Annotated in this window: 38 protein-coding genes, 1 tRNA gene and 2 pseudogenes; 20 read left to right on the forward strand and 21 right to left on the reverse strand. The window is 34.7% G+C overall.

Annotated elements, in window-relative coordinates; genetic code table 11:
• Positions 1–479 precede the first annotated feature (479 nt).
• Positions 480–1598 (forward strand): alkene reductase, encoded by a 1119-nt coding sequence (locus ACP6PM_RS33315; RefSeq protein ID WP_426591133.1) that lies wholly within the window; start codon positions 480–482, stop codon positions 1596–1598.
• Positions 1599–2404: 806 nt separating this feature from the next.
• Here the strand turns inward: ACP6PM_RS33315 and ACP6PM_RS33320 are convergent.
• The 4 genes from ACP6PM_RS33320 to ACP6PM_RS33335 all read right to left on the reverse strand — a co-directional run bounded on the left by ACP6PM_RS33320 (position 2405) and on the right by ACP6PM_RS33335 (position 7688).
• On the reverse strand, positions 2405–3394 hold the full coding sequence (locus ACP6PM_RS33320; protein ID WP_426591171.1) for a glycosyltransferase family 2 protein: 990 nt from the start codon (positions 3392–3394) through the stop codon (positions 2405–2407).
• 466 nt (positions 3395–3860) lie between these two features.
• Positions 3861–4562 carry a TVP38/TMEM64 family protein gene (locus ACP6PM_RS33325; RefSeq protein WP_426591134.1) on the reverse strand — a complete coding sequence of 234 codons (702 nt, stop codon included), beginning with the start codon at positions 4560–4562 and terminating at the stop codon, positions 3861–3863.
• Positions 4563–4622: 60 nt separating this feature from the next.
• Positions 4623–5591: a glycosyltransferase family 2 protein gene (locus ACP6PM_RS33330; RefSeq protein ID WP_426591135.1), complete on the reverse strand. Its 969-nt coding sequence runs from the start codon at positions 5589–5591 to the stop codon at positions 4623–4625.
• A gap of 495 nt (positions 5592–6086) precedes the next feature.
• The gene (locus tag ACP6PM_RS33335) at positions 6087–7688 is read right to left on the reverse strand and encodes a hypothetical protein (protein WP_426591136.1); all 1602 of its coding nucleotides are present in this window, start codon (positions 7686–7688) and stop codon (positions 6087–6089) included.
• A gap of 640 nt (positions 7689–8328) precedes the next feature.
• On the opposite strand from ACP6PM_RS33335, the gene ACP6PM_RS33340 reads away from it, so the two are divergent.
• Positions 8329–8463 carry a hypothetical protein gene (locus ACP6PM_RS33340; protein WP_426591137.1) on the forward strand — a complete coding sequence of 45 codons (135 nt, stop codon included), beginning with the start codon at positions 8329–8331 and terminating at the stop codon, positions 8461–8463.
• A 574-nt stretch (positions 8464–9037) separates the two neighbouring features.
• On the opposite strand, the gene ACP6PM_RS33345 is transcribed toward ACP6PM_RS33340, so the two are convergent.
• The gene (locus ACP6PM_RS33345; protein WP_426591138.1) at positions 9038–10639 is read right to left on the reverse strand and encodes a 6-pyruvoyl-tetrahydropterin synthase-related protein; all 1602 of its coding nucleotides are present in this window, start codon (positions 10637–10639) and stop codon (positions 9038–9040) included.
• Positions 10640–11559: 920 nt separating this feature from the next.
• Here ACP6PM_RS33345 and ACP6PM_RS33350 point away from each other — a divergent pair.
• The 4 genes and pseudogenes from ACP6PM_RS33350 (at position 11560) to ACP6PM_RS33365 (ending at position 12807) form a co-directional block, all read left to right on the forward strand.
• Complete coding sequence (locus tag ACP6PM_RS33350; RefSeq protein WP_426591137.1) at positions 11560–11694, forward strand: hypothetical protein; 135 nt, start codon at positions 11560–11562, stop codon at positions 11692–11694.
• A 113-nt stretch (positions 11695–11807) separates the two neighbouring features.
• A pseudogene (locus tag ACP6PM_RS33355) lies at positions 11808–11962 on the forward strand (transposase); the annotation flags it as partial.
• Positions 11963–12087: 125 nt separating this feature from the next.
• A complete protein-coding gene (locus tag ACP6PM_RS33360) occupies positions 12088–12252 on the forward strand; it encodes a hypothetical protein (RefSeq protein WP_426591173.1) in 165 nt (54 codons plus the stop codon).
• A 222-nt stretch (positions 12253–12474) separates the two neighbouring features.
• On the forward strand, positions 12475–12807 hold the full coding sequence (locus ACP6PM_RS33365; protein WP_426591139.1) for a hypothetical protein: 333 nt from the start codon (positions 12475–12477) through the stop codon (positions 12805–12807).
• A gap of 46 nt (positions 12808–12853) precedes the next feature.
• Here the strand turns inward: ACP6PM_RS33365 and ACP6PM_RS33370 are convergent, their stop codons facing one another.
• The 11 genes from ACP6PM_RS33370 to ACP6PM_RS33420 all read right to left on the reverse strand — a co-directional run bounded on the left by ACP6PM_RS33370 (position 12854) and on the right by ACP6PM_RS33420 (position 27338).
• On the reverse strand, positions 12854–14083 hold the full coding sequence (locus ACP6PM_RS33370; RefSeq protein ID WP_426591140.1) for a hypothetical protein: 1230 nt from the start codon (positions 14081–14083) through the stop codon (positions 12854–12856).
• Positions 14084–14143: 60 nt separating this feature from the next.
• Positions 14144–14572 (reverse strand): hypothetical protein, encoded by a 429-nt coding sequence (locus ACP6PM_RS33375; RefSeq protein WP_426591141.1) that lies wholly within the window; start codon positions 14570–14572, stop codon positions 14144–14146.
• A gap of 60 nt (positions 14573–14632) precedes the next feature.
• Complete coding sequence (locus ACP6PM_RS33380; RefSeq protein WP_426591142.1) at positions 14633–15853, reverse strand: hypothetical protein; 1221 nt, start codon at positions 15851–15853, stop codon at positions 14633–14635.
• Between the two features lie 171 nt (positions 15854–16024).
• Complete coding sequence (locus ACP6PM_RS33385) at positions 16025–16228, reverse strand: hypothetical protein (protein ID WP_426591143.1); 204 nt, start codon at positions 16226–16228, stop codon at positions 16025–16027.
• A 313-nt stretch (positions 16229–16541) separates the two neighbouring features.
• On the reverse strand, positions 16542–18023 hold the full coding sequence (locus tag ACP6PM_RS33390; protein ID WP_426591144.1) for an MBOAT family O-acyltransferase: 1482 nt from the start codon (positions 18021–18023) through the stop codon (positions 16542–16544).
• 2 nt (positions 18024–18025) lie between these two features.
• A complete protein-coding gene (locus ACP6PM_RS33395; RefSeq protein ID WP_426591145.1) occupies positions 18026–19927 on the reverse strand; it encodes a DCC1-like thiol-disulfide oxidoreductase family protein in 1902 nt (633 codons plus the stop codon).
• Positions 19928–19972: 45 nt separating this feature from the next.
• A complete protein-coding gene (locus tag ACP6PM_RS33400; RefSeq protein WP_426591146.1) occupies positions 19973–21202 on the reverse strand; it encodes an NAD(P)/FAD-dependent oxidoreductase in 1230 nt (409 codons plus the stop codon).
• A gap of 229 nt (positions 21203–21431) precedes the next feature.
• Positions 21432–22895, reverse strand: a complete 1464-nt coding sequence (locus tag ACP6PM_RS33405) for an MBOAT family O-acyltransferase (RefSeq protein ID WP_426591147.1) — start codon at positions 22893–22895, stop codon at positions 21432–21434.
• Positions 22896–23338: 443 nt separating this feature from the next.
• Positions 23339–23719 (reverse strand): acyl carrier protein, encoded by a 381-nt coding sequence (locus ACP6PM_RS33410; RefSeq protein WP_426591148.1) that lies wholly within the window; start codon positions 23717–23719, stop codon positions 23339–23341.
• Positions 23688–25493 (reverse strand): acyl-CoA dehydrogenase, encoded by a 1806-nt coding sequence (locus tag ACP6PM_RS33415; protein WP_426591149.1) that lies wholly within the window; start codon positions 25491–25493, stop codon positions 23688–23690. Before ACP6PM_RS33415 ends, ACP6PM_RS33410 begins: the two co-directional genes overlap by 32 nt.
• Before the next feature lie 30 nt (positions 25494–25523).
• Positions 25524–27338: a fatty acyl-AMP ligase gene (locus ACP6PM_RS33420; protein ID WP_426591150.1), complete on the reverse strand. Its 1815-nt coding sequence runs from the start codon at positions 27336–27338 to the stop codon at positions 25524–25526.
• A 661-nt stretch (positions 27339–27999) separates the two neighbouring features.
• Between ACP6PM_RS33420 and ACP6PM_RS33425 the strand changes: the two genes are divergently transcribed.
• The 4 genes from ACP6PM_RS33425 (at position 28000) to ACP6PM_RS33440 (ending at position 32732) form a co-directional block, all read left to right on the forward strand.
• Positions 28000–28317, forward strand: a complete 318-nt coding sequence (locus ACP6PM_RS33425) for a hypothetical protein (RefSeq protein WP_426591151.1) — start codon at positions 28000–28002, stop codon at positions 28315–28317.
• A 504-nt stretch (positions 28318–28821) separates the two neighbouring features.
• Positions 28822–30957, forward strand: coding sequence for a pentapeptide repeat-containing protein (locus tag ACP6PM_RS33430; protein ID WP_426591152.1), 2136 nt, complete (start codon positions 28822–28824; stop codon positions 30955–30957).
• A 256-nt stretch (positions 30958–31213) separates the two neighbouring features.
• Positions 31214–31297, forward strand: coding sequence for a hypothetical protein (locus tag ACP6PM_RS33435; RefSeq protein WP_426591172.1), 84 nt, complete (start codon positions 31214–31216; stop codon positions 31295–31297).
• A gap of 100 nt (positions 31298–31397) precedes the next feature.
• On the forward strand, positions 31398–32732 hold the full coding sequence (locus ACP6PM_RS33440; protein WP_426591153.1) for a dipeptidase: 1335 nt from the start codon (positions 31398–31400) through the stop codon (positions 32730–32732).
• Between the two features lie 230 nt (positions 32733–32962).
• Here ACP6PM_RS33440 and fba read toward each other — a convergent pair whose 3' ends face one another.
• The 4 genes from fba to ACP6PM_RS33460 all read right to left on the reverse strand — a co-directional run bounded on the left by fba (position 32963) and on the right by ACP6PM_RS33460 (position 38181).
• Positions 32963–34042: a class II fructose-bisphosphate aldolase gene (gene fba / locus ACP6PM_RS33445; RefSeq protein ID WP_426591154.1), complete on the reverse strand. Its 1080-nt coding sequence runs from the start codon at positions 34040–34042 to the stop codon at positions 32963–32965.
• Positions 34043–34657: 615 nt separating this feature from the next.
• Positions 34658–34729 (reverse strand) — tRNA-Lys (locus ACP6PM_RS33450).
• A gap of 192 nt (positions 34730–34921) precedes the next feature.
• A complete protein-coding gene (locus ACP6PM_RS33455; protein ID WP_426591155.1) occupies positions 34922–35794 on the reverse strand; it encodes an aldose epimerase family protein in 873 nt (290 codons plus the stop codon).
• A gap of 617 nt (positions 35795–36411) precedes the next feature.
• Positions 36412–38181 (reverse strand): CapA family protein, encoded by a 1770-nt coding sequence (locus ACP6PM_RS33460; protein ID WP_426591156.1) that lies wholly within the window; start codon positions 38179–38181, stop codon positions 36412–36414.
• A gap of 1678 nt (positions 38182–39859) precedes the next feature.
• Here ACP6PM_RS33460 and ACP6PM_RS33465 point away from each other — a divergent pair.
• Complete coding sequence (locus ACP6PM_RS33465) at positions 39860–40174, forward strand: DUF6679 family protein (protein WP_094677340.1); 315 nt, start codon at positions 39860–39862, stop codon at positions 40172–40174.
• Positions 40175–40261: 87 nt separating this feature from the next.
• On the opposite strand, the gene ACP6PM_RS33470 is transcribed toward ACP6PM_RS33465, so the two are convergent.
• Positions 40262–41881, reverse strand: coding sequence for an MBL fold metallo-hydrolase (locus ACP6PM_RS33470; protein ID WP_426591157.1), 1620 nt, complete (start codon positions 41879–41881; stop codon positions 40262–40264).
• Positions 41882–43242: 1361 nt separating this feature from the next.
• Here ACP6PM_RS33470 and ACP6PM_RS33475 point away from each other — a divergent pair.
• From ACP6PM_RS33475 to proX, 9 genes and pseudogenes are all read left to right on the forward strand, one after another.
• On the forward strand, positions 43243–44112 hold the full coding sequence (locus ACP6PM_RS33475; protein WP_426591158.1) for a phycobilisome rod-core linker polypeptide: 870 nt from the start codon (positions 43243–43245) through the stop codon (positions 44110–44112).
• Between the two features lie 275 nt (positions 44113–44387).
• On the forward strand, positions 44388–45149 hold the full coding sequence (locus ACP6PM_RS33480) for a phycobilisome rod-core linker polypeptide (RefSeq protein ID WP_426591159.1): 762 nt from the start codon (positions 44388–44390) through the stop codon (positions 45147–45149).
• A 471-nt stretch (positions 45150–45620) separates the two neighbouring features.
• The gene (locus tag ACP6PM_RS33485) at positions 45621–46160 is read left to right on the forward strand and encodes a phycobiliprotein lyase (RefSeq protein WP_426591160.1); all 540 of its coding nucleotides are present in this window, start codon (positions 45621–45623) and stop codon (positions 46158–46160) included.
• 522 nt (positions 46161–46682) lie between these two features.
• Complete coding sequence (locus tag ACP6PM_RS33490) at positions 46683–47303, forward strand: chromophore lyase CpcT/CpeT (RefSeq protein WP_426591161.1); 621 nt, start codon at positions 46683–46685, stop codon at positions 47301–47303.
• A 168-nt stretch (positions 47304–47471) separates the two neighbouring features.
• Complete coding sequence (locus ACP6PM_RS33495) at positions 47472–47777, forward strand: CpeR family transcriptional regulator (protein ID WP_426591162.1); 306 nt, start codon at positions 47472–47474, stop codon at positions 47775–47777.
• Positions 47778–48517: 740 nt separating this feature from the next.
• Positions 48518–50071, forward strand: coding sequence for a ribbon-helix-helix protein, CopG family (locus ACP6PM_RS33500; RefSeq protein ID WP_426591163.1), 1554 nt, complete (start codon positions 48518–48520; stop codon positions 50069–50071).
• Between the two features lie 1229 nt (positions 50072–51300).
• Positions 51301–52494: a quaternary amine ABC transporter ATP-binding protein gene (locus ACP6PM_RS33505; RefSeq protein ID WP_426591164.1), complete on the forward strand. Its 1194-nt coding sequence runs from the start codon at positions 51301–51303 to the stop codon at positions 52492–52494.
• A 148-nt stretch (positions 52495–52642) separates the two neighbouring features.
• A pseudogene (locus tag ACP6PM_RS33510) lies at positions 52643–53950 on the forward strand (RNA-guided endonuclease InsQ/TnpB family protein).
• Positions 53951–53976: 26 nt separating this feature from the next.
• Positions 53977–55965, forward strand: coding sequence for a glycine betaine/L-proline ABC transporter substrate-binding protein ProX (gene proX / locus ACP6PM_RS33515; protein ID WP_426591165.1), 1989 nt, complete (start codon positions 53977–53979; stop codon positions 55963–55965).
• The last annotated feature ends 349 nt before the right edge of the window (positions 55966–56314 follow it).

Below are 56314 nucleotides of genomic sequence, written 5' to 3' on the forward strand. Positions count from 1 at the left end.
GCGATCGCCTCAATTAAATAGATAAGAGACAAAACTACAACGTCTGAGTTTTTAGATTTTAGATAAACTTAGGCATGAGGCGATCGCCTCAATTAAATAGATAAGAGACAAAACTACAACGTCTGAGTTTTTGGATTTTAGATAAACTTAGGCATGAAGCGATCGCCTCAATTAAATAGATAAGAGATAAAACTACAACGTCTGAGTTTTTGGATTTTAGATAAACTTAGGCATGAAGCGATCGCCTCAATTAAATAGATAAGAGATAAAACTACAACGTCTGAGTTTTGAGATAGACTTTAGATAAAAAAAGAAAATTTAGCTTTTCTTACCTCCATTTTTCTGGCCTCTCTATGTAGGAAGTATAGAAAGCTTTTGCATTTCATCTGTTCAGCAAAGTATGCTCAAGAAAGCTTCTCTGTTTGCGGAGCATTCCGTAGGAAAAGAAGCTAACTGATAATTGATAATTGATAACTGAAATGACCTCTCCAAAAGATTCCTTAACCTTACTTACTCCCTTCAATATAGGAGATTTAACTCTGAAAAACCGAGTCATCATGGCTCCCCTAACTCGGTCTCGTGCTGGAGTAGAAAGGATGCCTAACTCTATGATGGCAGAATATTACGCTCAACGAGCAGGTGCAGGTTTAATTATTTCTGAAGCTACTGTCATTTCCAAACAGGGTATTGGTTGGGTTAACAGCCCCGGTATCTACTCAGACGAACAGACCGAAGCTTGGCAGCAGGTTGTAGAGGCAGTTCATGCCAAGGGAACCCCTATTTTTCTGCAACTTTGGCACTGTGGGCGAGCTTCCCATACTAGCTTTCAGGAAAATAGTCAACTCCCCGTATCTGCTTCTGCGGTTATCTTAAATGAAGAATATATTCATACCCCCATTGGTAAACAACCCTACGAAACACCCCGCGCTCTAGAAACAGAAGAAATTCCAGCAGTTGTAGAAGATTATCGTCAGGCTGCCGTCAGGGCCAAAGCTGCTGGTTTTGATGGAGTAGAAATTCATGGTGGTAATGGTTATTTAATTGACCAGTTTTTACAATCAAAGACTAATCGTCGGAGCGATCGCTACGGAGGTAGTCTAGAAAACAGATTTCAATTTCTTAAAGAAATTACTGAATCTATTTTAACTGTATGGCCGTCTCAACGAGTGGGAGTCAGAATTTCACCTAATGGTGCTTTTAATGATATGGGTTCTCCAGATTTTCGCGAAAATTTTCTTTACGTTGCCAAAGAGTTAAATAATTACGGACTAGCTTATCTTCATGTTATGGATGGTTTAGAATTTGGTTTTCACGAGTTAGGAAAACCAATAAATTTGGCAGAATTTCGTGAAGTCTTTTCTCAGGCATTGATGGGAAATTGTGGTTATAAAAAAGAAACTGCTGAAGCTGCAATTCAATCAGGAAATGCAGATTTAATTGCTTTTGGCAGACTTTATATTAGTAATCCTGATTTAGCAGAACGTTTGGCTAATAATTGGCGGCTAAATCCACTGCCTGATGTAAAAATTTGGTATTCATTTGACTCAGAAGGATATATTGATTTTCCTACTTATCAAGAATTAGGGAATAGGGAATAGGGAATAGGGAATAGAATTATTTTTGGGAATTGGTATAACCTACATTCCGCACGACAAAATGTAGCATGAAAAACGGAGACAGGAGACAGGAGACAGGAGACAGGAGGCAATCAAAGTGGTCAATAGGAGTAAGTAATTGAGTATTTATGCTTAATATTTTCCTGAGAATCTGACTCCTGAGAAAGGTCAATGAATAGGATTTATAGAGTATAAATACGAACCCGCGCTACCATTTTTTATACTACTTTTAATATTACAACTTGACGTGCGGAATATGGGGTATAAGTTTTCTATATGTACTTTTAAGGTAAGTATTCAGCTATTAGCTGTCAGATCTCAACAATAAGACCCCGTTTTTAAGGATGTGGTTTAAATAAATATTGACTCTAAGCTCAAGGGAGGTGGTTTTTATAGTTAAGATGTAATTATGGCTCAATTCATAAAGCTTTTATCCGGCAAAAAAAGTAATAGCTAATAGCTGATGGCTGAGGGCTGAATGCTTACCTTTTAAGTATATTTAAAAGTGGAAATTCAGTCTATCAATACTGCCTTATATTATCTTTATGAAGCTAATAGCTGAGACCTAAAAGCTAAATAGGGTTGGCTGAAAAAAGCAGAGTGTAGGAAGTGTCGGGAGTGTGGGGAAAGTTAGGAGATCGAATCTTGTCTGCTCAAAATAGTAACTTTTTTAACTTTTTAGGCCGAAAAACTGACACTTTTTTCGACCTAAAAAGGCACTTGCCTTTATCTGTCAATGCTTTGAGAGTTAATCAGCAAACCCTAAATACTGATTAATTCTCAAATAATTATTTATTAGAATTACCGCTAATAACTTCTCGCACTCGATAAATTGGGCGTGCTTGAGATTCGTGATAAGTGCGCATCAGTAATTCTGCCAATAAACCAAAACTAAATAATTGTAAACCTGTCAGTAATAAGACAACAACTAAAATTAGTAGAGGGCGATCACCAATCTCTTCATTAAAGCCAAATTTTAGGATAGTTAAATAAATTCCAACAAGTAAGCCTAAACCTCCAGAAACCAAACCCAACATTCCAAAAACGTGCATCGGTCTAGTGAGGAATTTTTTCATAAAAAATACTGTTAATAAATCCATCACAACTCGAAAAGTTCGCCCTAAACCATACTTACTTTTACCATAGCGACGAGCATGATGTCCTACAGGAATTTCTGTAATTCTTGCTCCTTCAATAAAAGCTAAAGCTGGTAAAAATCTATGTAATTCACCATAGAGGTTCATATCAGCAACCAATTCCAAACGATAAGCCTTTAAAGAACAACCATAATCATGTAAATTTACTCCTGTTACTTTGGCAATTATCCAATTAGCAATTTTAGAAGGAAGTAGTCGTGTAACAGCATCATCTTGCCTATTTTTCCGCCACCCACTCACCAAATCATAACCTTCATTCAGCTTAGATAATAATAGTGGAATATCAGCCGGATCGTTCTGTAAATCTCCATCTAAAGTCACAATTACTTTACCAGTAGCATACTTAAACCCTGCTGCCATAGCTGCAGTTTGTCCATAATTTCGACGGAGAATTACTGCTTTTAAATCTGTACGTTTTTGAGCTAATTCTGTGAGGAGTTTTGTCGAACCATCCTGAGAGCCATCATCTACACAGATAATTTCGTAAGTAAGTTGATTTTCTGTTAAAGTAGTAGAAATAGTTTCCAGTAGTTGGGGAATACTATCTACTTCATTGTAAATAGGTGTTACTATAGATAGAGATAGATCTAATAGGGCAGGGGAATTCTGCTGTAGCCCCATCTCTTGAGTGGATAAATAGTTACTCATTTTTATTAGCTACTAGGAAAAAATTTTTGTTTTAGTGTATCATAATCACTTAAATTTTTGACTTAGTTTTCGTAGCAGCAAAATTAGTAATAATTTGAATACAGACTATTCTAATGTTCCCTGTTCCCTACAAAATCAATCTTTTATGATACATTTTACAGCATAGAATATGGGTTTCCAGGGTTATCAACTTATGTAATCTCTTTTTTCTATATTTGCGACTTTCCAGTTTTAGAGCTGATTTAGAAAGTAAATATTAAAAGGCTAATTTTATTACTATACATGGGTTGAGTGAGTTTTGGTTCAGCAGACCATGAATTCCTAAGAGCTAGGTGACATAACATCAGAGTTGAAGCTAAGTTTATGAATCAGCTCTTAATTTCAACCTAATTTTCCTTTTTGTTATTTGGTTATTTCTTAGAGATTAATAAAAAGCGATTTAATCATTAGAAAAATCTGACGAAGATGACTTGTTAATTTCTTCTATAACTTTCTTTGGCAGACTACGGCGACGACGATACCAAGTTGCACCTCCTACTAACATTGCAATTAGACTTAATGCTCCAACTAAAGGTAAAACGTCACCTGTTTTTAATGCTGTTAAACCAGAACTTCCTAACATTACAAAAGGCAAAACACCAGGTAAAGTTCCCAAGATAGTGCCTAATAAATAATCTTTAAAACTAACAGATGTTAAACCAGCAGCAAAATTGACTAAACCATAGGGAATAATTGGCAATAAACGAATGGCAAACATATAAAATAATCCTCCCTGACGCATTTCAGCATCCATTGCTTGCCATCTTCCAGCCAACTTTTGAGAAATCCATTCTCTACCTATAGTACGAGAGTAATAAAATGCGATAATTGCAGCAATTATAGCTGCTACACTTGTCCATAATGTACCTATCCATGCTCCAAAAATTGCGCCTCCAGCCAGATTAAGTGCTGTAGAAGGTAAAACTAAAATAGTTGCTATTGTATAAATAACTATATAGATTATTGGTGCCCAAATACCTGCTCGTTCTAGCCAACTTTGAACTTGTTCCGGAGCCAAACCTCCCAATAAATAAGCTGTTATTCCCGTGGCAATTATACAAATAATTGTCAGGATAAAAATACCAGTTTTAAAATTGAACATTAAATATCTACTCCAACTTATTCCTTTTGTCTGGTTTATTTAATAACAAAAAGTTTGAGACTATTCACCCCTGGTAATCTGATTTTTAAATCCATAACTTTCTCTGACTAAATAAAGAGGTCTTCTCTTAACTTCATTGTGAATGCGACCTAAATATTCACCCAATATTCCGAGAGATAATAATTGCATACCACCTAAAAATAAGATAGCTACAATTAATGAAGCATAACCAGGAACATCAGTTCCTAATATCAAAGTCCGAATAACTAAAAAGCCAGCATAAATAAATGAAATTAAAGAAATTAATACGCCAATATAGCTCCAAATTTTTAGAGGTTTAGAACTAAAAGCAGTAATACCTTCAATTGCAAAATTCCAAAGCTTCCAATAATTCCATTTTGTTTGACCTTTGAAACGAGGATCTCGGTCATATAATATTGAAGTTTGTTGATAACCTACCCACGAAAATAAACCTTTCATAAAACGGTTAGTTTCTGGCAATTGTTTGAGAGCTTCTACAACTTTTCGATCCATTAACCTAAAGTCCCCAGTATCGGGTGGAATTTTTACAGCAGTTAGCCCCTGAATTATCCGGTAGAAACTTTGAGCTGTAAATTTTTTGACCCAACTCTCCCCTTGTCGTGATCGCCTAGTTGCGTAGACCACATCATATCCCTCTTGCCACTTAGCTATAAGTTCTCCAATTAATTCTGGTGGGTCTTGCAGATCGGCATCTATAGGTATAACTGCATCGCCTACTGTATAGTCAATCCCTGCTGTTAGTGCAATTTCTTTACCAAAGTTACGAGAAAAATTTACTACTTTAATTGCGTGATTACGTTGATGATATTCTACTAATAACTTGAGAGTATTATCTTTACTACCGTCATTAACACAGACTATTTCATAAGTCATTTCTAGAGGCTCTAATACTGATATTAGCCGTTCAAATAAATAGTCAATATTTGGTTCTTCGTTGTAACAAGGAATTACTATAGAAAGTTTTACATTTTCTTCTTTTATAAGCATATTAAACCCAAGTAATGTAGAGTTAACGGTAATGCCCCTGGGTCGGTCATCAATTAGAGATTAGAAGCTTTGTAAGTCAGGGTTTTTAGCTTCTGGAGTCTTTCAAGGCAAAAAGAGCAAAACTCTTGCCAAATAGCCCTTTCAGATTGAATTGATGATATGCTCTAATCTATTTTATTATTTATTAGTTAGAAAAATTAACTTTTTCATAAGTAATAACTACTCATAGCTATAGGAAAAGCTTGTACAGAATATGTCAGACAAATGATGCACAAGGAGCGAATAGTAAATCTCTTGTAGTACAGGAATATTGCTTGCTAAATATGTACCTCATAATAGTGGGAATTGCTGTATCCCCTAAAAATTTACCTTTGTCAAATATATTCATATTATACCAGTGAATAGGATAATTTTTATAGAAAACTACCTAGGGCAGGAGATTTCATTTTTTCTTTTGTGCCATCCTCCATCCCCCTTTCAATAGTCATAATTTATTTAATTAATTTGATAGAGATAGTAAGTGCTACCTTCTTTGATTATTGTCATGGTTTTGTCATTCACAGTCTTCTTCTTTTTTTTAGAAGGGTAAACCTTAAAATTACTTGGATTTAAGCCAAACTTACTAGACATATAATAATCACCAGCAGTGCAATTATCTGAGAATTTTAAGTTTTTTTGTGTTACATACTGATCGGTATATTGATAGAGGCGTAAATTTTTAGATAATCCTTGTGGATGACAAAATGTTGATTTTTCTGGAAGAGTATCAAGAACTTCTGCGATAGTATTAGTTGCTAGTATTTGATTTTTGCCTATATGGCTGTTGATGTAGTTAATACTTAGTCTCAGATTATTGAGAATAGAAAAACACAATGCAAATACGATGATAATTAAAATGATTTTTTCTAATGGTTTAGATATATTCAAATAAGCTATACTCACTGCTGTCAAAAATAAAGGTAAACAATATACTAATAATTTGTAAAATACAGGGTTATAGGTTTTTTCTTGATCCGCAGACGAATAGGCTAGAAAGAATAAGACTGAACTTGCTAATACAATAAGGTAAATATTCTTATTACCTCTAAATTTAAGTAATCCAACTAACAGGATCAGACTCATAAAAGTAACTGACAAAATAGAAAATATTAAGAGTATTCTAGAATCAGCTAAAAAGTAAATGTCGTTCCCCAGACTGAAGTAGGATTTGATGATAACTATTATTCTTTCCCACAAATTTAACGAGTATTCTTCATCGCTACTTACATTCCTAACAAGGGAAATAATTCCGATTGTATTTATCCAGTTACGTTGTACTTCGCCTATCCAATAGGGTAATAAAGTTATAATAGAAGACAACACAGCATATAAACATAATACTAAGCATTTCGGGTTCCTATTATTTTTGAAAAACCAATAGATACAGCTAATTATAAAAACTACTGGCATCACGAAAAGAGCAGAAAAATGTAAACTTACTAGAATAGCTAAGACTATACCGTACCCTATCCAAGATAAAACAGAATTAACATAATTTTTAGGTTGACTTAGCTGATAGTTATAAAGCCAAATAAAAAGAAGAATAAAAAATGGAATTGAACCAGGATTACCTGCAAGACTCTCGCCAGAATTCATCCCCATATTTCTGACCAAAACACTATACCAAAAACCAATTAAACTAGAGATAAAAAATCTTTTTGAAATCTCTATTCCTTCCAATAGTTGGTAGATTACTGCAACAAGTAAAGGAATACTTAGAAAGGTGAAAAATGCGTTAGGAAAAGCTTGAATTGATAATTGACTACTTAAAATAGTGAAAGGAAAGACTAAATAAAAGTAGAGAGGAGGCAGGTAAACAAAATCTCCCCAAATAAATTTCCAGGCTGAGTGAGGTCCAAGAGTTGGAAATTTCCCTTGCCAAATTTCCATAGTTGCATAAGCATCTCGTATTTGATCGCCACTTATAATAGAAAACTTAACAACACCAACTACTCTAATAAATAAACCAAACACTAGAGATAGAAACAATAATATTGACCCAAATAAAAGCCACTTATCTGATTTAATTAGAGATGTCTTTTTCAGTATATTTTTCATAATAAAGTTTACCTTGCAAATATTTATAATATTGGCAAAGCTAGATAATTAAGTTGAGCGTGTCACCAAATAGACGTGGTAATTAACTTTGGGAAGAGAAATACAAATAAATTAATTTACGAGACATATCTTTATCTCCCATTATGTTAATTTTCACTATTCCCCCTTCAATTAAATAAGGTGGAAAAGATAATTTAGAGAGCATCTTAGATGTTTTATATAAAAACCTTTTCAAACTTGTTTCTTGTATCACAAGCTAACCCAATCACTTAACTTTTCTAAATCTTGACAAAACATTCTTCTAGTTTCTGATTGAGTTTCCGGAATAAATCTAAAAACTGGATAATTAAAGAAAATTAAAATTATTCGCACAAGCAAATAAGGGTATCTACTCAATAGACATCTCCAAAAAATAAATCAATAGTGAATATGAAATTGTTAAAGGAATATTAACGGAGTTTGAATTAATTTTAGATAGGTACGAACAAGGCATAGAAAGACGAGTAGAAGATGAAAAACAAAAAGAATATTACTCAGGAAAGAAAAAAAATCATACAAAGAAAAAAGGACAAGTCATTGTCTTGCCAAAAGGTAAAGATATTGTAGATATTTCAGCAGGAGAACCAGGGAAAAAAGTTATGTGGAATATTTCCGTGAAAGTGAGAAAAAATTTTACACTCAACAAAAAGTTAGTGGATATCAAGCCTATAGTGGAGAACTGCGGATTAAAATACCTAAAAAAAAGCCGAAAAAACGAGAATTAACAGACTCATAAAAATCTCAAAATAGAGAATTTGCAACTGATGCGAATTTTTCTTGAAAATATAATGAGATTAATCAAAATATTTAGGCTGCCTCAAGAAATATTGATATTAAATGCCGATAAATATGAACAAGGAATTATGACTATTTGTGACTTAGGTAAGATGAGGAATAGGGACATTGATTTTGTAGTAAGAAACTAAACTAGATAAAGATAACAATTATTAAATTTATATGCTGAGATGTCTAATAAGTACGGGTGAATTATCTACTCGGTAACCATTTTACATTATGTGAAGCTTCTAATTGAGCAATTTATCCCGAATTATTGATCGTCACAAATTAAGAAATAAACGATGTTCTAATAACTAGAAAAGGCAGATGAACTAGCTGTAAACAAACTTTAGCAACTTTCTTTAATAAACCTTATTAAACTAAATAGTATAATAATCAGAGTTACAGGTAAAAAAACAATAATAAAAATGTAACGCTTCAACAGTATAGCTTCTAAACTAATAACTTATGGAATAATTTGACTTGCTACTTGAAATATATGGTTTGATCGACTAAGAATTTTTATTATTGCTTCAAGCAAATTTATACCAGTATGTCGAAAGTATAATAATACTAAAAATACTAATAATTATACCTAATATAAATGGATAAGTCCAAGAATAAAACAGCCTAACTGTATACTCACCTGGATTTAGATTGAGTTCAATTGTTCCATCATTAGCCATACTTAGGGGATAAGGTTTCTGATTAAGATAAATACGCCAAGCTGGATAATAATAGGTTCGGATTTTGATCTGGGAAGGTTTTTCTGTAGTCACGGAAAATATTCTATTGTAGCTTTGCCATTGCTGGATACTTATTTTTGCTTGACCACTAACAACAGAAATCTTGGGTTGACCAATGAGCGGTACAGGTGGAGAAGAAGAACCATTTTTTAGAAGAGGACGGTATTCTTCAACATCCCTCAATTTACCCGTGTAAGGGTCATTCATAATTGTTTTGATATCTTGAAGATGTTCAAGGTTAGCTCGTCCTGGGTTACGAAGCGCAATGTATTTGTTTGACCATTTATATGAATACCTAAAATTCATCAGCAGAATTCCTGCAATTACTAAGGATAGTAAAAGTCTAGGAGGCAAGCGAAGTTTAAGAATTCCACTGAAAACTGTTGCACATAAGGCAGCCCCAATAAAAGAAAAAATCTGTAATAATCGCCAGGGAAACTGAACCATTTGTAAAGTTGGACTAGCTTGCCAGATAAACTCAGACCAGGAACTCATAAAAAAAGTTAAAGTAAGTGCAAAAATGCTCCAATGGCAAGTTTCCTGAAGAACAGCAGACTGACGGCGACAGAAAACAAAAGCAATCATTATTAAGAGAGCAATTGCTAAAAACTGATGAAGAAAGATATAAGCAACATGAAAACCAATCTGAATTAGATTAAAAAGCTGTGTTAAATTAAATAAATTTAACTTAACTCCTCCAACAACACCCCTCATTACCTCAATATTAACAAAACGTTTTTCCAGGATAGCTGGTAGTAAATAGAAAGAAGCTATTCCCCATCCTACACCTGCTGATAAAATTGTTTCTACTACAGCTTTCCAAGGTTTATTGAGTAGAAAAAATAATGTATAAAGCAGCCAGACAACTGCACAAAGCAACAAGCTTGGAGTATGAGTTAAAGCAATAATTGTCCAACAAATAGCTAATCCCAATCGCCATTTTTTCCCTGAGAAAGACTGCTCAGTTAGCCACCAAAGTAAGGGAATCCATACCTGAACAAATATAGATGCTAAACCTCCTCTCCAGTAGATATCAAGAGCAATATATGGTGATGTCATATAAACAAATCCACCAACTAAAGCAGCAATCCTTCCCCACTTATTTCGACCATAAATGTAAAAAGTCAAACCTGATAAGAAAAGTGCTGAGGAGAAAAGAGTAATAACAGTATCTTGGATATTTAATCCACTTAATTTGAGAAACGAGCCAAGATAGTAAACAAAAGGTGGGTAAAATACAAAGGTAGGACTACCATAACCGTAGTTAGTTCCAGCAAGCCATCTAGGATATAAAATTCCTTCAGAGAGTTGTTGAGAAAAATGTTGAATCCATGTAAGATGCCACTTAATATCGACATTGAAATTAAGATTAAGTCCATGCCTAATCATCCTCCAATTTATAATTAAAGTCGCTACAAAGATTAGAAAAATTATCCCCCCTTCAATTAAATAGGGTGGAAGAGAGAATTGAGGGATAATTTTAGATGTTTTGGATAAGAAACCTTTCAAAGTAGTTTCTTGTGTCACAAGCTTACCCAATTACTTAACTTCTCTAAATGTTGACAAAACATTCTTCTAGTTTCTGATTTAGTTTCCGGAATAAATTTAAAAATTGGATAATTGAAGAAAATTAAAATTATTAGCAGAAGCAAATAAGAGTATCTACTCAATAAACATCTCCGAAAAATAAATCAATTGTGATAGAGTAATAAAAAACTTAATTTTTGGTGGCTAATTATGACCTGCATGGTTGAGTACATTCACAATCATCCACAAGAATCAGAAAGTTTATTAGGCATCAAGTATGAACAGCTATAAAAGTTATTAAAACAAGCAAAAAAACTCCACAATAATAAGAATAAGCTCAACGACTAGGAATTGAATTTGGAGTAAGTGAAACTACAGAATTACGATACTTTTAATTCTTGGTAGCCAATTACAGCAGATTCCACCTAAGTGCGGTACACCTATCGCTGGCAAGATGCCCGCACTATAAACACTTAATTGTTAATATCTGTACTTCATATACCTGGAATATGCTGTATCTGTGATTTATTGCCACCAAGCTTCTTATAAGAGGTAAAAAAACAAAGTGAATATGAAATTGTTAAAGGAATATTAACGGAGTTTGAATTAATTTTAGATGGGTACGAACAAGGCATAGAAAGACGAGTAGAAGATGAAAAACAAAAAGAATATTACTCAGGAAAGAAAAAAAATCATACAAAGAAAAAAGGACAAGTCATTGTCTTGCCAAAAGGTAAAGATATTGTAGATATTTCAGCAGGAGAACCAGGGAAAAAAGTTATGTGGAATATTTCCGTGAAAGTGAGAAAAAATTTTACACTCAACAAAAAGTTAGTGGATATCAAGCCTATAGTGGAGAACTGCGGATTAAAATACCTAAAAAAAAGCCGAAAAAACGAGAATTAACAGACTCATAAAAATCTCAAAATAGAGAATTTGCAGGCGTGCGATCAATTAAAGAGGTTGACATAAAAGGTATAGATGATGGTGAAGAATAACTACAGGAATAACAGGCATAGGACTGCTCTAAATGACTAGACGTTATGGCTTGCGCATAGGACCAATGGGAGCGCATTCAAAATTTATTGCCAGGGCGTGAAGGGACTGTAGGAAGGACAGCAACATACAACCGCCTCTTTGTGGAAGCTGTCTTATATAGGTATAGAACTGGAATTCCGAACCAGAGACTTGCCATAAAGATTCCGAGATTAACGCGAAAGTCCATACTCCTTTTAGTTGTTGGAGCCGTTCAGGGGTATGGGTGCATAGTATTTCAAGCCAAGGCTGAGGATGCAGATAACGAATATGCCATGATCGATGCCACTATTGTTCGTGCTCATACTCGTAGTGCCAGAGCAAAAAATTGTAGTGCAGAACAGGAAGATATTGGCCGTAGTAAGGGCAGGGCTGTTTCAAAGTATTGTAGATTAAGAATGCGCGGGAGAACGGGAGTAATGGGGAGAGTAGAACAGTGAAATTTGCCAAAATTTGCCTATTTTTCAGCCAATAAGCGTCCTTTTTGCTCTGAGCCACTTAAAAGTCTCCATTCCCGTGTCTCCGTGTCTCCGTGTCTCCGTGTCTATGGAGAATGAAACAGCCCTGCGTAGTAAGGGGGGATTAAGCACGAAAATACATGGAGTGGTATATGCTCTGGGTAATCCCACTAATTTTTTTTAACTACTGTTCAAACTTCAATCTTGGATGAGGCAGATATTTTATTACCAATGGTAGAAACGGAAGCGGTATTAGGGGACAAAGCTTATGATGCTCAGGAGCCGGTGATTGGCCTTTTGACCCAGAGAGGAATAGAAGTAGTGATTCCTCCCAAAAAAACCGCGCGTGAACTCTGTAATTACGATGAAGTATTGTACAAAGCACCTCATCTGATAGAAAATCTTTTTGCCAAACTCAAACAGTATCGAGGGTTGGCGGAGCCTGGCAGCAGCTATATCGCTACTAGATATGATAAACGTTCAGTTAGCTTTCTAGGAGGAATTCCTAAAAGTAGCCTCAGTCTTTTATTGGCGTAGCGATCGCCATCGACCTAGACCATACAAGACCCATTTTGTCAATTTTTTAATTGATGACATGCCCTAGTGAGGCATCAAACTTTTGTTTGGTTTCTTCTACCAACTTCACTTCATCAGGATTATTTTTTGCCCAAATTTCACGGTCTTGACGAATTTTCACGAGATGAGATTCAATATTTTCTGGATTAATTAAAACCCCAAAATCATCTGGAACATCTTCTTGTTTATAATCAAGAATTCTGTTCAAAATTAAATCTCCCACTTTCTTAGTATAATGAGAATTATCTGTATAATTTTCCATTTCATTATGGATAGGTTCAGATGTGACGCTATTGTACCCAGAAAAATCAAATACAGGAGTAATTTCTACAACTTCACGTTTCCATTTTTCAAAAGTTGACCACTCACCTGTTGCTCGAATTGCTTCCCACTGAGTGACATGAGAAGGAGAAATAAATGAGATTAATTTGATTTTATTTTGTTGGCATAAATCTACGATTTTTTTCAATTCATCTAATGGAGTAGATAATTGATATTTAGCATGAAAATTATAATAAACATTGATACTATTCTTAAATCTCCACTCAGTTTTTTCTGGGTCAGGATTTCGATATGGCATAAATCCATTTTCTCCATAACTAATATTATCTGGCGGATTTTTTTTACTATCTACTATAGTTTCTTTACTTGCTAAAAGCGCATCTGAAGAAAAGGTAACATTGAGAAAATCTGCTAAGGAAATATGCTGTTTTTCTAATCTATTTTCAGAAAAGCTTGGTTGATTTTCTAAGAATGTGTTGAACATAAAAAAATCTAAGCCAAGAATAATCAAATCTAATTCTTTCTGGTTAGCGATCGCGTGTTCTATATAACGTCGTAGTTCATAAATATTCAGACCATTCAAAGATAAATTATAAGCAGTTTGCTCATTTTCTAATCCTGGATGATTTGGGTCTAAACCTTGTTTTGTTCTGGATGAACCAATCAAAATTGTTATAGGTTTAATACGAATAATATCATTTGCCTTAAACAGGCGATCGCTATTATCTTTCCGAGGTTTTGAATGATTTATTCCCAATAAATTGGGAGTATTAAAAACATCATAAGGATCGACAACAATATTGAATACTCCTACACCTACTATAGGGAGAAATGCTGACAACAAAAATATCCAATTAAATCTGCGATATTTTTTTCTCTTTCCCACAATTTTTTCTGATTTTTGGGGATATGAAACTTGAGAGGAAGTAGAACTAAGTTGATTATTAATGCTCATAATTTTGCTCCAAGTCAAAGTAAATTTTAATTAATTTCATATCTCAGATATAATTTTTATCTAGTTTCGTGACGCATCATATTTTTGTTTAATTTCTTTATAATTAATACTATTGAGTGCTAAATTATAAGCTGGCTGCTCATTTTCTAATCCTGGATGATTTGGATCTAAACCTTGTTTTGTTCTAGATGAACCAATCAAAATTGTTATAGGTTTAATACGAATAATGTCATTTGCCTTAAACAGGCGATCGCTATTATCTTTTCGAGGTTTTGAATGATTTATTCCTAAGAAATTGGGAGTATTAAATACATCATAAGGATCGACAATAATATTAAATATTCCTACACCTACTATAGGGATAAATGCTGACAACAAAAATATCCAATTAAATCTGCGATATTTTTTTCTCTTTCCCACAATTTTTTCTGATTTTTGGGGATATGAAACTTGAGAGGAAGTAGAACTAAGTTGATTATTAATGCTCATAATTTTGCTCCAAGTCAAAGTAAATTTTAATTAATTTCATATCTCAGATATAATTTTTATCTAGTTTCGTGACGCATCATACTTTTGTTTAATTTCTTTTACCAAGTTCACTTCACCAGGATTATTTTTAGCCCAAAATTCTCGGTCTTGACGAATTTTTGCGAGATGAGATTCAATATTTTCTGAATTAATTAAAATTCCAAAATCCTCTGGTACTTCTTCTTTTTTGTAAGAGAGGAGCCTATTCAAAATTAAATTCCCTACTTTAGGAGTGTAATGAGAATTCTCTGTATAATTTTCCATATTATTATGGATAGGTTCAGTTGTGATACTGTTATATCCAGAAAAATCAAATACATCACTAATTTCTACAACTTTACGTTTCCATTCTTCAAGAGTTGACCACTGACCAGAACTTTTAATAATTTCCCATTGAGTTGCATGAGCAGGAGAAATATATGATATTAATTTAATTTGATTTTGTTGGCATAAATCGACTACTTTTTTAAATTCATCTAGTAATTGAGTAGATAGTTGATAGGTTGTATGGTAACCCACATAATAATTACCCATAATTTTTTCAAATCTAGACTTAGTTTTTTTAGGATCAGCATTTAGATAAGGTATAAATCCATTTTCTCCATCAAAAATATTATTTGGTAGATTTTTATTACTATCAATTACTGTTTCTTGACTAGCAAACAAAGCATCCAAAGAAAAGGTAATATTAATCAAGTCTTCCAAGAGAAGATATTTTTTTTCTAGTCTCTGCTCAGAAAAACTTTGCCTAGTTCCCATCAATGAATTAAACATAAACAAATCTAAACCGATAATAACTAGGTCTAATTCTTTCTGATTAGCGATCGCGTGTTCTAAATAGCGTCGTAATTCATAGAAATTTCCCTTGGTAAGTGCTAAATTATAAGCTGGCTGATGATTTTTTAAAGCTGGGTGGTTAGGATCTATAGCACGTTTTGTTCTTGATGAACCCATAAAAACTGTTACAGGTTTAATACGGATAACATCAGTTGCCTTAAATAGGCGATCACTATTATCTTTCCGAGGTTTTGAATGATTTATTCCTAAGAAATTAGGAGTATTAAAAACATCATAAGGATCTACAATAATATCGAATATTCCTACAGTAACTACAGGGAGAAATACTGACAGTAAAAATATCCAATTATATCGCCGATACTTTCTCTTACTTCCCATGATTTTTTCTGATTTTTGGGTATAAGCTTGAGAGGAAGTAGAACTAAGTTGATTATTAACGCTCATAATTTAGCTCCAAGTCAAAGTAAACTTTAGTTAATTTAATATGTCAGATATAATTTTTATCTAGTTGAGTGAGGCATCAGATTTTTGTTTAATTTCTTTTACTAACTTCACTTCATCAGGATAATTTTTAGCCCAAATTTCTCGGTCTTGACGAATTTTTGCGAGATGAGATTAAATATTTTCTGGATTAATTAAAATTCCAAAATCCTCTGGGACTTCTTCTTGTTTGTAAGATAAGAGCCTATTCAAAACCGAATTTCCTACTTCCTTAGTATAATAAGAATTATCTGTGTAGTTTTTCATGTCATTACTAATAGGTTCTACTGTGATACTTTTGTATTCAGAAAAGTCAAATATAGGAGTAATTTCTACCACTTTACGTTTCCATTCTTCAAATACCGACCATCTGCCTGAAATTTTAATTTATTCCTACTGAGTTGCATGAGATGGAGAAATAAATAACATTAGCTTAATTTGATTTTATTGGCATAAATCTACTATTTTTTTGAGTTCGTCTAAGAATTGATTAGATAGTTTATACTGCTTTGTGTAAGATTTGTAATAAACATTTATATATTTTTCAAATCTCGACTTGATTTCTTTTCTATTTTTTCTGATTTTTCAGCAGTTAAAGGTTGAGACTAAGTCTAATTAAGTTGATTATTTGTAGTCATATCTGTCTAAACAATTAAAATTGGAAATAAAGAAATTCAGACACACGATTCAAGGATAATAAAGCTACACTGGTCAAAACACCAATCCAAGCTGCCCACCACCAAGTAGGTTTCAGCTTTGCCAAAATTTCCTGAGTATTAGGTAGGAAACTGACAGAAAAAGTTAAGACTATTAAACCCAAAATTGAGAAAATTTTACTCCCCAAAAATTCCGGTAAATAAGTCATATCCGACCAAGATTTAAGCTGAAAACCAAAATTAGTTAACACAGATAATTTTCCTTTAGCTTCTCCTGGTATAACCACTCCATTCAGACCTGCCATTGTCTGTAAAATTTCTAAACCATCCTGAATATTTTGCGCTCTAAATAACACCCAACTAACAATAACAGCAACAAAAGTAATTACCCATGCTAATACTTTCGGCATCGGAATATTTAACTTTCGCCAACCATGATTAATACATAAATATGTACCGTGTAAACCTCCCCAAATTACATAAGTCCAACCTGCACCATGCCATAATCCACCTAACAGCATTGTTGTCAAAAGATTACTATAACGACGCACTTCTCCACGACGACTTCCACCAAGGGGAATATATAAATAATCTCTGAGAAAATTGGATAAAGTAATATGCCAGCGTCGCCAAAAATCACTAATAGAAGTAGCCTTGTAGGGAGAGTTAAAATTAATGGGTAATTTAATATTAAACATCAACCCCAAACCTATCGCCATATCAGAATAACCAGAAAAATCAAAATATAGCTGAAAAGTGTAACTTAAAGCTCCCACCCAAGCTTCAATAAAACTCAACTCAGAAGCATTATTAAAAGCTAATGCCACCCATGGAGATATAGTGTCAGCTATCAAAACTTTTTTACATAACCCCAGACTAAAAAGACTCAAACCCAAAGCCATATTTTTCTGGGAAAAAATAAAATTACGCAATTGACGAAACTGAGGAATAAGTTCATCGTGGCGTAAAATAGGTCCGGCAATTAATTGAGGAAAGAAAACAACAAAGAAACTATAAGTAAGTAAATCGTAATTAGTCTCTCTTGTTTCCCCACGATAAGCATCTACTAAATAAGCTATCTGAGTAAAAGTATAAAAAGAAATTGCCAAAGGCAAAATAATTTGCCCAGCATTCAAATTTGTAGAAACTACTGAATTAACAGTCTCTAGAAAAAAGTTCGCATATTTATAATAGGAAATTATTGCTAGATTAACAGCTATACCTACCCAAAGTAAAACATTTGCTCGCTTACTTTCTGGTTTAGCCTCAGCAATAAATTTCCCCATTTGAAAATTCCACAAAATAGAAATTATCAACAAAGGCAAATAAGCAACATTCCAATAACCGTAAAAAGCAAAAGAACTAGCAGTTAACCAAACCTTAGCAGCTTTAATTAAACCAAACTTAGTTAAAGCAAAGAATATAATCAGAGTTAAAGGTAAAAAACCAAAGATAAAAACATAAGAGTTAAATAACATACCTAATTACTATCTCCCTCAATATTTTTTTGATCATCTGAACAAGATTTTTGCATCACACTTTTCTTTTCCACAGTTTGTGTTTCACCAGGTGGTACAGTTCTCTCCTCCATAAAGAAAATATCCAAACTTTCTAATTTTTCCGAACCCTCATTCTTTTTATTCCATTCACTACAAACATACTCTGCATAATAAGGATAAAGTTTTTTTCCAATCGCTCGATTTAAAGTTAAAAAATAACTCCGCCACTGCATATTCCTATACAATTTATTGAACTGTTTCATTGTTGGCTTTTCCCAACTTACAGACTCTCCTTTCTCATATAAAACATCAACTTCTTTACCATTTTTTAAATTACCCTGAATAACGTGCCAACCATCATCTCTCGGTGGAGCAGGTGCAAAAATACTCCAAGATTGGTCTAACTTTGTCAGCTTACCAACAACATCTAATTTTTGAACAGTCCTACGTCTAAATAATTTATGAGCTTTAGTAATTAAATCCTGTTTTTCTACTTTTCTTCTTTGATAAGTTTGGGTCACAAAACCTTTGACATTCCAAATCAAAGTATAGATAACTAGTAAAAATACAACAATATTTAAACCTCGATAAGGACGTATATCTAAAGGACGAAATTTAAAAGGTTTAGTAAAGTTTCCCGCCAATTTTCTATTATTAGCAATAGTTTCATAAAATTTTGTTCCGAGAGGTATTATTGATGGCAAACCCATCACAAAAGCCAAAGGTTTAAATACAGGAGACAAACTAAATACATAAACCAAAGCCTCCCATTTAAAACGTCGATTTTCTTGCCAGTCTACCACCACCCAAGAATTTTTCTCCTGCATATCAGCATAGATAGATTCATCAGTTTGACAAGTTGTTATTGGCGTTCCTGGTAAAATTAAAAATGTGCGTAGTAGATAAACAACCTTCTTACAAAATCCACAATCTGCATCATAATAAATCTTTAATCCTTGCCGTTCATTTGTCTGAATTTTTTCCTGCCAATTATCCCATACTGCTGTAGGAATCAAAGCAAACCAACTAACAATACTTAAATAGGGAAATATTCCCAGAGTAAAACACAAACCAAAACTAATATGTAAAAGAATAAAAGAAACAACAGAAACGGAACGGAAAAACGTAATTGCAAAAGGAATAAAAATCATAAAAGGTCCTAACCATTCAAACCAAAGAGCTGCCCAGGTTAGTAACTTTAATATAGGCTGAGGAAAACTTAGTAAAAATTGCCCAAATGCCGTAGCATATCCATCAAAACTCAGAGCATAATAAACCGCATCTCCATCAGGCCACCAAATCTCACTTTTAGTCTTATAAGCTGCTGAACCTGCATAAATCAGAACCATTTGAATCATAAATGCCACAGTAGCAGCAGAAGCAATACGCTTAGGCAATTTTTCTGTTGAAGAATTAAGAGCGCTATCTATCGAATAATTTGCTCCTAACGGTAAAAACATTGCCCAGAAAAGTAGAGCGCGTAGTACATGATCGGCAGCAAAAATCAGGACTGGGTTTCTATTATGAATAGAAATAATAAAAGCCCACATAGCAATAGTTGCTAATCTAGTTTGATATCCTACTAGCAAAGCTATAGCTACTATTCCTGCAAATAAGAAAATTAAACCCTGTACAAAAGGTTCACCACTAATTGAATTTATTGACCAATGAAAAGGGTTAGAAATTTCATTAAGTAATGTCCGAGGCATTACTCCAGCATCACTATAATGAGCTGTTAAATCTGTAGCACGGATAATTAATTCTACAATAATTATTAATGCTAAACCAACTCTAAATAGAGCAAGCGAGCGCAAGTCTAAACCGAATAATTCCTCTAGTTTAATATTAAATTTATTTCTATTCTTTAAATCATCTACTATCATCTTACTAGCCTTTATTTATTTTTTTTAGCTAAATTAAACATCAAGTTACTTTCCTATCTTTATCCTTTTAGCAAACCAAATTTTTATTCTATTAGATAAAACTTGAAAACCATGAGAAAGAGTAGGTAAACGTTGCACATAAACACCAAGTCTAACCAAAGCTGCTAACCCACCATGCAAACTAATACCAAAACTTGTAACAGCAGCAGCATTTTTTCCCAAAGTAATCATTTCTCCTAAGTGTAAATAATGAAAAGGTCTGGGACGTTTATTATTTAAAATTCTCCACAAATTTTTAGCGGCTTGACTTGCTTGTTGATAAGCAACTTGAGCTACAGCCGGAAGTTTTTTCTCATTAGGATATAAAATATCCGCCACATCTCCCAGGACAAATACTTCTGGATAGTCAACTAATTGTAAAGTTGGCTCACAAATAAGTTGACCTCTAGAATTGTGGGAACAATCCAAATTTTTCACCCATTCTCTAACTTGAGTACCTGCTGTCCACAGTACAAAATCTGTCGGAATAATAGCACTTTCATTAGACTGCCATAAAGTAATTTGGTCAGCTTCAATAGCATTAACACTTGTCTCTAAACTGATTAAAACATTTCGTTTATCTAGAGCCAGTTGAGCATTTTTACGAGTAGCTGAAGTAAAGCTTTTCAGAATTTCTTTTCCTCTTTCTATTAAACGTATTTCTCCCCTTCTTCCCAATCTATCTGATATTTTTCCTGCCAACTCTACTCCACTCGGACCCCCACCTATAATAGCTACTCGAATTAATTCTTTATTAGAATTTTCCAAACTTTGTAGTTTTTGTTCTAGGATTTGAGTATCAGCTTGAGTTCGGAATGTCAAAACATTTTTTTCTGCACCAGTTGGTAATTTTCCATTAGTCACTCCCACAGAAATAACTAAGTAGTCATAAGCTAAATTTCCTTGTTCTAAAAGTTTAACTTGATGAGCTTTAAAATCAATATCTTGAACCGTATCTTGACAAAACTGTAATTTTTTATTTTTGATAAGTTTATCAAAACGAGGAAATATTTCCCAAGGTTCAAGTTCACCTGTAATCACCTCATACAGTAAGGGAGTAAACACAATATGATTGTGTTGATCTATTAATGTAACTTCGCACTTTTTATTTTTAAATCCCCAACAACTATGTAGATACAAAGCTGTATAAAGACCTCCAAAACCGCCTCCCAATATGCAAATTTTTGTGACTTTATTGCTTTTTGTTTCGGCTTGAGAAGTTTCTCCAGTTTCCACAGTTTTTAATGTTAATAAATTTTATTTGTTATTGCCCAATTTTGTTAAAATTACCTCCTCACAAATCCTGATAGTAAATTTAAAGAAGCGGTAGTAATTTTTCCTTCATAGAGACTTGTTAATACAATATTCCCAGAAATAATTTTGTTATTTTCAAATTTGAAAATAACACTTTTTTCCAGTTTTACTACTAACTGTAATCCAACTGAAATTTTTGATAAGCTAATAACTAAAACTCGAAGTAAATAAAATCCGAAGGAACAGTTGCCCCTAATAAAATAGTTAAACCTAACAGAATTTTCGATACCCAAGGAGACAATAATATTTCATACTCCTCTCGTTTTTGCCAGACTGCCAAATGTTCTAAAAATAATGCCCCTATTGCCAGAAACATAGTAAAACCTAAAGCATAAGCCTCATTTATACTATAAGAACTAAAGGCATCAATAACTCCAGAGAATGAATATGCCCATGGTGTAACTAAAGTTTGTAATTTAACGCCCAACCTACTAATATTGGTCTCCATGAAAAATAAACAACCTAGAGTTACTGATATTAATGTCAAAGCCCAGGATATAAATTCAGTTTTAGCAGTCCATCTCCCCAGAAATCTCTGAAACGATCTACCAGCATATCTTAGTACCAATAATAGAGCGCCGTGGTAAGCTCCCCATAAAATAAAATTCCAGGCTGCACCATGCCAAAAACCTGAAAAAGTAAAAGTTATAAATAGATAGAATGGTGCCCACTGTTTATTTGCACCCATAAGGGGAATAAAAACATAGTCCCTAAACCAGTTACTCAAAGTAATGTGCCAACGTCGCCAAAATTCTTGAATACTCACAGAAGTGTAGGGTGCAAGAAAGTTAAGTTCTAATTTTACTCCAACAATTTTAGCTATACCAACAGCCATAAAGCTGTATCCACCAAAGTCAAAATATATTCTTAAAGTAAATAAGAAAGCATGGAACCAAATTAACCAAGCATTTGCCGTTTGTTGTAGATCGATAAATGGGCTAATGTTATCTCCTAGAACAAATTTCATAAATAAGCCTAGAGACAACCACCGAAAACCTATATCAAAGTTTTCTGCTGTAAATTTGAACCGGAAAGATTCTATTTGAGGTAATAATTGTTTGCGTCTTTCAATTGGGCCTGCTACAATTTGAGGGAAGAATGCAATAAAGTTAACGTAATCTACAAAATTAATCTGCTTTTTCTTTTTACTTTTTGCTGTAAAAGAATCTACAACAAATGCCACCATTTGGAAAGTATAAAAAGAAATACCTGGTGGAATAGTTTTATATACAGGTAAAGGAAAACTTTGTTGCCAATTATTCGGAATTGTTACTACTAAACCAACTACATCTTCTACAAAAAAGGTAAGATATTTAAAGTAAGCTAATATCGCCACATCAAAAACTATTAAAAAAGTAGCTATCGCCCTTGACTCCCAACCACGTCTTTGGAACATTAGTTGCACCATTATGTAGTTGAAAATCACCTCAAATATAAATACAGCGAAGCTTTTTACATTAGCATTTAAAAATAATGTAAGTGACAGTACCATCAAACCGATGGTATCAAAATAATCTCGCCATAGGTTTAGACTTTTTCCTAGGGCACGAATGCTAAAGAAAGGCACACTAAACAGAAGTAGTACCCACCAGAAGGAAAAATCAGAAAAATTCAATTAACTATTTCCTCCTCTCTCTAGATATAAACTTATCCCAACAACTTAGAGTCTGAGCCATTTATTTATCTATTAAATTAATTTATAGTTACCAGGAAAAATTTTTTATAGTAACTTCAGTTTGTTTCTCATTATATCAAGAAAAAGTCTTAATCCATACTCAATTTTATAGGTATGATTAAGACTTTTTCTCTTAAATATCTCCAGAAATAATACAAATCTTGGTCTATAGAGACTTTTCATGGAAAGTCTCTTATTTTTTGGAGATGTATATGTTCTACTGAGTGTTTTTACCAATAGATAATTGATAATTAATCCACAAAGGTTTAAAGCCTTCTACTTCAAGATAAAAAAAGCTTAGTAGATTTCTCTATCTTCAATCTAAGGTAGGTTTTAACTAGAGGTAATTATCCATTATTCATTATCCATTATCAATTAATGAATTATTTCCAAAAACCGCCCCAACCTTTACCAGATTTTGCAGCAGGTTCTTCAACTTTTTCTGTTACTTCTTCAGAAACTTCCAGATTTTCTAATGCTTCTGAAATATCAAATTCAGAAACTAAATATTGAGCTGATTTCTCAATTGTAGGATAATCCCAAAACAATGTAGAAGGTAATTCTAAATCTAGTTCATCTTCTAGTTCACCCACTAGAGTTACTGCATCAATAGAATCTAAACCATGACGAGTTAGAGGATCTGCAAACTCAATAGTGTTTTTATCAATAGTAAGTTGTTCTGCTAGTCTCTCTCTAATCCAGTTTTGCAGAATTTCTACTGGGGAATTTTCATTAAGCGTGCTGGAGTTCTGAAGTTGTTGCATTTGTTATATTCTCCTGTTTTTGAGTTTTTGCTAATTGAAAAGGAACAATAGAAAAGGCTTTATTTTCGTTATAAAGTTTGAGCATTTCTTGAATGACTTTTTCCTGATAGGATTGGTCTACTTTTTGTGAATGCCCAAAAGGTTTTAGTAGACGATTTAGACTTAAAACTAACCATTCACCACTAGCAAAGAATTCTCCTAGTAATTCCCGGTTATAAATCCACATTTGTACACACGCAGTAGCAGCGTGTAAAGCACAATATTTTTTAGCTATTTCAAATAGTTCTGGTGACTGGTCGTGACCGAACTCAAATGCTGAATCAGCAATTTGTTGATCGTGAGCATTTACTTCTTCAAGGATACATTCAGTTAGAGTAGTAATCTGCTCTAGAACTAATGGTTCTATATTAGCATTTTTTAAACCTTTTAACTGTTCTAATGCAATTTCTAATCCTTGTAAAGTATCATCAGCACCACGCCCTGAAATTTCTAACTTTTCTGGTTCCAAAGTAGGTAATTGTTTCTCTAAGGAATAGATTATTTCCAGACGAGATTTAATTTTTTCCATCTTAGCAGAATTCCGCCGAGAACGATGTTTTGTTAACTGACGGAACTGCAACATTAGAGCATGTAAATTAACAGTTGTACTGCCATCAAATACACTAATAATTGAATTATCTCTCAGAACTTTTTGGAACATTCCAAAATCATGTTCTTCTCGCATATAAAAACGAGAACCTAACACCGATGAAATATTATTAATCATTGTTTCTAACTGAACAGTGACAAAATATTTAACCACTGCTGCCCAAACACTAAATTGTTCGGGAATAACATGAAATCCTCTTGCTGCTCCAATAGTTTCACAATCACAAATTAATAGGTCTAAAAATCCGTCTAGCAGAATTTTCCTAGGTTGAGGAATATCAAAAACTGTCTTATTATAAATTACACGATTAATTGCAAATTTCAGTGTAGTTCTTAAAGCTGTATCAGCAGCACCATGAGAAAAAGCTGCACATAAAGTTCTAGTAATTTGAAATCCTTTCAAAGCTACTTCTAGACCTGCTCCTTCCCCTTTTATCAACATATCTTCAGGTACAAAGCAATCTTTAAAACCTATCCCACTCATATCAGAAGCTCGAATTCCGTGGGTAAGAATTTTTGGTAAATTGTAGTAATTTGCTGAATCAAGTCTGCTTTTTTCTACCATAAATAAAGACAGACTTCTTGCTCCTCCATCTTCTTGATCCGTCTTCGCTAATATATAAGATATTCCTGAAATAGTCGCCCGATTTATCGGCCATTTTTCTCCATTCAGTATATAACCTCCAGGAACTTTTGTGGCAGTCAAATCTCCACCAACTAAGTCAGCACCATGTTCCTTCTCTGAGTAACCCAGGCACATTGCCCCATGTTCATCTTTAATATAAGTTGCTAACCTTTGTTTTTGTTCATCAGTACCAGCCATCCAGGTAATGAAAGACCAAAACAAAGTAGTAAAAGCAATTCCTATGGTTTGGTCACGCCGACACAATACTCGAACAAAAGCTACAAACTCTTCAAAAGAAGTAAACTCTCCACCACAATTCACAGGTACATAGTAATGTTGTAGTTTCCAGTTATAGAGCCATGCAATTTCCTCATGGGGAAACTCTTCACTCTCATCAATCTCAATTACTTTCTTGAAAGACATTTTACTGTCTGGATTTTCTGGATCGCCAAGAGCGCGTTCTAGTTCTTCAGCCACCCAATATTGCTTTAGTTTATCCATGCTAAATCTCCTAATTTCTCAGTTAAGCTTCTAGCTATTTTTCACTTGAGATGCTAATGACTCAACTTCTTCTTGTAACTTCCGATACTTGGAGGTTAGTTGAGGATTTTCACTCCAGTCAGCTATCACATCTAATGTTCCTGCCAAAAAGTTTGAGCGACAGGCACGACGCTGAATCTTACCACTAGCAGTCTTGAGAATATTTCCTGGTTTACCTAAAACTACAGCATAAACTTGTAGTTCATGGTCTTCTGAGACAGCTTGGCGAATGTCATTAATTACTTTCTCAGTATCTAAATCTTGAGTACGACGCTCCACCTCTTGAACAATTACTAGATGTTCATCGCCCTTAACTTCGATTGAAAATGCTGCGCCATAATCTGGACGAAGTGCGGGATGAAGTTGTTGTACTGTCCACTCTATATCTTGAGGATAGTGATTTGTACCTCGGATAATGATTAAATCTTTGATCCGACCAGTAATATATAGCTCCCCATCTTTGAGAAATCCTAGGTCTCCAGTCCGCAAAAACGGACCTTCTCCAGTATCTTTGATGTAAGCTTGGAATGTTTCTTTAGTTGCTTCAGGACGTTCCCAATAGCCTTGAGCCACACTAGGGTCTAATACCCAAATCTCTCCTACTTCATCAGTTGCACATTTTGCGAAAGTTTCTGGATTAACAATAGCTACTTGAGTTTCACAAACTAACCGACCACAAGATGGATAAGCTCTTACCCCTGTTTCATTGGGAGAAACTTCTACAATTTTGTTTTTTTCTACTAAAGCAGTTGCATCTATAGTACAAAGTACCGGGTCTGTAAGTTTAGGTTTAGCTGAGACCAATAAGGTATCTTCTGCTAATCCATAACATGGAGCAAAGGCATTCCAACGAAAACCACTAGCTGAGAAAGTTTCGTAGAAACTCCCCATAACTTTAGGATTAATAGGTTCCGCTGCATTACCTGCTGCTTCCCAATTACTCAGATCTAGTGTAGATAGTTGTTTTGGTTTAACTCGCCGAACACAAAGGTCATAGGCAAAGTTAGGTCCCTGACTGTGAGTAGCTTTGTAATTTGACAGAGCTTGCAGCCAACGAAGCGGTTGCTTGACAAAAGAGAATGGGGACATAACATAACATGGAGTCCCATTGAATAGAGGCTCCATCATTCCTTCCACTAATCCATAATCGTGAAAGAAAGGCATCCAAGTTACAGTTATGCTTTCTGGCGTATACCCGCAAGCTCTCTGTAGATAGCTCAAGTGGTGAAGCAAGTTCTTATGGGTAAGCATTACCCCTTTTGGAGTCGAGGTAGAACCGGAAGTATACTGCAAATATGCTAGACTATCGCCAGTAATATCAGGGTCTTCCCATTCTTTAGCTATCTCTAAGTCAACAGATTCAGTATCTATCCAGCGCATTGTCTGGAATTCTGGAAACTCATCTGCTACTTCTTCTACAAGAGAAATTATTGTACTAGTTGTTAGAACTATGGAAGCTTGAGCATCTTGAACTATGGCTCTTAGTCTAGGTAAGGTGCGTTTGAGACGACCTGCTTCTGGAGGAGGCACGGGAATGGCTATTACTCCAGAATATAGACAACCACAAAAAGCTGCTATTGCTTCTAATCCTTGTGGGTAGAGTAGTAAACCTCTTTCTCCTTTGACTTGATGTTTTTGTAGCAATGCTGCAATAGCTCGTACTCGACGCTCTAGTGAAGCATAGGTCAAGCTTTCTCCTTCTTTTTTTCCGTCAACCAAGAAAGTGTATGCTAGCTTTTCTGGTTGTTCTGCTGATAAAGTTTTAAGTAAGTCTATTAGGGTAGAATATTTCACTGTCTCGCTCATTTAATGGGAGAGGCATTGGCTCACTTTTATGTAAGATATAGTTTCTTGTCTAGATTGGACTAGGAATTTTATTTAATTATTTTTCCTGAGTAATACACCCGATAAAATGTGATTTTAGTAACATTTACTTATGTTGTTTGTTTCTCAAAGCTTAATAAACCCATGCAAGCAATGATTTTTCAACTAAGAGGTGGTAGTTTTTTTTACTATATCTTTAGCCAGCCTGTTTTATTTTGGCATAAGTTGATCGACGATTGCAACTTTTCGCTGTCTTCTTTACCGAATCTTTAATAATATAGAAATCTTTAAATGATCCACTCAGACTAGACTAATTGTGGCCAACTATACTCACTAGGGACTCTATAAAATTTATCTATGAAAGAAAATATGGAAAAATCTACCTATCCATAACAAATTTTCAGGTAATTCCAAAGGTATTGATATATTATTAATATAATAAAGTAATTAGCACTCAGCTATCAGCAGTAAGCTTTGTTGTTTCTGTAATTATGCATTTATTTCAAGGCTGGTTACTGTAACTCATCAACATGAAAAACACTATATCGCCTATTATTGAAATTACAGTTGCTCAATTTATTACTTATAACTTAACATTACCAAATGCTATAAGTTAATTAGTTAAATTATATATAATTCCCAAATGAATTATCACAACAATCAAAACTTTAAAAAAAATCCTGAACCAAATGAGGGAGCTGCCTCAAATTCATTCAACCCTGTATCTAATGTTGGGAAATCCATTCAAGTTTTTTTTGCACAATTTTTAGAATGGTTTCAGACACTTCCTCAATGGGGAAAAATTATAGGATTAATTATTATTCCCATATTTGTCATCAAGATATTAGAAGCTGTTGTAAGTTTAGTTTCTTTATTAATTACTATAGGGGTATTTGGAGGAGTTATTTATCTTGGATATCGTTTTTTAATCCCCCCTAATTACTCAGAACAAGACAAATAAAAAAACAGTAATATCTAGATTTTCCAGATGATAATTAATTATAATTATTGCTGCAAACAGTTGAAAATAAAACTTAAAAATCTAGGTATATTAAACTAGAGAAAATCACTACTATCTTGACCCATCATATTATTGTGGGCAACTTGTTATGAAAGTTTAACGAGTTATAGTATTTGCCCAAAAATGTTAAAAAAAATTAAAATATTAGTTTGACTACCGAACAACAATACTATATAGTATTTTCGCAGTTGGTTGCCCAAACTGTATAGATTTATTACAGGTTTTATCTGTTAACAATATTGAGAAATAACAGGTAGGTTGAGGAAGTATGGGTAAAGTAGAGACAAAAACAGTTTCAACCTAAAACTACTAGCCCCCTGTTTGTTCCTAGTTAGGAAAATCAAAAATAAAGGCTAAAAACAGGTTAACTTAATTATATTACCATACTTTACGATGCAAAATAGTCAATCTAAAAGTTGAGAATATTAAAGTAAATATATAAATATGACAAGCCCGACTTGTGATTCAGGGATTAATAATAACCCAGAGACATGGTGGCAGTTAAAATCTAAGCAACTACCAATCTGGGTTCGTAGATGTGGTGCTTGGGCTACGGAAGTATCTCTTATTGTAGTGAGTGGAACAGTTCCATTTTGGCTCGGTCAGTTGAGCAACATAGGCAACAAATCTGTTCCTCTTAACCCAGTCGTAGCAAAAACTACAGAAGTAATTGGCAATACTTTTGGAATTCCTTTACGAAACCGTTATCAAAAAGTAACCCCTCTAGCTAATCTACTATGGTCTGGAGCATTATTAGCTCCTGTAGTAATTGTAGGTTGGCAGTTATATTTATTGGCGAGTACAGGTCAAACATTGCCTAAGCGTTGGTTTGAAGTCAGAGTTGTGGCAGCTTTAGGAAATTCTCCAGGTTGGAAAAAAACCTTGATTCGTGAGGGTCTGGGAAAATGGGGATTACCTATGGGAACTGCCTACTTAATTTGGCGTATAACTGGAGCATTTCCTTCTTTGGGAATCCTTTTACTATTGGGAGGATTAACATCCTTCATTGATATTTATTTTGTTCGTTTTAATAAACTACGTCGCACTGGACACGATCGATTAGGAAATACTTTTGTTGTAGATGCGAACTCTGGTCAATTGGATTCTAATCCTTTTCGTTTAGGTGGTACTGAGACACAAATTTCTATAGCAACAATTGTTCTGACTCAAAAAAAATCAGAAAGTTTTCATTTGTGGCCTTGGATGCGACAAAATCCTGGCATTACTTTACTGATTGTGACTACTTTAGGCATGGTCTCAGTTTTGGGGACGATTTTTGGTACTCACGTTTATATTCAAAATCAAGCAAATTGGCGGGAGTTTAAACAACAAGATAATGATATGTTTCTGGCTCTTGTGAACAAGTTGTCTTTAACTTCCACTGAACCTCAGCAACGACGAGTATCAGTTTTAGCCCTTGGTTCCACTAAAGATCCCCGTGCCATACCATTGTTGGTAGATTTGTTGGGACAAGAAAAGGAACCAAGTATACTTGATGGAATTCAACTATCTTTGGTCAGTGCTGGACCAACTGTGCTGCCAGAACTACGTCGCTTAAATCAAGCTCTCAAAAATGATCTGGATTCTTTAAGTTATGGTGGTAATTCTCAAGAGCAACTTTTGGTATCTCTACGACTAAGGGCTACTCAAAAGGCGATCGCCAAGGTTCTCAAAGTTTACGGTGGCTTGGTTAAAGATGTTGATTTGAGTGGAGTAGATTTAGGTCAAGTTACTTCTACTCCAGCAAGTTTTACCTTGATATTAGAAAACACGGATTTGTCTGGAGTGAGATTCAGAAGTGCTATTCTGAGTCAGGCTAGTTTTAAGAATAGTCGCTTTTATGGACCAGGAAAAGATAATCGTCTAGGAACTTTTGATGATTCTATTGCTGATTTGAGTGGGGCAAATCTGACAGAAGCCAATTTAATGGGTGCTGTATTAGGTCCAGTTGTCATGAGGCGTGCAGATTTGTTTAGGGTGACTCTTAGTAAAGCTAAAATGTCCAATTCTATCCTGACAGAAGCCAATTTAAGCAGTGCCAAGTTAATTGAAACTGACTTACACCGAGCCAACTTAAGAGAGGCAAGTTTTACTGGTGCAGATTTAGGAAGTGCAGATTTATCAGAAGCTAATTTATACAGAGCTCATTTAAGTAAAGTTAAAGCTGAAGGTGCTACTTTCCAATCATCTGATTTAAGAGAGTCTAACTGGCAAGGAGCTAATTTATCAGGAGCAAACTTTAGTAGAGCTAATTTGAAAAAAGCAGACCTGAGTTTAGCCCAATTAACTAATGCCAACTTTCGGAATGCTCAACTGCAAAATGCTAATTTGCGAAATACAGATTTAAGTTTGGCAGATTTGCGAGGAGCAAACCTAAGTGGAACTGATTTCAAAGGGGCTAAATTGGCAGTACAAAAACCTGCTCAGGTAGATCAATTTTTGGCTAGTCCATTAGATAGATTCAAATCGGATCATTTAAGAGGAGTTAATTTCAATTTTGCTAAGAACTTAAACCCTAATCAAATTAACTACATCTGTAAACAGGGAGGAGTTCACGAAAAATGTAAAAGTAGGGAGTAGGAAAATAATTAATAATTAATTATTAATAATGGATAATGAAAACGGTCTCTAATGGTAAGCATTCAGCTATTAGCACCCAGCTATCAGCAATAAGACTATGCTTTTAACTAGGGCTTGCTAAAAATGTATTACCATTAAAGTCTTATCCAGGATTGTAGTTAATGTTTGTGATAATTTAAGAAGAATATATTGGCCAATATAACTGACATTAGCACATTGAGCCATTGACCCTAACTCTGGTGGTAGTCGCCCCGTAATTGCAGGAACTCGAACATCGGTTCGCAGAATTGCTGGTTTATACAATTGGGGAGAAGTTGCGTTTCGGCTGTGGCCGACATGAAAGGCGGATCAAGTGCAGCAGCTATATCGCAACATTCATGTAACAAAGCCAGTTGTTACAGTTAGGGAACATCAAATATTTAGAGATGAAACAATGGATTATGGAACCAAAAGACAACACTACTGAAAAAGATAGCGCAATGATCGAGTTAGCCCTTTCTGAATTAGGCCATGTCAGTGAGGGAAATGTGTCCTCGGTCGAGAACCCTACCCGCCGGGGTTTTTTCCGGCAAGTCGGAATGGTAAGCAGCAGCTTCGCAGCCGCTACAGTAATGGATAAGGTGTTTAGCAGTGTAGCACACGCTGGTGACTTGGTGCCGACCTACTCTACCGTGCGAGACACGCCCGAGATTAAAGATTACTCGAATATACCCCAGCGAACGCACAAATACCCCGCCTCTAACCGGGCTAAGGAGATTGTGCACTCATCCATGACCATGGAAACGCTGTTCTCCGGCATCTGGCCCGATCAATGGTCCAGTCCGGAAGCCCCCGAATTCCATGATGAGATGGACCGCTTAATGTCTGCCGGTATCAAGGTGATTGCGGCGTGCCCATCGGCGGATTCATTGGATTCATCTGTTGCGGGAATCGTGAAGTCGGTGATGTTCTATCTCAACAAGATCTATGAACGTCTCGACAAGTACAAAATCGTGCGCATAGCAAAGGACATTGATGAGGCGATCAAGGAGAAGAAGCTAGGGATCTTTTTCACTCACCAGGGCACCGCTCTTTTCAACGGTGACATTGATATGGTTGGTGTCTGGCGACAGATGGGCTATGGCTACTGCCTACTGGCCTACAACCAGCGCAACGCTGTAGGTGATGGTTGCTTCGAGGAGGCCAACGGTCCTCTCACCGCCTATGGTAAAAAGTTAATCGACAGCTACAATCGCTACGGAATGATCGTGGATGTTAGCCATACAGGTGAACGCACCTCTCTTGATGCTATTGAGCGCAGCCGTCAACCCGTGGTATCTTCCCATTCAGTGGCCAAAGCCATCGCCGACTACCAACGCAGCCATTCGGACGCAGTAATCAAGGCGGTCGCCCAGAGTGGTGGAGTTTGCTCTATCAACGCGGTTGGTGCCTTTGTGGACTTGTCCAATCCGGATATCGTGACCACTGATATGCTATTCGGCCATATCGACTACATGGTAAACCTGGTTGGAATTGACCATGTTGGCTTCGGAACGGACTACGTTCCAAACACCAATATTTCAGCTACACTCATTCAGACGCCAGAAGGTCAGGAGATATTCCCCGATGGTGGCTACAGCGCGGCCATGGGGGCAAAGGGAGTACCCACACCAGCACCGTATCAGATAGTAGCTGCCCTAGTAGACAAAATGCTCGAAAACGGCTACTCGGAGACTGATTGTACCAAGTTCCTGGGAGGAAATATGTACCGAGTGATGCAGGAAGTCTGGACATGATCCGTCTAGATAGCTCCTTCTAACGTCTCTTTTGGAAAGGAGGACAGAAACTTTTTGAAATGAGCTGCAAAATTTTTAAGTTAACACTCCTTATTTAACTACTAGACCAACATAGGCTAGAAAAAAATAGTCAAACCTTATTATAATGAGAAGCCTTGAATTATTCCCAAGACTTCTCATCAGGTAATCAAATAATTAATTGAGAAATTAAACTAGAAAATTCTCACAAACTATACAGAAACTGCTGTCTTAGTAGTAGCAGCTAATTGTCCAGTAGCATATTTAGCAGCAAACTCATCTAAAGTTTGAACCTTAATCTTGCTAGCATTACCAGCAGTACCAAACTGTTGATAACGATCTAGACATACTTGCTTCATGTACTTGATAGAAGGCTTCAAGAAGTGACGAGGGTCAAAGTTAGAAGGATCTTTAGCAGCAGCCTCACGAATAGCAGCGGTGATGGCCAAGCGGTTATCAGTATCAATATTCACCTTACGAACACCACTCTTGATTCCTTTTTGAATTTCTTCAACAGGTACACCGTAAGTTTCTGGAATATTACCACCATATTGGTTGATAATTGCTATTAAATCTTCAGGAACAGAAGAAGAACCGTGCATAACTAAGTGAGTATTAGGTAGACGACGGTGAATTTCTTCAATTCGGCTAATAGCCAAAATTTCTCCTGTAGGCTTACGAGTAAACTTGTAAGCACCATGGCTAGTACCAATAGCAACTGCTAGAGCATCTACTTGAGTTCGTTCTACAAATTCTACAGCCTCATCTGGGTCTGTTAAAAGTTGATCTTCGGTAAGTTTACCTTCTGCTCCATGGCCATCTTCTTTATCGCCCATACCAGTTTCTAAGGAACCCAAACAGCCTAACTCACCTTCTACACTTACACCAATGGAGTGAGCAACTTTAACTACTTCAGCAGTAACATTAACGTTATATTCAAAGCTAGCTGGAGTCTTAGCATCTGCCTCTAGAGAACCATCCATCATCACGCTAGTGAAACCATGGCGCATAGCCCCATAGCAAGTAGAAGGAGAATTACCATGATCTTGGTGCATAGCAATAGGAAGATGAGGGTAAGTTTCTACTGCAGCCAAGATTAAGTGACGCAGAAAATTTTCTCCAGCATATTTGCGTGCCCCACGAGAAGCTTGTAGAATTACAGGGCTGTCTGCTTCATCTGCGGCCTGCATAATGGACTGAATTTGCTCCATGTTGTTGACATTATATGCAGGAATGCCATAACCGTTTTCTGCTGCGTGGTCTAGTAGTAAGCGCATTGGTACGATAGCCATACCTTTTCCTCCTAATATTTTTTGTTATTAGCTTATTAGTAACTTGATTTACTTAAGCTTAATTCTTACGACAATCTTAAGACAAATTGAAGATTCTGTCTATCAATAATTAAATTTATCTTTTAATCTTTGAGTAAAATTTGCCAAAGTCCCAAGCTTCAGCAAAGTAAAGTAGGTGTTAGAATTAGTGGACTCAAATTTTTCCTCTTATCAACCAGGCAGACTTCTAATGCTGGTTAAACCTAGTAGCGTGTCTAGCTTTAAAATGTGGGTAAGTTTGAGCAAACTGGAATACCTCTCCCACGACCCCTCTCCTTTCAGGAGAGGGGTGAGTTTTCTCCCACTTCCCTTGTAGGGAAGGGGGTTGGGGGGTTAGGTTTTTACCCACAATTTTAGTCCAGACGCGCTGGTCGTTTGTCAATTTTCAAATGATGGGTTCAAACTAAATTAAGATTAAGAAGATAAGGGATAAAATTTAATAGATTACCCATCAAATCAATCTTGACAGACCACTATGAGTTATTATTCAAGCAGCCTTTAGAAATAGTACTGTATACTTCCTACAGTCCTTTTTTAGGTTTGCTGTTAAGTATTTTTGTTTATTTATCGTTTTAGTGGGTCGCCCGGGATTCGAACCCGGAACAAATCGGTTAAAAGCCGAGTACTCTACCGTTGAGCTAGCGACCCTGATTGATATTTATTTTTGTCTCACACAATTATTAACATTAGCATAGTCATCACAAATATTGCAATAGTTTTGGGAAAAAATTTTAGATTTTGTGGCAACTTGCCATGGAGAAGTGATTTTTAGAGCGATCAAGTCCATTTTTTGGGGACAAATCAGTAGTGTACCAAATGATCGACTGAAACATAGAACCACTATACAAATGTTGCAGTGAGTCTGATTAGCATTTCACAAGAAGACCCAGGCTCTAAATCAACTATACGATAACCTGTGTTTAGGGAATTACAAGGAGCTGTCCATGGTTCTAAACAGTAAAAATCCTGATTCTTAACTGTCCATAAGACAATAGTTGAATATGCAGAAGTATAACTCAGTGTAATTTTCAAACCACGACTTCGATCGTAGACAGTTGTGGCCAAACCGGTTAATTTTTCAAATATTGCATCCACTTCATCTAGTTTAGGATCCAATTTACAATCATTATCATGTAGAGTTCCTGTATTCCGATCCACATATTGCATTGAAGGGATATTAAAGTGGAGCTGATGCTTATTTGGAGCTAAGAAATAAGGATGCAGACCTGTCGAAAATGGCATCCTTTGGGTATTGCTCAAGTTAGTATAAGTTTGGAATATTTCTAGAGAATTACCTTTCAGTTGGTAGGTAAAGGTAAGTTTAAAGTCGAATGGATAAAAAGTTCTTGTTAATCTATTAGTGGTTAAAACTAGAGTTATTGAAGCCCTATCTTTATTTGAATTTCCTATAACTTCCCAAGGTAGGTCTCGTGCAAATCCATGTTGTTTGAGAAAGTAATTATTACCATTATATTTGTACTTGTTATTTGGTAAGTTGCCACAAATTGGGAACAAGATGGGTATTCCACCTCTTACAGTTAATTCTGGATTCTCAAATCTTTTAGCATCAAGGAAAAGTAGCTCCTGATTCTTCACACACCAACTGGTAATTATTCCTCCTCTCTCTGGCACTACATTAATACTAGAATTAAATGCTAAATCAGAGAGGGTATAAGTTTTGTATTTTTTCTGTTGCAGTGCAATGGCAAACACAGTTTTTATTTTAATTCAGGAATTGAGTATTTAATATTAGGTAATGGGTTACGATCGCTAGAAATAAAAATAAACTTTTTGGTCATTTGCCCAATTATTATTTATATGTCTAGTTTCTCTGTGATTAGAAGCTGAATATATTAATAAATCTCAAAAAGGGAGTAGGGAATAGGGAGTAGGCAGAGGCAAGAAAAAAATAACTTTTGGTCACAAAAAATAGTCCATAAATATTAAACTAAATCAAATATAGCTATCTCTCAAATAATCAGGACTTTTACTATTAGCCATTAACGTAAATTTATCCCATCGGTTCCAGCCTGAATATTTTATTGACAAAAAGTCTTTTCATTAATGGATAATGGATAATTACCTCTGGTTGAAACCGAGAGAATTTAATACAAGGAAATACTATTTTTTTTTTCCCCTTTCAAGGGGAGGCTAATAATTATTAATTATTCGGTAAATAGTAGTTGACTAGGATATATTAATTTTATCATAGTTTTTCTCACTTTGTACTGTATGCTGTATTTATCAGTTTCTCCACTTTTCAGAATAACTCAACTAAAAAGAGAAAGTATTGTGAGTAGTAATAGTTTTTGATATTCGTATAATCTTGATTAAATCTGTAAACGAGGCAATTCAATAAAAGGTTCTTTGATAAATGGTTTCTGAATGAAAGAATCTTTGACTTCTTGCACAGTTTCTTGAGTATTTAATATTGGTGGTAGAGAAAAGCTATTATTAGTATTAAGAGTTGCTTCTTCCTCTGGATTATTTTGAGGAGAGTCTATAGAATTTCCATCTCCTTCAGGGGATTTTTCAGGTAACTTAGGTAAAGTTGGAGTTGATAAATTGTTAGAATTTTGCTCCCCAGAAACAGAGTCAATACCAACAAAATTGAAATCTTTATTTATTGGATCTATTGCTACAGGGGTTCTCATTGGTTGATGAAAAACACTAGAAATTTCTGCAATATGTTTGAGAATTTCTTTTCCTTTTTCACCTTTGACAATCTGGGGCTGGTATTTGCTAACTACTACTGGCAAAAACTCTATCTTCATTTTGCCTTTTTTTAAGGAGACTTTCAAGACTGCTGTCTCATAATCACTCTCTTTGTTAGAAGTATCTCCAAAAATAAAATTACCCAAAGAATAGATAATAGGTCGCCCTTGATAAATTTCTGCCCCCTGCAATACCTTCGGATGATGTCCCACTACTAAATCAGCACCTTGGTCAATTGTCATCCTAGCTATATTCATCTGCCAGTCTCCAGGATATTCTGATAATTCAACTCCCCAGTGATAATTAACAATTATCCAGTCTACCTGCTTTCTCAAAATTTGAATATCTGAAGATATCTGATCGTTATTGCGAGTATTAACGTTTACCGATCCAGTGGTTGGTTGGATATCTATATCATAATAATTTAGGTATGCAATTTTTTGGCCTTTAATTTCAATAATTTTGGGCCTTCTAGCTTCTTCTTTTGTTTTACCAGCTCCTAAAGAATGAATACCTGTATCCTCTAGAGTTTCTATTGTTTCTACTAGGCTTTTTTCTGGATAACCGATAGTATGGTCATTAGCTAAATTTACCAGATCGACTCCTCCTGAAGTTAATACCTTAACATAGTTGGGATCTAGTGTTAATTTTTTTTGCTGAGTTGTATTCTTGAGAGTCGAACGGCTTAAAGGATTTTCTAAATTAACTATTGCCAAATCTGCTTTTCTATACTCATCCATTTTCGCAAAAGGATATTTATAATTTCCCTGAATTGAATTAGAAACTGGATTAGATAAATTAACATCTCCGCCAAACATCAAAGTAACTGTAGGGTCATTTGGGTTAGCTATCTTTTTCTGATTAATTACTTGTACTTTTTCAGTAGCAGTTTCCACCCACTTCTCTGAAATTGAATGTCTTACTAGAACTGTATAATAACTTACCCAACAACCTAAAATAAAAGCTGCTACTGCTGAACCTATTAACATCAAAGACCGAAATGTTTGAAATTTCAGGTTATCAGTTTTGTTTGCCAAATTAGATTGTTTATTTAAGTTTATTTTTGCATAGGAATTAATTCTCACAGAGTGTTTCCAGAGTATGTTGGATGAACCACTCAAACGCCCCACAATCTTTACTCTTTCTAGTACGGGAGAGTTAAGTTGATAAAGTTGATGACAGATAAACTTAATTAATCTATCTACGGGAGGTTCACGCTGAAACTCTACTAAAACTTGTAGATATCCAGTAGTTTCTTTAGCTATACGAGCCGAAATTCCTTGTGGTTTTAGTTCTTTATTAATCCAGTGACTAATAGCCTGAAAATCACCGGATCGTGCTAATTCAAAAATAGATTTCCTAGTGAAAGTTGGTGTGTAATTCATATTTTTTATATTCTAATTTTTATATTCTAAAATATCTGAAACACTAGATTAATGAAATTGGATTAATCCACAATTATATAGCGTTTATATTTAATTTATTAGCTTTATTTCATCCTAATTTCACAGACAATAAAATGTCAAAAAAGTTTTTTTTGATCGAATCGGAGGATTGGAAATTATTTCGGATGATCATCATGTAATACCAGTTTCAAAAAAAATTACTACAAAGTATTGGGGTTTTAGGAGTCAGGAGATATGAATTGATATTATTGATTTTGTATTAGACTGTAATAGACTCCTAAATAAAGTTTACTAAGTTTAACAAGGTTATCTTGATAGAGACCCTGGGAGAACGGCTATAAGTCAGGATTCAGAAGTGATTTTGGGAATTTAGACCTGATTCCTAAGTGAAAGCTTTATAGAGTTTAAATGCCCAACTTAACCTGTGGTGTCTACAATTGGTTGGGGTTGAATCCCCAACAAACATTGATTGTTTGTTCAGAATGGCTCTCTCCTAACTCCTTCTGCAAGAAATTATTTTTATCTCAATGGCATAATTAAATACGTCACGTCATAGTAAGCCGCAAATATATTAACATTTTTGTACCTATGTGAGTGTAACTATTTATGCCTGAATTTCCTATCTATAATAATTGCCTTTGCTATAGTTATCTATTAATGTTTTTCAGGATAGAAAAATAACAGATATTTAACATTAACTAACTTAGATAATCAAAATTATTTTTAGTATAGGAAGTAAAAAAATCATGTTTCTGTTAAATTTGCAAATCCAAAAAATATTAACTAGATTGTTATGATTAGCAAAAAATGTGAATATATTTATAGCCTAAGGTGAGAAATTATGGTGTTGATGATTTGAGTATGAGAACACATGAAATATTAAGTTTTTTGGTAGTCCCTGAATGCAAGTTTAACCAAATATGAATAAATAAGCACTTAGTGATTCGATGGACAAGGATGACCATCAACATAAATCTAAATAAAGGAAGTCAGTATTAATTCCTCTATACATAATATAGAGTCTAGAAAAAATAATTATACAGAGTTAGTTAAATCAATCCGCAAAAAGCTTTGACAAAATCAAAGAACTCACATAATTAATGTAGTGTTATTATAATTAACTAAAGTTATATAGTAAAGTTAAGTAAGGAATGAGGATTTTATAATCTACACAAGTTAAATTGCCTAAACCCCAGATTATCTAAGTTCTTTCCCAAAAAAATCTGGACTTTATTTCATTCTGATTCCTAAAATCCTATGGGAGGTGGTCTAAGGTAACATTATTTTAAAGTAATAAGTTATAAGTTAGCCGAAAATCTCGAATCTGCGCTATAGTATATTCTAAGTGCTACTAATTTAGCCTCACAATGGGATAAAGATTACTGGAACAATCCTTTGAGATTGCAAGTTGAATAGTTAACAGAACCTTGGCAAAAATATTACTCTAAAAATATTTTATTTGAGATGGTGATGAATGCCAATCAATACCTAGCTTGTGATATAATCGATATATTGCTAGTAATTCTAGGGTTGATACACTAAAGATGATCGTCAACATCAATGACAGTAGAGAAAAAAATTTTATTTGTCAAGCTTCCCGGTAAGTAGTTTTTCATATGCATTTGACCAAGTTATTGATTGGGAGTATAAAAAGCCAATGCTACAACGCAAGATATATCAACTTTGTTGTGATGGTCGTGAGGTCTGTATTTTCTTGCGAGATCAGCAGCGTTGGATAGAACAAGCAAAAATATTGGATATAGAGGGAGATTTAGTAACGATACGCTACGAAACAGATGAAGAAGATGAAATCTGTTCTTGGGAAGAAATGGTCCGTTTAGAAAGTATAGGGGCTATTACCCAAAAGTTAGCGTCGGTGCCCAGGGGAAATATTGATCCTCTAGTATCTGAAGATTGTCCAGAAGCTGAACAGATTCGCAACCACTATCCAGAATCAAATCAACAAGAATAATTAGAGATTAAGTTAGATGATTAATAACTAAGTTTTTTTGTTAAATATATAAACATATCCCTATATTTTTTTACGGAAGTTGATTAATTAATCATTTCTATTGGTGTCTCCATTAGAAGTAAAAGGAAAATGAACTGACTCAAACATGGGACAGTATCCATCAGATGTTACCCTAAAGCCATATAGAGCTGAAACAGGATTGGAACAACGTTGTCCTCGGTAATGTAAACAATTACCACAACAATCTAACTCTGGAGAGATGGAGCGATCGGTGGTTTGACTTAGAAGTTCTCGTTGGGATATTCCTCTGACAACCAATTCTTCTCCTTGCCAACGAACCTCTACAAGACCTGTATCAGCAAAAGTTGGCCAACGATTATCATTTGTAATGCTTTGAGGTAAAGAAATTATTACCTCTGTCTCTAATTCATTTAATTCTCCTTCGTAATTAGTTTCTGGTAATGTAGGTACTATAAACTTCTCACCTATTGGTAACTCTACTAATGTACCATTGGCTGGAGAGTGTATTTGATAACGGTTGCGTAACTCTTCAAGGTTAGTAAGGTCAGCTAAATAATTAGGACAGCCATGAACAAAAATTATATGTTGAGGACGTAAGTTGTGAATTAACTGTGTTGTGCCAAGTCCATCACAATGATCGGTGAGGAGATATGTTTCAGTATGATTAAAATTCAACTCCTGTGATATTTTTCCTGGTCTTTCAGGTAGTAAGATAATAACAGAATTATCTTGATTAATAATGTATTGGCTCAAATCAGTATCCTTGTCTGCAATGAGAATATAAGGCTTTTCTGTGGAAGGAAATTGTTCTGGCGATCGCCTCAGCACACGGGGTTTTACTTTTTCGTCCCAAAATAGAGGTTGATGTTGAGCAAAATTTTGTACAGTTGTGGGAAATTGGGACAATAGTTCTAAATAAAGGTCACAACCTCTGGCTACCTTTTCCTCTACCCAAATATCCAGGTCGCGACCTGTGAAATAGTGATGACTGCGTAGAAGCATCAACAATTCTTGTCCTAACCCTAAAGCGGGAGTGGGCAAGATAACTGAATTTCCAGAAGTAATAGCTTGATATATCTTTTCTGCCAGGTTATTTTCTAATTGTCGCCGATGTGGATAACGTGCTGTGCCATAACTACCTTCAAGTATTAATACATCTGGCTTGAGTCCTCGTAAATCTCCTAAAGGTAGACCTTCAACCAAACGACTGTTGGATAAAAAGAAATCTCCTGTATATAAAAGTTTATAGGTTCGATTTTCTCCAGTATAGGTGAGGAGAAAAGCTGTTGCTCCTGGTAAATGACCAGCGGGAAAAAGCTCTACAGTTAGACCACTACGAAGTTCTACTGGTGAGTGCCAAGGTAAAGGTTGACAAAAATCAGGGACTTCAGAAATAGCAAGTTCTGGCCAATTTAGAGGTAGAAGTTTAGTTGTTGCTTCACTAGCATATATTGGCAAATGTGGAAAAGTTTGATGGAGTGCTAAGAGTCCTTGAGCATGATCTGAATGTGCGTGGGTACATAGGACAATATCTGCAGGAAGTTGTTGGTTTTTTTCATTGGTTAATAATGAAATATCGGTAATACCACAATCTAATAAAATCTGGTGTACTCCAATACGAACTAGCAGACATATTCCATCATCTGCGTGACCTACACTATAAGCTAAACATTGTAAATCTATCACAAGGTTAAATTGCTTGCGTTCAGGAAAATTTTGACTATCAATGAATTTGAAATTTTGCTCATCTTTAAGATTAATAATTATTCAGAGAAGACCCCATAAATACAAACTAAAGTTAACTAAATTTTGAACTAAACTGATTCTTAATACCTTGAATAGCAAATTCAGTAATACATATTTTTAGGTGGAAAATAAGTACACAAAATTTATTTTGAAAATATTAAAGAATTTCAGCGATCTGTTATTTGCTTGTTTATTTAAGTGAAAATCAAGAAAATTAAGATAGATTAGGATATTATTTTGAATAATCTTATAAGCTAGCTAATCATAACAAATTTTACTGGGTAATTCTAAAAAATTTCTATTTCTATTATTAGACTAATTTAAGAAATGTTTGCTACAAATAGTTAGGCTTTTGCTAGGACTTAGTAGGGGCATAGAAATGAGTAATGCTTGATTTTCAGTCAAAGAGACATCTCATATAAAGTCTTTGCAATCACTCAAATTATTTATAACATTCTTTTTTTTAGTTGGTATTACCTGTTTTTTTTACCGAGAAATTGTGGGTATGCGCCTCCCCTTTTAAGGGGAAAAAAGAAAAAAAATTCCTTTGAGTCAATCCTCTTATTTTCAACAATTAATATAATAATTATTAATTATTAATTATTGTCTATTTCTATTATTATACCAATTTAATAAATGTTTGCTACAAATAGTTAGGCTTTTGCTAGAACTTAGTAGGGGCAGAGAAATGGGTAATGCTTGATTTTCAGTCAAAGAGACATCTCATGTCAAGTCTTTCAATCACTCAAATTATTTATAACATTCTTTTTTTTAGTTGGTATTACCTGTTTTTTTTACCGAGAAATTGTGGGTATGCGCCTCCCCTTTTAAGGGGAAAAAAGAAAAAAAATTCCTTTGAGTTAATCCTCTTATTTTCAACAATTAATATAATAATAATAATTATTAATTATTAATTGTTGAAAAGTCTTTTAAACATTAAATTGTGAAAAATTGGTGATTTAAAACATATATTTTTGCCTAGTTGTTACTAAAAATTGCTAAATATTTAACTGCAAGAATAATTTTTTAGCTTAATTGCTAGCTTACAATCTTTGATGAGAAAAGATCCAGTGTATATTTCTATACGCTTACAAAACTTTATAATTCTTTATAATTAAGAGCCTGGTAGCAGTGTATATTCCAAAAAAGTATAAAACTTAAAAAAAATAGGCTCATAAGTTTATACAATCCAAGTCCTGCTTCAGGAATAGATTTTAGCAATGAGTCCAAGTTTTTCAGTTTTGTAACTAAAAAATACATTTTTTTCAGCAAACCTTATTTTCACCTAGGAGATAGTTCAAATGGTTTTTGGACCTGCATCTCAGTTAGGGGTTGGCCTTTTTGAAGATACAGAACCTGTGGAACTGTTGCCCGGACGGTCATCAGAAGAAGTAGAAACTGTGATTCGAGCTGTCTATAGGCAAGTTCTGGGCAATGCTTACGTCATGGAAAGTGAAAGACTCAGTGTACCAGAGTCCAAACTTAAAGAAGGCGAAATTACTGTCCGTGAATTTGTACGTCAAGTTGGACGCTCTGACTTGTATCGTTCTCGGTTCTTTGAAAGTTGCCCCCGCTATCGCGCAGTTGAATTAAATTTTAAGCACTTTTTAGGTCGCGCTCCCGATGGCTACGATGACATGAAGCTTCATAGCAAAATCCTGGATGAAGGAAGTTTTGAAGCTGATATTGATTCCTACATTGATAGTGACGAATATAGCAGTGCTTATGGGGAAAATATTGTTCCTTATTATCGAGGTTACAAAACCCAAACTGGCAAAAAAATGGTTGGTTTTACTCATATGTTCCAACTATTGCGTGGAGCTTCCAGCAGCGACTTCAAAGGAAGTTTACCTGGAAAAAGCCCTGCTTTGAATAAATATGTGATTCAAGAAACACCTTTGGCAGTAGTTCCTCCTTCTGGTGGTTCCGATGGTTGGTCATTCCAAGATACACCTTTGGGTAGTAGAAGTAGACATGGAGTAGGAGCTAGTTCTAGTGGTAAAGTTTACCGCGTTGAAGTAACAAACTATAGCTCAAAGGTAGTAAATCGTGTTTCCAAATTCCGCCGTAGCAATAAGGTATTTTTGGTGCCTTTCGATCAACTTTCTAAAGAGTACCAAAGGATTCATCAGCAAGGTGGTGTAATTTCCAGTATTACTCCTATTAACTAGGAGTTAAAATCAGAAAATTATTTACTCATTTTTTCGGAATTGGTTAGTTGCTAGATAGCTAATAACTCAAATTGAAATTAAACAATAAAGTTGTTATGATTTAGTAATTAAATCCACAATAAGAAAGGGTAAAATTTTTTAAAAAATTTGCAGTAGTTCATGGTTGATAGTTATTCTGTTTATATATGTATGATCGACGATTAGCTATGAGCTATGAACACTGCAAGGATAGTATAGAAAAAAAAATCAGAATCTTTGAAATAAAGGAGTTAAAAATGTCACTTTGGGTAGACAAAATCGATCCAATAGAACTACGTTCTAATGCGACAGAAGATGAAAAAGAAGCTGTGATTAGAGCTGTTTATAAGCAAGTTTTGGGAAATATCCATGTAATGGAAAGCCAACGTCTAACTAGCGCCGAATCATTTCTGAAAAACGGAGAAATATCCGTCCGTCAATTTGTTAATATGGTTGCTAAATCAGACCTATATTTCTCCTTGTTTTTTGAATCATCTTCTCCTTATGGATTCATAGAACTAAACTTTAAGCATATATTAGGTCGTGCTCCCCAAGACCAGACAGAAATTTCTGAACACGTTCGTATATGTAACGAAGAAGGATACGAAGCAGAAATTGATTCTTACACAAACAGTGACGAGTATATTCAAAACTTTGGGGAAAATATTGTTCCATACCCACAAGGTACTAGCACTGTAGTTGGCATGAAAAATGTAACGTTTAATCGGACATTTGCTTTGGAACGAGGATATGCTACAAGTGACAGAAATAAGCCTTCCCGATTGACTTTAGATTTAGCTGCTAATATGGGTACGAAAATTACAGAACCTGCTACTGTAAGTGGACCTTATAGCAACACAATTAAACGTTTTGAAATCTCAGTTAGTAAAACTGGTATTGGTCCTGTTGTTAAGCGGAGTGCAACTACATATACAGTATCTTATGAGCAGCTAACTTCAAAAATTAACAGCATTCAAAAAACAGGTGGAAAAATCCTGAAAATTACTGAGGTTGCTTAAATCAATAGTCAAGAACCTTTCATTAATTGATAATGAACAATGGATAATGATTGATTAATGACAACCTATACCAGATGTTAAAAAAGCTTATTCAAGTACGAAAAAGCAATTTTTATATTCTTTCATTATCAATTATTAATTATTAATTATTAGGAGAGGCTCTAAACAGGATTGATTAATTATCAATTATCCGTTGGTAAGTTGTTGTTAAAAAACCCGGTTTCTCCTGAAAATATGGCAGGAATAGTTTTACTCCCAAGAAACCGGGTTTTTATTTGGAGTAATTTTTAATAATTAATAATTAACAATTAATAATTACCTATTCTTTTTGAGAAGAGGATTTGATAAAAAGATTTTTTTTCTTTTTTATCCGTGACAGGAAAGGGTTGAAACCTTAATTTTTCTGTAAAACAGGATTTGATAATATCAAATAGGTTCCTCAATAAATATCATTTTTAAAGATAGTAATGTATGGATGTCGTAGAATTTGTCGAACGTTCTATAGGACGTTGGCGATCGCAACGTAGTGGCCATAATTTAGCATTTAGTCATTTTGAAGAAGTTCGCTCGACAATAGATATTGTTTCTTTACCAACAAATGCTCCAGAAGTAATAGAATTGTGTAAGTCTAGTGGAGTAGATATTGCTCAAGCTATTTCTCCTTTTCAGATGAGTTGGGAAGGAGAATCAGATTGGGATGAAAATGAAATTCTAGAAGGTAGTTGTGTCTTAGTACCAATACCCGATCAAGATAATCTCAAAAAAGGAAAATTATTACGTTCCCAAGGGTATGCAGAAACTATTCCTGCTGCGGGAGAATATCATATTACTGAAGATGGCACTTTTATTTTACATACAGAATATGACCGTGCTGCTGCTGAAGAAAAAATTTGGTTTGGCACTCCCAATGTCAGGTTTAGAGTATCGTTGATTAAAACGAGTGATGGTAATGGTGTATTAACTGCTTCTTTTTCATCAGAAATTCGTTCTTTGTCAACTGAGGAAAAATAATTGGTAGAATCATCACAATAAGTAAGTTGGTAGGTGGGAATAAACCTAATACTGTTTGACGGAAGTCAAAAGTAAAAAGTCATACATTAATATTTTATAGGTTCAAAACTTTGACACGTTCAGCAATTTCAGGAAATTATTTCACATCTTTAGTTTAAAACGATTGGCGACATCTTTAAAATTAATTTGTATAACGATGTCAGACAATTTTTATTGAACTCAAACTTTTGAGATGACTTTCTTACCGAATTATTAATTAATTAATTAATTCTGGTTTAAAGCCTCCCCTTTTAAGGGAAAAAAAAGTGCTATTAAATTTCCCAATATTCAATTCCCGAGCGGTTTTAACCAGAGGTAATTATCAATTATCCATTATCAATTATCAATTAATGAAACTCCTTTTCAGTTGCTGCGGACATATTTACATTTAATTATGCCTGGCTAATTATATAAATAAATGATTTTCCTGAAAAAACTCGATAATAAAAAGCAAAAATAATTGAACAAGAAATAGGGAAGACTATGAATATTTCCCAGACAAAAGATAAGACAAATTTGAATAACTTAATTACTCTAGCTAGTTGGATGGCAGGAGATTTTAGTAACAAAAAACAAGCCTTTGAAAATCCGACTCTTTATGCTCATATCCATGTTTTTTTCCGACCTTTGGCAGATAATTTTTTTCCTGGTATAGGTTTTTATTCAGAGCAGGTTTATGACTATGACCTCTGGAGTCCATATCGTCAAGGAGTTCATCAACTTATAGATAAAGGCGATTATATTTATATAGAAAACTATAGTCTTAAAGACCCCATTCTCTATGCAGGTGCAGCAAGAGAACTTGATATTTTACATACTATTACTCCAGAAAATATAGAACGTCGTTACAACTGTTCAATGGTGTTTAAACGAGACGGAGAAAGATTTTTAGGGAGCGTTGAACCGGGAAATAAATGTTTAATTAATAAGAGAGGATGTGAAACTTATCTAGTTAGTGAAGTAGAGTTAACTGAAAATACATGGATTAGCTTAGATAGAGGTATGCATATTAATACACACAAACAAGTATGGGGTTCAGAATCTGGACCTTTAAAGTTTGAAAAACAAACAAGTTTTGCCAATGAGTTACCGAATACGAATTAAGTAGTTAGACAAAATTATTTGTATATTTACTATTGAGTTGTGTTTTGATTTTTTCTTAGCTCTTTGGGTAATCTGTATCGACCCATAATGTATAGTTAATTTTGTCCAGGTACTTCAAAAATAAAAGGTAGCAGCCATCAAATAGTCTTGAGGGAGTGCTAAAAGAAAATGTTGCCACCAATAGCAGAAAAGAAATTACAGGGTTGGATTAGAAGTCGCCATATAATCTGCTCAGGAAATTTTTTTTTATTTGAAACTGTAGAGTATTCTACTATTGATAGATTTACAGAATGTGTTCAAACATTGGGCGGCAGTTTGATATCTGTCAAACCTATTAAGAAAATTTGGATTGGTAATCATAGAAAAGTAATTCTTTATCAAGCCAAAGCAAGTCTCCATACACCTCACCACGATTTAAAACAATACTGGGTAAAGTATGGTGGTTTTTATACTAGGTTTGATGAACGGGGTTAATCGAGTTTTAAGTAGTAGATTTGATAGCAGTCGAAGCAAAGGTTAGGACATTTACAAACGCTAAAAGTTAGTCAGGGATTACTTCTGACTTCTGTACTGGCGAATGGCTATTCGCCCCTACTTCCCCTCCCAGGAGGGGTTAGGGGTGGATTGACTTCTGACTTGCGCGTAGCCCTATATACCAAATCCGGTTGCTAAAACTCCTTTTCAAATATCGACAGCGCAATAACAGACAAAAACTTTTTTTATAAAAAATTTATCCAAACTCTGAAAAAGTGGGGGGAATATGCAGCAAAAATTTTAGTATTTCATATATGGCAAATTTCATCTCAGTCAGTTGCTAGCAGGCAATATCCCGCATTACAGGGGTTTAAACGTTAAGATCACCTCACATACTTGGGATCTTCTGTAATTTAGCTTTGAGCCAAAACTCCAGGACTTTTACTCTAAACTTTCTGGAGTTTTTTCTTAATTTTTGGCTTTGGTTTTGGTATGGAATAAGAACAACAGGACTAATGCAAACCATAATTTATAAACACTACATATACTAAGACGTTATAGTTTTAATCGATCATATCTACTATATATGGTGTCTTTGCATAAGTCCTGAAAAATTACTGATTAGTAAGTGAATTAGGACAAAATAAGTATCCTATGCAGTATATCGGAATACCTTAATTAATTAAGGAATACCATTAAAGGGTATACTAGAAAAAGTATGGTGGCCAAGGAGAATGCCAATGTCAAAAAAACGTGGTAGTGCCACCTCTTATACAGAAAGCAAGGTTAAAGTAGGCGTATCTCTTACTCCCACTAGCGCTGAGAAGCTAAAGGAGATAGCAAAAGAACTTGGTTTATCAAGGTCTGAGCTAGTTGAGCGCATCGCCAGAGGAGACCTTGCGGTTTTGAGAGAGGCGGCACAAATAACAGCAAATTTGAATAATCAGTCGGATACAGTTAACAATGCTCTGAGCAAAAATGAATTACCCGACAGTGAAGTAGATGTTGTAACAGTTCCAGAACCATTAAGTGAGTCTGTAGAAGCACAAGCTCAATTATCGGAAAGTTATCAGACTTTACAGCAAGAGTTGGAATCTCAGATGGCACAGGTAAAGGATTTGGAAAACCAAATGGCTGCCATGGTGTCAAGAGAAAGTTATGAAAGTTTACAACAACAATTAGAAGAAGATAAAAAAGTAATTGCAAATTCCCAGGAAAAACTATCTCAACTCCAGCAACTAGAAGTACAAGTAGCTTCTATGGTTTCCCAGGAAGTACACGAAACTCTGCAGCAAGAGTCTGTTGAGCAAAAAGTACAACTAGAACTGTTAGAAGAGCAAGTAGCTTCGATGGTGTCCAAAGAAATTCACGATTCTTTGCAGCACCAATCACAAGAGCAACAAACTCAACTACAGCAACTAGAAGCACAAGTAGCTTCTATGGTTTCCCAGGAAGTACACGAAACTCTGCAGCAAGAGTCTGTTGAGCAAAAAGTACAACTAGAACTGTTAGAAGAGCAAGTAGCTTCGATGGTGTCCAAAGAAATTCACGATTCTTTGCAGCACCAATCACAAGAGCAACAAAATCAACTACAGCAACTAGAAGTACAATTAGCTTCTATGGTTTCCCAGGAAGTACACGAAACTCTGCAGCAAGAGTCTGTTGAGCAAAAAGTACAACTAGAACTGTTAGAAGAGCAAGTAGCTTCGATGGTGTCCAAAGAAATTCACGATTCTTTGCAGCACCAATCACAAGAGCAACAAAATCAACTACAGCAACTAGAAGTACAATTAGCTTCCATGGTGTTGCGGGAAAGTTATGATGCTTTGCAACGTCAGTCAGAAGAACAACAAGATAAGTTGCGACACCTAGAAGAGCAAGTTACTACAATGGTGTCAAGAGAAAGTTATGAAACTTTACAAAAACATTCAGAAAAGCAAAAAGCTGAGTTGGAAAGTTTCCAATCACAAGCAGATTTAATGGTGTCCAAAGAAAATTATGAAGCTTTGCAGCATCAGTTACAAGAGCAACTCAATAAGTTGCAAAATCTGGAATCCATAGTTGCTTCAATGATACCACAGGAAACTTATGACGCCTTAGAAAAAGAGTCAGAATTTCAGAAACAAATAATTGCAGATTACCAAAATAAACTGACTCAATTAGAACAAAAATATCATAACCAATCTGAGACAATAGAGGCTTCACAAAAACAAATTTCTGAGTTACAAACTCCAGCAATGATTGCAGAACATCATATTCTTAACAAGTGGCAATATCGGACTTTTTCTAGATAAAGTTAAAGTTCAAGGAAATTGATGATTTTTAGTAAATGGAGCAATGTTGAATTTTCAGTTTTGAAAATTTAGAATAAAGCAGGGAGCAGCATTTAATTATTGTTCCGAAAGCGACCAAATCTCTCCGCTAATTGATGAATTTCAAGAGCAATTTTTTTATCATCCATAAGATGTTAATAGCGGAGAGAAACTGAGTCGCACTTTTGAATTGTTGGCTAGGTTCAATAATTTTGGTTAGATCATGTCTAATTGAATAGTTGTTATATAGCAGTTTTCATTAACATAGAATACATATATTTTGGCTTAAAGGCACTTATACTGAGGGTAGAGGGCATAATTTTTGTAGTCAACATGAGTGAAAACCTATATAAATAAAAGCCAACAGGGAACAGGGAAAAGTTTGTATAAATGAGGATAGGGAGACTGGAGTGTTTTTATTGGGAATTAAAATAATATAGCAATTCCCATACTTTTAAGGTACAAAATTGGTTGATTTTAGGGAGTAGGGAGCAGTAACTTGGAAAGCAGGGAATAGAAAACAAGAAAAAAACTGTACTTAACGTTGGTTGAGAAACGTTATCTTAAGAATAAAACGTTATTAATTGAATAAGGTTAACTAACTGCTAATTAATAATAGGTGATAATGGGAAAATTTAGGATTTTAAAAAATGAATAAATAACTCTTATTAAAAAGAATGTTATTATTTATATTTATACTGGGTGCATAGAGGATTTTAAATTTAATTAATTGATGAAAAATCTTCTTCTGGAAAAGGAAGAGTTGAAGATTAAAAGTTAACATGATTTCAAATTGTATGAATTAGGCATAATAAAAATGTACTTTTCTCTCTAGAGAGAATCTACAAAATTTCCCTTTATTTCCTGTTTCCAATAAAGCTTTTCCCTAAAAATTTTAGATGTGGGCATCTTAAAAAAACATGATATTACTAAGCTGAAAACTACTTTCAATAATTAATAATTAAAGCGTATGCGGTGGTTTATGAAATGTAGTAGTAATAGCTTTTTAAATAGTTTTTGAAGTCTGAAATTAAGATGTTATTCTTGTTGAGAAAATCTACTATTATCGGCGGAGCAAACTTACATTGAATAGGCTGTATATCTTAAACTTTTTAAGAAGAGGATTGGCAAAAATAATTTTTTTTCTAAATAATTAAGGAGATGCTTGAAACCTTAATTTTTCGGTAAATTATAATTCATAAGGTAAAGGTATGACTGCCAAAATAATTATAGAAAATCTAATTAAAATTTACGGCAAAAAACATCTTGCTGCTCTCAAGTTATTTCGAGAGGGGAAAACAAGAGACGATATATTACAGTCTACAGGTAATGTTTTGGGATTAGCTGATGTATCTCTTGAGATTGGTCAAGGGGAATTATTTGTGGTAATGGGGTTATCTGGTTCGGGAAAATCTACCCTAGTTCGCTGCATTAATCGTCTAATTAATCCTACGAGCGGACATATTTATATTGATGGTGAAGATGTTGCTCATGCTGATGAGAAACGGATGCGAGAGATACGACTGAATAAAATTTCCATGGTATTTCAACGCTTTGGGTTATTTCCTCACAAAACAGTAGCAGAAAATGTAGGGTATGGACTAAAGGTGCGGGGAATTGAAGCAACTGATCGTCGTCAGAAAGCTTTAGAAACATTAGAAGTTGTGGGTTTAGAGAAATGGGCAGATTATAAACCTACCTCTTTGAGTGGGGGAATGCAGCAACGGGTAGGTTTAGCTCGTGCTTTAGCTACTGATGCAGATATTTTATTGATGGATGAAGCTTTTAGTGCTCTTGACCCACTGACGAGGGGAGAGATGCAAGATGAATTATTGCGACTCCAGAAAGAATTGCATAAAACTATAGTGTTTATTAGTCATGATATGCAAGAAGGTTTGAAATTGGGCGATCGTATTGCCGTAATGAAAGATGGCGCAATTGTTCAATTGGGGACGCCAGAAGAATTAGTTACTAATCCAAAGGATAATTATATCAGAGCTTTTACTGAAGAAGTAAATTCTGCTCAAGTTATTCGGGTAGGTTCAGTTATTAGTAAAAGAGTTTCCCTGAGAATTGGTCAATATTCTGTTAGCTCTGGTTTGGAGCAAATGTTAAACCATAACCTCCAAGTTCTGTATGTAGTTGATGAGTACAATAAACCTATTGGTTTGGTGAAAAAACAGCTTTTGGAAAGGAGTCTCAAAGAAGGCAAAGAGGATATTATGGCTATTATGGAAACTGACTTTCCAATAGTTGATAGTTCTACTCACCTAGAGGATATTTTTTACTCTTACAAACAAGGACTTCCCCTAGCAGTTGTTAACGAGAAAAAAGAGTTTCAAGGTATGGTAGAAGCAGTTGATGTATTAACCAGTTTGGGGCAACCAAATAAAAATTCTGATTAAATCAATAGTAGATACTTATACTTTCCTAAAGGATATTTTTTACTGAAAAATTGTCTCTAAAACCTAGCAACTCTGAGGCGACTCTTTGGTTGATGATTATTTCAACAAAAAATATGTTATTATTTTGTTTAAGTTTTAAATTAAGACTATGAAAGCTAGATATAAGTATCGTATATATCCAATACCGGGACAAAAATACCGATCAGCAAAGCTATTCGGTTGTGTTCGTATTGTTTGGAACGATAGCCTAGCTTGTTGTGGAGAAAAGTATAGATTGGGAGAAAAGAAACCTACTAATTATGAACTACAAAAACAGTTTATCACTCAAGCTAAGAAGGCTGAAAATAGAGAGTGGTTATCAGAGGTTTCTAACATTCCATTGCAGCAATCTTTAAATGATTTAAACCAGGCTTATCAAAACTTTTTTAAATCAACTAAAGGTCACGCAATAAATCCTGTTAAACTTCCTAAATTCAAAAGTAAGAAATCAAAACAGACTGCTAGGTTTACAAAAGGGGGGTTTAAAATTGGTCAGGATAAAGTTTATTTAGCGAAAATTGGAAAGCTTGAGATAGCTTGGTCTAGAGAGTTATCTGCTGCTCCATCATCAGTAACTATTATCAAAGATTGTAGGGGCGATTCGCGAATCGCTAGATATTTCTTAAGCTTTGTAGTAGAAACTTTACCTGAAATTTTACCTCAAACTGATAATTCCGTAGGTATAGATTTAGGAATCAAAACCTTTGCTAAATTTAGCGACGGTAAAAAGGTTAATGCTCCTACATCATTAAATAAAAGGATTAAAAAGTAGCCTCTTTCAGAGGAGCTGCGCTAACGAAAATTAAGTAAATCATTATCTAATAAAACTAGAGGGTCTAGACGATATGAAAAAGCCAGATTGAGAGTAGCTAAATTTCATGTAAAATTAAAAGATACTAGGACAGATTTTGTGCATAAATTATCTACTGAAATAATTCGTGAAAACCAAACAATTGTTTTAGAAGATTTGAATGTTTCTGGCATGGTAAAAAATCGGAAATTATCTAGAGCTATTTCTGATTTAGGTTGGCGACAATTAAGAACATACTTAGAAGAAAAAGCGGAGAAATACGGTCGTGATTGTAGAGTAATTAGTAGATGGCAACCAACATCACAAAAGTTTTCATGTTGTGGATTTAAAGGTGGAAAGTTAGACCTTTCAGTAAGAGAATGGGAATGTTTGAATTGTGGTGCAAAGCACGACCGTGATGAAAATGCAGCAATAAATATATTAGTCGCGGGCGGACAGTCCGAGACATTAAATGGACCTGGAGGCCAGGGTAAGAGTGCAATCAAGGTAGCAGTAGTCTGTGAAACGTCAACCCACCAAGGAGCTTCGGCTCGGCAGGAATCCTTGTGCCTTAAGCCTGGGGAGGATGTCAAAAGTTTGGGGCAATCAAATAAAAATTTGGATTAAACCAACATTACAGGAGCTAGTCAATTGTGTTTATTTTCAATTATTTATCTCACTACTTCATAGCTGAAACTCAAGGAGTATTAAACAATTTATTGAATCCTTTTCAATCTTATACTTTACCTCTAGACGAATGGATTAATAATTTAGTTAATTTTCTGGTTGACAACTTTCGTCCTATATTTCAAGCTATCAGCTTACCAATTAGCGGAACTCTAGAAATAGTAAAATCGACTTTTATAGCAATTCCGCCTTTAATTTTTCTGATAATCATTGCTCTGCTAGTCTGGCAATTAGCAGGTAGAAAAATAGCTATCTACAGTTTTATAGCTCTAATTATTATCGGTTTTTGTGGAGCTTGGGAAGCAGCAATGGTTTCCCTATCTTTAATACTTACTGCCGTAATATTTTGTATGTTGGTTGGTATTCCTTTAGGTATTATCTGTGCGGTTAGCGATCGCTTCAATAGAGTATTGCGACCTCTGTTAGATGCTATGCAAACTCTTCCAACTTTCGTTTACTTGGTACCTGTAGTAATGCTGTTTGGAATTGGAGAAGTTTCTGGTATAATAGCAACTTTTGTTTTTGCAGTTCCCCCTCTAATTCGTTTGACTAACCTCGGTATTAGGCAAGTATCTCCAGAAGCGGTAGAAGCTGCACTTGCTTTTGGTTCAACTCGCCAACAAGTTTTATTGGAAGTACAAATTCCTTTGGCTTTACCTACTATACTTGCTGGGACAAACCAAGCTATTTTATTAGCTTTATCAATGTCAGTTGTTACCTCAATGATTGGGGTAGAGGGATTAGGACAAATGGTATTGCAAGGTTTAGGACGTTTGAATGTTGGACTAGCTGCGGTAGGGGGATTAGGTATTGTATTAATTGCTGTAATGCTAGACCGTATTACTCAAGGTGTTAGTCAAGGTAGTATTCAGTCTTGGCAAGAGCGTGGTCCGATTGGATGGTTACGGTCTCTTGGGTTGTCGAAACGCGATAAAGCAACTTTAGGGATAAGTATTGTGTTTGCTTTGCTAGTTGGTGTGACAGGTTGGCAATTAATGTCTCAAACAACTATAAAATCAACAGAAGAGTCATTACCAGGGAAAGGAATAGTAGTTCGTCCAGGTTCTGATATGGAAACCTATGGTACATTTATCACAGAAATTGTGGATATTGGACTAGAAAAATTAGGCTATGAGGTGAAAGGTCACAAGCAACTGAATATTCCAGCAATGCACATTGCTGTTGGTAATGGTGATGTAGATTTTACTGGAACCCATTGGGAAGCTGGTCACCAAGAATTTTTTGACAATAATGGTGGGGAAGAAAAGTTAGAAAGGTTGGGAACTCTTATTTCTAATTCTAGTATGGGGTATCAGATAGATAAAAAAACGGCTGATGAATACAATATTACTGATTTATCACAACTTCAAGACCCAAAAATTGCTCAACTTTTTGATTCTGATGGTGATGGTCTGGCAAATTTAATTGGTTGTACTGCTGGTTGGATGTGCGAAAGAGTTATTAATCATCATTTGCAGGTTTACGGACTTGAGGATACTGTTGAGCACATTCAAGGAGATTATTCTGCTTTATTGGCAGATGCTTTAGTTCGTTATCGTCAAGGAAAACCAATTCTGTTTTATGCCTGGAAACCCCATTGGTTTGCTTCTGTTTTAAGAGAAGGAGAAGATGTAGAATGGTTGAATGTTCCTTTCACATCTTTAGTAGGAACTATGGAAAATTTCACGGAAAAAGATACTTCATTTAATGATAAAAATCTTGGTTTTCCCATTGACAATGTCAGAATATTAGCTAATAAGAAATTTTTGGAGACTAACCCAGTTGCTCAACGTTTATTTGAACAGATTGAGATTCCGATTGAGGATGTTGATATTCAACAGGAAAAAGTTAAAAATGGGGAGAATAAACCTGTAGATATTCGCCGTCATGCTGAAGAATGGGTTGTCAGTCATCAAGGATTATTTGATAGTTGGTTAGAAGTAGCAAAAAGTTAGATTTTAATATTAAAGTAATTCCCAAATTATTTTTCTGCTTGACTTTTTCCCTCTTCCTGATTTCCTGAAGTTGGGAAAAATTTAGTAGTCATAAAATTTGAGGAAGATTGATTAGAGAATTTAATTGGGGAGAATCTACTAGGTAGGGGTTTGGTCTCCAAAACAGATAAATGATTAATCCCAATTATCCTCAACAATACTGCCCAATGAAATTACGCAGTTTATGTATCTCAAGAGCTTAAATCAAATTTCTCCTAGCTATTTCTATAATTAATGATTTTTCTGGTTTACTTTTTCCTGATTTCCTGAAGTTGGGAAAAATTTAGTAGTCATAAAATTTGAGGAAGAT

The sequence above is a fragment of the Dapis brunnea BLCC-M229 genome (assembly GCF_050015995.1).
In the GTDB taxonomy this organism is placed as follows: Bacteria; Cyanobacteriota; Cyanobacteriia; order Cyanobacteriales; family Microcoleaceae; genus Trichodesmium.

Excerpts from the sequence above, each read along its gene's own strand:
- ACP6PM_RS33315 (WP_426591133.1), top strand. The coding sequence starts at position 480 with ATGACCTCTCCAAAAGATTCCTTAACCTTACTTACTCCCTTCAATATA.
- ACP6PM_RS33320 (WP_426591171.1), bottom strand. The coding sequence starts at position 3,394 with ATGGGGCTACAGCAGAATTCCCCTGCCCTATTAGATCTATCTCTATCT.
- ACP6PM_RS33325 (WP_426591134.1), bottom strand. The coding sequence starts at position 4,562 with ATGTTCAATTTTAAAACTGGTATTTTTATCCTGACAATTATTTGTATA.
- ACP6PM_RS33330 (WP_426591135.1), bottom strand. The coding sequence starts at position 5,591 with ATGCTTATAAAAGAAGAAAATGTAAAACTTTCTATAGTAATTCCTTGT.
- ACP6PM_RS33335 (WP_426591136.1), bottom strand. The coding sequence starts at position 7,688 with ATGAAAAATATACTGAAAAAGACATCTCTAATTAAATCAGATAAGTGG.
- ACP6PM_RS33345 (WP_426591138.1), bottom strand. The coding sequence starts at position 10,639 with ATGATTAGGCATGGACTTAATCTTAATTTCAATGTCGATATTAAGTGG.
- ACP6PM_RS33360 (WP_426591173.1), top strand. The coding sequence starts at position 12,088 with ATGATCGATGCCACTATTGTTCGTGCTCATACTCGTAGTGCCAGAGCA.
- ACP6PM_RS33370 (WP_426591140.1), bottom strand. The coding sequence starts at position 14,083 with ATGAGCATTAATAATCAACTTAGTTCTACTTCCTCTCAAGTTTCATAT.
- ACP6PM_RS33375 (WP_426591141.1), bottom strand. The coding sequence starts at position 14,572 with ATGAGCATTAATAATCAACTTAGTTCTACTTCCTCTCAAGTTTCATAT.
- ACP6PM_RS33380 (WP_426591142.1), bottom strand. The coding sequence starts at position 15,853 with ATGAGCGTTAATAATCAACTTAGTTCTACTTCCTCTCAAGCTTATACC.
- ACP6PM_RS33390 (WP_426591144.1), bottom strand. The coding sequence starts at position 18,023 with ATGTTATTTAACTCTTATGTTTTTATCTTTGGTTTTTTACCTTTAACT.
- ACP6PM_RS33395 (WP_426591145.1), bottom strand. The coding sequence starts at position 19,927 with ATGATAGTAGATGATTTAAAGAATAGAAATAAATTTAATATTAAACTA.
- ACP6PM_RS33410 (WP_426591148.1), bottom strand. The coding sequence starts at position 23,719 with ATGCAACAACTTCAGAACTCCAGCACGCTTAATGAAAATTCCCCAGTA.
- ACP6PM_RS33415 (WP_426591149.1), bottom strand. The coding sequence starts at position 25,493 with ATGGATAAACTAAAGCAATATTGGGTGGCTGAAGAACTAGAACGCGCT.
- ACP6PM_RS33420 (WP_426591150.1), bottom strand. The coding sequence starts at position 27,338 with ATGAGCGAGACAGTGAAATATTCTACCCTAATAGACTTACTTAAAACT.
- ACP6PM_RS33425 (WP_426591151.1), top strand. The coding sequence starts at position 28,000 with ATGAATTATCACAACAATCAAAACTTTAAAAAAAATCCTGAACCAAAT.
- ACP6PM_RS33430 (WP_426591152.1), top strand. The coding sequence starts at position 28,822 with ATGACAAGCCCGACTTGTGATTCAGGGATTAATAATAACCCAGAGACA.
- ACP6PM_RS33440 (WP_426591153.1), top strand. The coding sequence starts at position 31,398 with ATGGAACCAAAAGACAACACTACTGAAAAAGATAGCGCAATGATCGAG.
- fba (WP_426591154.1), bottom strand. The coding sequence starts at position 34,042 with ATGGCTATCGTACCAATGCGCTTACTACTAGACCACGCAGCAGAAAAC.
- ACP6PM_RS33460 (WP_426591156.1), bottom strand. The coding sequence starts at position 38,181 with ATGAATTACACACCAACTTTCACTAGGAAATCTATTTTTGAATTAGCA.
- ACP6PM_RS33465 (WP_094677340.1), top strand. The coding sequence starts at position 39,860 with ATGCTACAACGCAAGATATATCAACTTTGTTGTGATGGTCGTGAGGTC.
- ACP6PM_RS33475 (WP_426591158.1), top strand. The coding sequence starts at position 43,243 with ATGGTTTTTGGACCTGCATCTCAGTTAGGGGTTGGCCTTTTTGAAGAT.
- ACP6PM_RS33480 (WP_426591159.1), top strand. The coding sequence starts at position 44,388 with ATGTCACTTTGGGTAGACAAAATCGATCCAATAGAACTACGTTCTAAT.
- ACP6PM_RS33485 (WP_426591160.1), top strand. The coding sequence starts at position 45,621 with ATGGATGTCGTAGAATTTGTCGAACGTTCTATAGGACGTTGGCGATCG.
- ACP6PM_RS33490 (WP_426591161.1), top strand. The coding sequence starts at position 46,683 with ATGAATATTTCCCAGACAAAAGATAAGACAAATTTGAATAACTTAATT.
- ACP6PM_RS33495 (WP_426591162.1), top strand. The coding sequence starts at position 47,472 with ATGTTGCCACCAATAGCAGAAAAGAAATTACAGGGTTGGATTAGAAGT.
- ACP6PM_RS33500 (WP_426591163.1), top strand. The coding sequence starts at position 48,518 with ATGTCAAAAAAACGTGGTAGTGCCACCTCTTATACAGAAAGCAAGGTT.
- ACP6PM_RS33505 (WP_426591164.1), top strand. The coding sequence starts at position 51,301 with ATGACTGCCAAAATAATTATAGAAAATCTAATTAAAATTTACGGCAAA.